At 37.0% G+C, this 57,671-nt stretch carries 47 protein-coding genes, 2 pseudogenes and 1 riboswitch (2 of these 50 cut by a window edge); of the genes and pseudogenes, 39 read left to right on the forward strand and 10 right to left on the reverse strand.

Annotation, left to right across the window (positions count from 1 at the left end; genetic code table 11):
• The 22 genes and pseudogenes from ACW0TQ_RS08465 to ACW0TQ_RS08570 all read left to right on the forward strand — a co-directional run.
• Positions 1-267: the end of a GntR family transcriptional regulator gene (locus tag ACW0TQ_RS08465; RefSeq protein WP_455725547.1), read on the forward strand. It extends 459 nt beyond the left edge of the window; 267 of the gene's 726 nt are visible here — the last part of the coding sequence; the start codon falls outside the window, past its left edge; its stop codon occupies positions 265-267.
• 58 nt (positions 268-325) lie between these two features.
• Complete coding sequence (locus ACW0TQ_RS08470) at positions 326-1,192, forward strand: fumarylacetoacetate hydrolase family protein (protein WP_455725548.1); 867 nt, start codon at positions 326-328, stop codon at positions 1,190-1,192.
• 38 nt (positions 1,193-1,230) lie between these two features.
• Positions 1,231-2,013, forward strand: a complete 783-nt coding sequence (locus tag ACW0TQ_RS08475; protein ID WP_455725549.1) for a cupin domain-containing protein — start codon at positions 1,231-1,233, stop codon at positions 2,011-2,013.
• A 126-nt stretch (positions 2,014-2,139) separates the two neighbouring features.
• On the forward strand, positions 2,140-3,096 hold the full coding sequence (locus ACW0TQ_RS08480) for a hydroxymethylglutaryl-CoA lyase (protein WP_455725550.1): 957 nt from the start codon (positions 2,140-2,142) through the stop codon (positions 3,094-3,096).
• Between the two features lie 67 nt (positions 3,097-3,163).
• Positions 3,164-4,735: an acyl-CoA carboxylase subunit beta gene (locus ACW0TQ_RS08485; protein WP_455725551.1), complete on the forward strand. Its 1,572-nt coding sequence runs from the start codon at positions 3,164-3,166 to the stop codon at positions 4,733-4,735.
• A gap of 39 nt (positions 4,736-4,774) precedes the next feature.
• Positions 4,775-6,499, forward strand: coding sequence for a class I adenylate-forming enzyme family protein (locus ACW0TQ_RS08490; protein WP_455725552.1), 1,725 nt, complete (start codon positions 4,775-4,777; stop codon positions 6,497-6,499).
• A 129-nt stretch (positions 6,500-6,628) separates the two neighbouring features.
• On the forward strand, positions 6,629-6,841 hold the full coding sequence (locus tag ACW0TQ_RS08495) for an acetyl-CoA carboxylase biotin carboxyl carrier protein subunit (RefSeq protein ID WP_042532608.1): 213 nt from the start codon (positions 6,629-6,631) through the stop codon (positions 6,839-6,841).
• A 35-nt stretch (positions 6,842-6,876) separates the two neighbouring features.
• On the forward strand, positions 6,877-8,226 hold the full coding sequence (locus ACW0TQ_RS08500) for an acetyl-CoA carboxylase biotin carboxylase subunit (RefSeq protein ID WP_455725553.1): 1,350 nt from the start codon (positions 6,877-6,879) through the stop codon (positions 8,224-8,226).
• Positions 8,227-8,303: 77 nt separating this feature from the next.
• Positions 8,304-9,086, forward strand: coding sequence for an enoyl-CoA hydratase/isomerase family protein (locus tag ACW0TQ_RS08505; RefSeq protein WP_455725554.1), 783 nt, complete (start codon positions 8,304-8,306; stop codon positions 9,084-9,086).
• Positions 9,087-9,110: 24 nt separating this feature from the next.
• Positions 9,111-9,560 (forward strand): MaoC/PaaZ C-terminal domain-containing protein, encoded by a 450-nt coding sequence (locus ACW0TQ_RS08510; protein ID WP_042532614.1) that lies wholly within the window; start codon positions 9,111-9,113, stop codon positions 9,558-9,560.
• A gap of 23 nt (positions 9,561-9,583) precedes the next feature.
• On the forward strand, positions 9,584-10,696 hold the full coding sequence (locus tag ACW0TQ_RS08515; RefSeq protein WP_455725555.1) for a TRAP transporter substrate-binding protein: 1,113 nt from the start codon (positions 9,584-9,586) through the stop codon (positions 10,694-10,696).
• A 120-nt stretch (positions 10,697-10,816) separates the two neighbouring features.
• Entirely contained in the window at positions 10,817-11,329 is a 513-nt protein-coding gene (locus ACW0TQ_RS08520; RefSeq protein ID WP_042532616.1) for a TRAP transporter small permease subunit, read from the forward strand.
• Entirely contained in the window at positions 11,329-12,648 is a 1,320-nt protein-coding gene (locus tag ACW0TQ_RS08525; RefSeq protein ID WP_455725556.1) for a TRAP transporter large permease, read from the forward strand. The genes ACW0TQ_RS08520 and ACW0TQ_RS08525 overlap by 1 nt, the downstream gene beginning before the upstream one ends.
• A gap of 13 nt (positions 12,649-12,661) precedes the next feature.
• Positions 12,662-13,678: pseudogene (namA, locus tag ACW0TQ_RS08530) on the forward strand (NADPH dehydrogenase NamA); the annotation flags it as partial.
• Positions 13,679-13,790: 112 nt separating this feature from the next.
• The gene (locus ACW0TQ_RS08535; RefSeq protein WP_042532619.1) at positions 13,791-14,537 is read left to right on the forward strand and encodes an SDR family NAD(P)-dependent oxidoreductase; all 747 of its coding nucleotides are present in this window, start codon (positions 13,791-13,793) and stop codon (positions 14,535-14,537) included.
• Positions 14,538-14,584: 47 nt separating this feature from the next.
• Positions 14,585-15,268, forward strand: coding sequence for an EthD family reductase (locus ACW0TQ_RS08540; protein ID WP_042532621.1), 684 nt, complete (start codon positions 14,585-14,587; stop codon positions 15,266-15,268).
• Between the two features lie 163 nt (positions 15,269-15,431).
• Positions 15,432-16,202, forward strand: a complete 771-nt coding sequence (locus tag ACW0TQ_RS08545; protein WP_455725557.1) for an SDR family NAD(P)-dependent oxidoreductase — start codon at positions 15,432-15,434, stop codon at positions 16,200-16,202.
• A 631-nt stretch (positions 16,203-16,833) separates the two neighbouring features.
• Positions 16,834-18,285, forward strand: a complete 1,452-nt coding sequence (abc-f, locus tag ACW0TQ_RS08550) for a ribosomal protection-like ABC-F family protein (protein WP_455725558.1) — start codon at positions 16,834-16,836, stop codon at positions 18,283-18,285.
• A 144-nt stretch (positions 18,286-18,429) separates the two neighbouring features.
• Positions 18,430-18,879 carry a hypothetical protein gene (locus tag ACW0TQ_RS08555; protein WP_042532624.1) on the forward strand — a complete coding sequence of 150 codons (450 nt, stop codon included), beginning with the start codon at positions 18,430-18,432 and terminating at the stop codon, positions 18,877-18,879.
• Positions 18,880-18,913: 34 nt separating this feature from the next.
• Positions 18,914-19,501 carry an anthranilate synthase component II gene (locus ACW0TQ_RS08560; protein WP_212928813.1) on the forward strand — a complete coding sequence of 196 codons (588 nt, stop codon included), beginning with the start codon at positions 18,914-18,916 and terminating at the stop codon, positions 19,499-19,501.
• Entirely contained in the window at positions 19,498-21,234 is a 1,737-nt protein-coding gene (pabB, locus tag ACW0TQ_RS08565; protein WP_212928814.1) for an aminodeoxychorismate synthase component I, read from the forward strand. Before ACW0TQ_RS08560 ends, pabB begins: the two co-directional genes overlap by 4 nt.
• A gap of 266 nt (positions 21,235-21,500) precedes the next feature.
• The gene (locus ACW0TQ_RS08570; protein ID WP_042532630.1) at positions 21,501-22,691 is read left to right on the forward strand and encodes an MFS transporter; all 1,191 of its coding nucleotides are present in this window, start codon (positions 21,501-21,503) and stop codon (positions 22,689-22,691) included.
• A 125-nt stretch (positions 22,692-22,816) separates the two neighbouring features.
• On the opposite strand, the gene ACW0TQ_RS08575 is transcribed toward ACW0TQ_RS08570, so the two are convergent.
• Entirely contained in the window at positions 22,817-24,394 is a 1,578-nt protein-coding gene (locus ACW0TQ_RS08575) for a BCCT family transporter (protein ID WP_042532632.1), read from the reverse strand.
• A gap of 591 nt (positions 24,395-24,985) precedes the next feature.
• On the opposite strand from ACW0TQ_RS08575, the gene ACW0TQ_RS08580 reads away from it, so the two are divergent.
• From ACW0TQ_RS08580 to guaA, 12 genes are all read left to right on the forward strand, one after another.
• Entirely contained in the window at positions 24,986-26,473 is a 1,488-nt protein-coding gene (locus tag ACW0TQ_RS08580) for an amidase family protein (RefSeq protein ID WP_368901682.1), read from the forward strand.
• A gap of 82 nt (positions 26,474-26,555) precedes the next feature.
• Positions 26,556-28,235 (forward strand): PucR family transcriptional regulator, encoded by a 1,680-nt coding sequence (locus tag ACW0TQ_RS08585; RefSeq protein ID WP_042532636.1) that lies wholly within the window; start codon positions 26,556-26,558, stop codon positions 28,233-28,235.
• Positions 28,236-28,480: 245 nt separating this feature from the next.
• Positions 28,481-29,701: a M24 family metallopeptidase gene (locus ACW0TQ_RS08590; protein WP_276325302.1), complete on the forward strand. Its 1,221-nt coding sequence runs from the start codon at positions 28,481-28,483 to the stop codon at positions 29,699-29,701.
• 30 nt (positions 29,702-29,731) lie between these two features.
• Positions 29,732-30,937 (forward strand): cystathionine gamma-synthase family protein, encoded by a 1,206-nt coding sequence (locus ACW0TQ_RS08595; protein WP_042532638.1) that lies wholly within the window; start codon positions 29,732-29,734, stop codon positions 30,935-30,937.
• Between the two features lie 275 nt (positions 30,938-31,212).
• Positions 31,213-32,745, forward strand: coding sequence for an AbgT family transporter (locus ACW0TQ_RS08600; protein WP_042532639.1), 1,533 nt, complete (start codon positions 31,213-31,215; stop codon positions 32,743-32,745).
• Positions 32,746-32,986: 241 nt separating this feature from the next.
• A complete protein-coding gene (locus ACW0TQ_RS08605) occupies positions 32,987-33,565 on the forward strand; it encodes a DapH/DapD/GlmU-related protein (protein WP_193063096.1) in 579 nt (192 codons plus the stop codon).
• A 342-nt stretch (positions 33,566-33,907) separates the two neighbouring features.
• Positions 33,908-34,891, forward strand: coding sequence for an aldo/keto reductase (locus tag ACW0TQ_RS08610; RefSeq protein ID WP_455725559.1), 984 nt, complete (start codon positions 33,908-33,910; stop codon positions 34,889-34,891).
• 120 nt (positions 34,892-35,011) lie between these two features.
• Positions 35,012-35,860 carry an aldo/keto reductase gene (locus tag ACW0TQ_RS08615; protein ID WP_455725560.1) on the forward strand — a complete coding sequence of 283 codons (849 nt, stop codon included), beginning with the start codon at positions 35,012-35,014 and terminating at the stop codon, positions 35,858-35,860.
• A 482-nt stretch (positions 35,861-36,342) separates the two neighbouring features.
• Complete coding sequence (locus ACW0TQ_RS08620; protein ID WP_379542301.1) at positions 36,343-37,308, forward strand: AAA family ATPase; 966 nt, start codon at positions 36,343-36,345, stop codon at positions 37,306-37,308.
• Positions 37,305-38,573 carry a DUF58 domain-containing protein gene (locus ACW0TQ_RS08625; protein ID WP_368901676.1) on the forward strand — a complete coding sequence of 423 codons (1,269 nt, stop codon included), beginning with the start codon at positions 37,305-37,307 and terminating at the stop codon, positions 38,571-38,573. The genes ACW0TQ_RS08620 and ACW0TQ_RS08625 overlap by 4 nt, the downstream gene beginning before the upstream one ends.
• On the forward strand, positions 38,570-40,771 hold the full coding sequence (locus tag ACW0TQ_RS08630; protein ID WP_455725561.1) for a transglutaminase TgpA family protein: 2,202 nt from the start codon (positions 38,570-38,572) through the stop codon (positions 40,769-40,771). The genes ACW0TQ_RS08625 and ACW0TQ_RS08630 overlap by 4 nt, the downstream gene beginning before the upstream one ends.
• An 82-nt stretch (positions 40,772-40,853) precedes the next feature.
• A riboswitch (purine riboswitch) is annotated at positions 40,854-40,955 on the forward strand.
• Positions 40,956-41,129: 174 nt separating this feature from the next.
• Positions 41,130-42,665 carry a glutamine-hydrolyzing GMP synthase gene (gene guaA / locus ACW0TQ_RS08635; RefSeq protein ID WP_042536056.1) on the forward strand — a complete coding sequence of 512 codons (1,536 nt, stop codon included), beginning with the start codon at positions 41,130-41,132 and terminating at the stop codon, positions 42,663-42,665.
• A gap of 218 nt (positions 42,666-42,883) precedes the next feature.
• Here the strand turns inward: guaA and ACW0TQ_RS08640 are convergent, their stop codons facing one another.
• The 6 genes from ACW0TQ_RS08640 to ACW0TQ_RS08665 all read right to left on the reverse strand — a co-directional run bounded on the left by ACW0TQ_RS08640 (position 42,884) and on the right by ACW0TQ_RS08665 (position 50,172).
• Positions 42,884-43,516, reverse strand: coding sequence for an AbiV family abortive infection protein (locus ACW0TQ_RS08640; RefSeq protein WP_455725562.1), 633 nt, complete (start codon positions 43,514-43,516; stop codon positions 42,884-42,886).
• A gap of 49 nt (positions 43,517-43,565) precedes the next feature.
• Complete coding sequence (locus tag ACW0TQ_RS08645; RefSeq protein ID WP_455725563.1) at positions 43,566-44,153, reverse strand: AbiV family abortive infection protein; 588 nt, start codon at positions 44,151-44,153, stop codon at positions 43,566-43,568.
• A 132-nt stretch (positions 44,154-44,285) separates the two neighbouring features.
• On the reverse strand, positions 44,286-45,290 hold the full coding sequence (locus ACW0TQ_RS08650; RefSeq protein ID WP_455725564.1) for a hypothetical protein: 1,005 nt from the start codon (positions 45,288-45,290) through the stop codon (positions 44,286-44,288).
• A 379-nt stretch (positions 45,291-45,669) separates the two neighbouring features.
• Positions 45,670-46,182: a hypothetical protein gene (locus ACW0TQ_RS08655; RefSeq protein ID WP_455725565.1), complete on the reverse strand. Its 513-nt coding sequence runs from the start codon at positions 46,180-46,182 to the stop codon at positions 45,670-45,672.
• A gap of 149 nt (positions 46,183-46,331) precedes the next feature.
• Complete coding sequence (locus ACW0TQ_RS08660; protein WP_455725566.1) at positions 46,332-48,107, reverse strand: UvrD-helicase domain-containing protein; 1,776 nt, start codon at positions 48,105-48,107, stop codon at positions 46,332-46,334.
• Position 48,108: 1 nt separating this feature from the next.
• The gene (locus ACW0TQ_RS08665; protein ID WP_455725567.1) at positions 48,109-50,172 is read right to left on the reverse strand and encodes an ATP-dependent nuclease; all 2,064 of its coding nucleotides are present in this window, start codon (positions 50,170-50,172) and stop codon (positions 48,109-48,111) included.
• Positions 50,173-50,372: 200 nt separating this feature from the next.
• Between ACW0TQ_RS08665 and ACW0TQ_RS08670 the strand changes: the two genes are divergently transcribed.
• A complete protein-coding gene (locus tag ACW0TQ_RS08670) occupies positions 50,373-51,719 on the forward strand; it encodes a hypothetical protein (protein WP_455725568.1) in 1,347 nt (448 codons plus the stop codon).
• Between the two features lie 683 nt (positions 51,720-52,402).
• Entirely contained in the window at positions 52,403-52,954 is a 552-nt protein-coding gene (locus ACW0TQ_RS08675) for a dihydrofolate reductase family protein (RefSeq protein WP_332094238.1), read from the forward strand.
• 935 nt (positions 52,955-53,889) lie between these two features.
• On the opposite strand, the gene ACW0TQ_RS08680 is transcribed toward ACW0TQ_RS08675, so the two are convergent.
• Positions 53,890-54,174, reverse strand: coding sequence for a transposase (locus tag ACW0TQ_RS08680; RefSeq protein WP_193063141.1), 285 nt, complete (start codon positions 54,172-54,174; stop codon positions 53,890-53,892).
• Positions 54,175-54,537: 363 nt separating this feature from the next.
• On the opposite strand from ACW0TQ_RS08680, the gene ACW0TQ_RS08685 reads away from it, so the two are divergent.
• From ACW0TQ_RS08685 to ACW0TQ_RS08695, 3 genes and pseudogenes are all read left to right on the forward strand, one after another.
• Positions 54,538-54,705 carry a hypothetical protein gene (locus ACW0TQ_RS08685; RefSeq protein WP_193063143.1) on the forward strand — a complete coding sequence of 56 codons (168 nt, stop codon included), beginning with the start codon at positions 54,538-54,540 and terminating at the stop codon, positions 54,703-54,705.
• Positions 54,698-55,359: pseudogene (locus ACW0TQ_RS08690) on the forward strand (spore photoproduct lyase family protein); the annotation flags it as partial. The gene ACW0TQ_RS08685 and the pseudogene ACW0TQ_RS08690, both read left to right, overlap by 8 nt.
• 183 nt (positions 55,360-55,542) lie before the next feature.
• Entirely contained in the window at positions 55,543-55,968 is a 426-nt protein-coding gene (locus ACW0TQ_RS08695; protein WP_193063145.1) for a YugN family protein, read from the forward strand.
• Between the two features lie 956 nt (positions 55,969-56,924).
• Here ACW0TQ_RS08695 and ACW0TQ_RS08700 read toward each other — a convergent pair.
• Complete coding sequence (locus ACW0TQ_RS08700; RefSeq protein WP_256705934.1) at positions 56,925-57,323, reverse strand: hypothetical protein; 399 nt, start codon at positions 57,321-57,323, stop codon at positions 56,925-56,927.
• 182 nt (positions 57,324-57,505) lie between these two features.
• On the reverse strand, positions 57,506-57,671 hold the 3' portion of the coding sequence (locus tag ACW0TQ_RS08705; protein ID WP_042536064.1) for a DUF4183 domain-containing protein. Its footprint extends 218 nt past the window's final position; only the last 166 of its 384 coding nucleotides appear in the window; the start codon falls outside the window, past its right edge; its stop codon occupies positions 57,506-57,508.

Raw genomic sequence — 57,671 nt, forward strand, 5'->3', positions numbered from 1 at the left:
GTTAAAACAATACAGGATTTGTGGAAAAACACCAATCGCTACCCTTCGCTATTTAAAAAAAATGATGAACATAATAAACTTTCCGTTAAAGAACATGAGGAAATTTATTTAGCTTTACTAGAAGGCGACAGTGTATCTGCTGAAAGAAATATGTTGAAACATAAAGCACGGGCAGGAAAAGAAATTTTAAGACTTACAGAACAAGAATTTTATAAAGATTTAGATTCAGTTAGTTTATCAGAAACACAAAAAATTACAAATATGTAAAATTTTAGTAAAATAAATAAATTTAAGCAGTATATACTGGGAGGGTAGTTAAAATTCAATGAAAATTATTTCTTATAGTAATGAGAATCAAATAAGTGTAGGGGTAATTAAAGATAATGCAATAATTGATATTAGTAATGAGTTTCAAGACGTTTTATCAATTATCAAAGCAGGAAGTGAAGGACTTAATAGAATTAACCAAATTATTCATTCTAATGTTGAAAGTAGAGAAATTCAAAGCGAGCATCTATTGTCTCCAATACCTAAATTGAAGCGAAATATTATGTGCGTTGGATGGAACTACTTTGAACATTTTAACGAAAGAGCACTACAGGATATCGATTTGCCATCGAAGCCGACAATATTTACAAAAGCAACCGGAACTATTGCTGGTCCTTATGAAGGGATCCCTATTCCAGAACATTTTACAAATAAATTTGATTATGAAGCAGAGCTGGCAGTTGTTATTGGACGTGAAGGGAAATTAATTTCTGAAGAAGAAGCGGAAGATTATGTTTTTGGGTATATGTGCGCCAATGATTTATCTGCAAGAGATGTACAACAAGCTCATGGAGGCCAATGGTTTATGGGGAAAAGCATGGACAAGTCCTGCCCGACAGGCCCTTGGATTGTCACAAAAGATGAGATATCAAATGTTCAAAATTTAGATATAACTTGTAAAGTTAACGGAGAAACTGTCCAATCTAGTAATACAAGTTTAATGATGTTTTCAGTGAATAAGATTATCTCTGAAATTTCAAAAGCGATGACTCTTATTCCTGGAGATATTATTTTGACAGGAACACCCCCTGGAATTGGGGCTAAACGTAATCCACCGATTTTATTAAAACAAGGAGACGTAGTTGAAATTGAAATAGCTGAAATTGGCAAAATAAAAAATAAGGTTGTTGCTGATTATGTCTAGATTATAATACAAAATATAGACTTTAATGAGGTGAAAATATGTTAGAGAATAAGATAGATAATAGTAAACTTGGTATCACCAAAAAGGATGAATTGCAAGTTTTGGATACTAGCCAAGAGAATATTACTTGGAGATCTGGAGCAGTTGGAGAGAAAATTTGGATGGGAAGTTTGACAGTTGCTCCCAGTGCTGAATCAAATGTACAACATCATGCACAATCAAATACAGTCCATTATGTATTAAATGGACAAGCATCGTTTTTCTACGGAAAAGGATATAAAAAAGTTATAGAACTAAATGAAGGCGATTTCATTTATATACCATCTTATCAACCATATATGTATCAAAATAATAAAGATGCAACCCCGCTTCAAATTATTACCACTATGGCTCCGTCTTATCAGTTAGAATATCTGAATAAAGATGAAAGTGTTATAAATTCAGGAAATGACAATAGTCAAGAAGAAATTTCAATTGTGAAGTCTTCTGATTTAATGGATTCAACAAGTCAAACGAAAAATATGCCAAGAAAAACAGCAGTTCAAGCTCCTAACCTTTGGATTGGTCGCGTTACTGGTGAAACTGCGATGGATTCAGGAACACATCATCATGGAGAAGCAGAAACAGCTGGCTTTATTATTAGTGGTACCACTGAACTTCTATACGGTGAAGAGTATGAAGATTATGAAAAATATAACCAAGGAGATTTCCTTAGAGTTCCAGCTTATTTACCGCATATTGAACGTAATCCAAGTAAAACAGAGCCAATTGAATTTTTAACTGCCCGTAATCCTAAGAATGTTGTGGTAAACATAGATTAAAAATTAAATAATAAGTGAAAGAAACTAAAGAAACAATCAGCAGTATTTTATTTACATTATTAGTATACTGAATGTTTCGTTGAATAATTCAGAAGCAAAGAACAAGGTTTTATAGGAGGGACTAAGTTGGCATTTCCTAAAAAGGTAATAATACGTGAAGTTGGACCAAGGGAAGGAATGCAGATAGAAGAAGCACCTGTATCAACGGAAGATAAAATTCGAATAGTGGATATGATTTCAGAGTGTAATTTTCCAGTTATTGAAGTCACCTCTTTTGTAAGTCCGAAATGGGTCCCTAAAATGGCAGATGCGGAAAAGGTCGCTGCGGGTTTTAAACGATATCCTGAAACAGAATATCAATGTGTCTATCTTAACGCAAAAGGAATTGAGAGAGCTCAAGCCACTGGGAAATTTGATTTAGAAGGCGTACTTCAGATTACAGCGAGTGAAACTTTTTCTGTAAAGAATACAAATTTAACAATCAATGAGACATTTACAAAAATGGACGAACGAATTTGTACACTGAACGAATTTAATATACCAGTTCACACTATCGCAGTTATGACTGCTTTTGGATGTACGTATGAGGGGGACACCAATCCGGAACTTGTGATCCAATTGATTGAACGTTCGATAGCAAAAGCAAACTCGTTTGGTGAAAATCCTAAACATATTCTGTTGGGAGATACAGTTGGCTGGGCAAACCCAATTTCCACAGAGATGCTTGTTGGGAAAGTACAGGATAGATGGCCTGAAAAAGACATCATCTTGCATTTGCATGATACTCGTGGAATGGGCATGGCGAACGCTTATGTTGGATTGAAGATGGGGGTTACTCACTATGATTCCTCTGTGGGAGGACTTGGAGGATGTCCGTTTAGTGGGGCTAAAGGAGCTGCTGGAAATATTGCAACAGAAGATTTAGTTCACATGTGTCACGAACTTGGCATTTCAACTGGAATTGATCTTGAAAAGCTATTAAAAGTAACTGAGAAAATTGAAGGAATACTTGGAAGAGAGCTTCCGAGTAAAGTATCTAAAGGAAGAAGTTTAAATTCTTATCGACGAATTGCTTCAAATTAATTGTAAAAGCATTTCATAACAGCAGTTATGTAAGCGGTTTAATTATAAATGAAGGAAGTGATAGGTTATGCAACAGGATATATTAAATAAAAAGAGCGGCCATGATCAAAAAGTATATGAAAAATTGGATGAGATAAAGACAAAATCGAATCGGCCCTACTATCAAAAGTTGAAAGATCAAGGAAAGCTATTTGTTAGAGATAAAATTAAATACTTGGTTGATGAAGATAGTATTGAAATTGAAGATGGCGTTTTTGCACGTGAAAACGATGAACAGTTTTTACCTGGAGATGCTGTTGTTACTCTTATTGCTAAAATTAATGGGCGAAAAGTTGCGATTATCGCTAACGATTTGACTGTAAAAGCTGGGACTTGGGGAGTTAAAACGATTGAAAAAATAATGCGAATGCAAGAATTAGCTGAAAAACGAATGATTCCATTAATTTACATGATTGATTCTGCTGGAGCACGTTTAAATGAACAATTTGATACCTTTATAGATCGCCGTCATGCGGGAAAAATTTTTTATAATACAGCTCGTATATCAGGAAATGTTCCACAAATCTCACTCGTCTTTGGAGCTTCTCCAGCAGGAAGTGCTTATCTTCCAGCTCTATGCGACTTTGTTGTCATGGTAGATAAAAACGCTAGTGTTTATCTTGGTTCGCCTCGAATGGCAGAAATGGCAACTGGAGAAAAAGTATCCATGGAAGAAATGGGTGGAGCACGAATGCATAGTCAAATTAGTGGCCTTGGAGATATGTTAGTAAAAACTGAACAGGAAGCATTAGATGCCACTAAACGTTATTTGGAATTTATGCCACAAAATTGGAAAGAGACTGTTCCGCTTTCAGAGTCTATAGATCCATTACCTGGAAAAAACATTGAAGAGATTGTACCAGCTAACCAACGTGTTCCAATGGATATGTATGCTGTAATTGATCGAATTGTGGATGCTGATTCTTTCTTCGAATTTAAACAACTATATGCGAAAGAGTTGATTACAGGATTTTGTAGAATCGGTGGAAGAGCAGTTGGAATTGTGGCAAACCAATCCAAAGTAAAAGGAGGAGTACTATTTCCTGAATCTGCTGAAAAAGCTGCGCATTTCGTATCTTTATGTGATGCATATAATGTCCCTTTACTATTTTTAGTAGATTTACCAGGCTTTATGGTTGGAAGTAAAGTTGAAAAAGAAGCGATTATCCGCAGGGGAGCAAGAATGTTATCTACAGTAGCAAATGCTACGGTGCCTAGGATTTCAGTTATTGTGAGAAAAGCCTATGGCGCTGGATATGTGGTAATGTCAGGCGCCTCCATGCAACCCGATGCGTGTATTGCGCTTCCACAGGCACAACCTGCTGTTATGGGTCCTGAGGCAGCAGTTAACGCAATGTATTTTAATAAAATTCAATCTATAGAAGACCCGGAAGAGCGACAAAAATATATTATTGAGCAAAGAGAAAAATATAACAAAGATATAAATGTATGGAGCCCAGCATCACAATTGTTTATAGACGATGTGGTACCTGGGGATAGGCTCCGAAATGATTTGATAAATCGCTTCGAATTATATTCAGAAAACAGGGATACTCTGGAGGGAATTGCTGATAAGAAAACAGTAGTCAGAAGAGGTTAAGTATTATTTTTAATAGCTCAAAGGAGGTTTAGGCTAAAAGTGGTCTCTCTTAAAAGTCGAAGAAAAACATTTGAAATAAAAAGTAAAGAATGGAGTCCTGAACCTGTTCATGAACTTTTCTTTCAAATGGTCAACCAATATAAAAATAGTGAATTCATCATTTGTGAAGAAAAATCTTGGTCTTATTCAGATGTGGAAGATTTCAGCAAGCGATTTGGTGCTGGGTTAATCGATTTAGGATTGAAAAAATATGATCATGTAGCTTTAATTTTTCCAAACTATGCAGAATTTATCTTTACAAAATTTGGAGCATCCGCAGCTGGAGGAATTACGGTACCTATAAATTATAGATTAAAAAAAGAAGAATTCGCATATTTAATCAATCAATCTGATTCTTCATTTATCGTTACCGTAGATGAATGGAATGAGATCAATTATGTTTCAATTTTAAAACAATTATGTCCAGAAGTCTTTAAAGAAGAGCAATCAGAACGATTTCCAAAGTTGAAAGAAATTATTGTTTTCTCTCCAAAAGGAAAAAAATATTCAGGTACAACCGATTTTTATGAACTGATTTTTTCTTCGGAAAGAGATCGGGCGGGAAGGGTAATTAGCAATATACCAAAGTCACAGGTAACAGAGGTAACAGATATTATGTATACGTCTGGAACCACTTCCATGCCAAAAGGCGTGTTAGTTACACATGATATGATTTGGCGCAGTGCATTAGGCAGCTGCTTAAACCGTGGTTATCAAGAAGGAAGAAGAATTTTCATTCCAATTCCGTTTTATCATTGTTTTGGTTTTATTGAAGGAATTATTGCAGGAAGTATGGTAGGGGGAAGTTTAATACTTCAAATCAATTTCAATGGATCGAAAGCACTGGATTTAATGGAGCAGCACGAAGCGACAGACATCTTATGTGTGCCGACGATTGGTTTAAAACTAGTGGAAGCTCAGCAACAGCTGCCTCGTGATTTATCAAAATTACAATCCATGTACTGTGCAGGTGCTGAAGTGTCTCAACAAATGTGGAAGGATATTAAGAATCAATTGAAAATTAAAGAATTAAACACAGGTTATGGCATGACCGAGTGCGCAGCGGGAGTGTTACAAACCGATCCGAATGATGATATCACCTATCTTTCTAAATATGTTGGGCGCATCATCCCCGGCGGACATGTGGGGCTTGATGAATTAGAAGGAAAAAATATCTCATTCAAAGTCAGGGATTTAGAAACTGGAGATATCCTCTCTCATGGACAATCTGGGGAGTTGATTTGCAAAGGACCTTTAGTTACAAATGGGTATTACAACAAAGAAAAAGAAACTGCTGAAGCTATTGACCGGGAAGGCTGGTTAAAAACAGGTGATTTAGCGGTGATAGATGAAAATGGTTATATTTCTTTAACGGGAAGACTTAAAGAAATATATCGAATGGGTGCAGAAAATGTGTCACCTAAGGAGATCGAAGATGTATTAACTGGCCATGAATTAATTAACCAGGCATATGTAGTCGGTGTTCCTGATCCAGTGATGGGTGAAGTAGGATTGGCTTGGGTTGTGCTTGAACAAAATGCGTCTTTAAGTGAAAATGAAATATTTATATATGCCTCTGAATCTCTAGCTAAATATAAAATTCCGAAATATATAAAAATTGTTGAAAAAAATGAGCTTCCAATGACACCAGTAGGAAAAGTGTTAAAACGAGAGTTAAAAGAATGGTTTATTGGTGAACAACAAAAAGTAGAATCCCGTTTCTAATATTTTTAAAATATGATTCCGATGCAGTACAAATTTCTAGTGTTCCAAGTATAAGAAAATATCATATTTATAAGTGTTGAAAGAAGAGTTCGTTTACTATAAATTAAAATATCTGACGAGGTGAAAGTGATGAATATAACTTCTAACATGGCAGGAAATGTATGGAAAATAACAGTGGCAGAAGGAGATAAAGTTAGTGCTGGACAAGATGTTGTTATTTTGGAATCGATGAAAATGGAAATCCCTATTTCAGCAGATTCAGAAGGGGAAGTAGAAGAAATTATTGTTAGTGAAGGTGACTTTGTAAGTGATGGAGATGTGATTTTAAAGTTAAAACAATAGGTTACCATAATCTTTAATATAGAAAGGTGATTATTTTGTTCAAGAAAATTTTAATTGCTAATCGAGGAGAGATTGCAGCACGAGTAATTCGTTCTTGTCACTCAATGGGAATCGAAGCAGTAGCAATTTACTCAGAAGCAGATGAAAATTCTCCGCATGTTAGAGTGGCGGACAATGCTTATTTAGTTGGTGGACCACGTGTGAATGAAAGCTACTTAAATGTAGATAAAATTATTGAAATAGCGCTAGAAGCAAATGTAGATGCAATTCATCCGGGCTATGGATTATTATCTGAAAATGCTGGATTTGCAAAAGCATGTCATAATAACGGGATTGTTTTTATAGGACCAACTCCTGAAGTAATTGAGAAAATGGGAAGTAAAATTGAGGCCAGAAAAGCGATGGAAGCAGCCGGTGTTCCAATTGTTCCGGGTGATAGTACACCTTTATTAAATGTAGAAGAAGCTGAAATTGCAGCAAAACAAATTGGATATCCAATTATGCTGAAAGCATCTGCCGGTGGTGGAGGAATTGGAATGCAAATGGTTCATAATCAGGATGAATTGAAAAAAGCATTTAGTGGAAATCAAAAACGAGCAACTGACTTTTTTAGCAATGGTGCTATGTTTTTAGAAAAACTGGTTGAAAAACCGAGACATATTGAGATTCAAATTCTAGCAGATAATGAGGGGAATACAATTTTCCTCGGAGAAAGAGAATGCTCTATCCAAAGGCGTCATCAAAAAGTAGTGGAAGAGGCACCTTCACCTTTTTTAGATGAAAAAACGAGAAGAAAAATGGGGGAAGACGCAGTTCAAGCTGCTAAAGCTATTGGATATAGAAATGCGGGAACCGTTGAGTTTATTATGGACGAAAATAAAAACTATTACTTTTTGGAAATGAATACAAGATTACAAGTGGAACATCCAATTACTGAAGAAATTACTGGGGTAGATTTAGTAGAGCAGCAAATCAAAATTGCTAATGGAAATTTACTTACTTTAGAGCAATCAGATATTCAATTAAATGGTCATGCAATTGAAGTTCGAATTTATGCAGAAGATCCTAAAACATTTTTCCCTTCTCCTGGAAAAATCACAAAATTTTATATTTTAACTGGAGAGAATATTCGTCATGAGTTAGCAATTGAAGAAGGAACAACTGTCACACCATTTTACGACCCAATGATTGGAAAATTGATTGTAAAAGGAAATAGTCGTGATGAAGCAATTAAGAACTTAGTAAACGTTCTAGAAAAGTATGAAATAGAAGGTATCAAATCAAATATTCCCGTATTATTAAAAATTGTTACTCACCCTGAATTTAAAAATGGAAATACGACCACCAATTTCATTAAAGAATATTTATTTCAAACGAAAGTTTAGGTGGCAACATTAAGTTCATTGTGGAAATAACTTTATTTTCACAATGAAAACAGTTCAGTGTAAAGGATGGTATTGAAATGAATAAACAAGAAATTGTGGTAGAAAAACATAAAGGAGTAGCTACTTTATTATTAAATCGTCCTAACGTTCATAATGCACTTTCAGGTGAAATGATGGAGAAGTTTAAACAAGCCTGTGAAGAGTTGTCAAACGATTCTGAAGTAAAAGTTGTCGTGTTGAAGGGAGCAGGTGAAAAGTCATTTTGTTCAGGAGCAGATCTTGGAGGAATGAGTGAAGATAACAATATAATCAATTTCAAAAAACATGTTACTAAATATAGAGATTGTTTATTAGCTTTACGCAAAATGAAAAAACCTATAATCGGTGCCATAAACGGGTATGCTTTAGCTGGTGGTTTGGGATTGGCGGTTTCTTGTGACCTAGTTTATGCAAAAGAGTCTGCTCAGTTTGGCGCTCCAGAAATTAACGTAGGTTTATGGGGGATGATGATTAGTTCTCCCTTAGTAAATAGTGTTGGACAGAAAAAGGCTTTTGAGCTGATGTACACCGGTGATTGTATAAATGCAGAAAAGGCCAAGGAAATAGGATTAATAAATGAGTTTTTTTTAGGGGAAGAATTTGAAGAAAAGGTATATGAGATGGCAGAGAAATTAAGTGCAAAAAATCCTGTAGCACTTTCTCTAGGCAGAGAAAGCATGTATATGATTCAAAATATGGATTATGAAAGCTCTTTAACATATTTAAGAGATCAGGTAGTTGTGTTGAGTAGAACAGAAGATTACAACGAAGGAATGTCAGCATTTAAAGAGAAGAGAGATCCGATTTGGACAGGGCGATAACGAATAATAAGAAGGGTGAGTTCAATGACAATGTACTTTGATGACTTTGCAATTGGAGATGAAATGATATCTCCTCGACGTACAATTACTGAGTCCGATGTTGTACAATTTACAGGCCTGTCAGGCGACTTTAATGCATTGCACATCGATGAAGAATTTGCTAAAACGACACCATATAAGACGAGAGTAGCGCATGGGCTATTATCTGTTTCCGTTGTTACTGGGTTACAAGCTATGATGGGACATGTGAATGATTCTACTCTTGGCTTGCTGGAAATTAATTGGCGATTTAAAAAAGGAGTTGTTCCAGGGGATACAATTCATGCAAAATTTGTTGTAAAAGAAATGAAGGAAACTTCAAAAAAAGACAGTGGTGTGCTAACTCGTAGTGTCTATGTTTACAACCAGCGAGGAGAACTTGTTTCAGAAGGAGTAATTATTTTACTGATGCAAAAAAAAGCTTCTTCTTTTTAATAAAACTAAGGGCGGGATAAAGAATGAGTAAAAGAATAGTGTCTCTATCTGTTGTATTAATGATGTTTAGCTTCATTTTGTCTGGTTGTTTAAATGAAGATTCTTCTGCTTCAACAGAAAATTCAAGCGGAGAAACATTTAGTTGGAGAATGTCAAGTACGTATCCTTCTGGCTCAATTCAATTTGAACGAGATAAAAGATTTGCAGAACTTGTGAATGAGCTTAGTAATGGACGGTTAGATATTACCTTACACCAAGAGGGCGAATTAACAGCCAGTGATCAGTTGTTAGATACGGTTAGCAACGGGACAATTGAAGCAGGGGGGGATTGGCCTGGTTCATGGTCTGGGCTTAATTCAGCATTTAGCTTGTTAGGCACAAGTGCAGCTGGAATGAGTGTTTTTGATTATGCTATGTGGATTCAATCAGATGAAGGAATGGAAATCTACAATGAAATTTATGGTCAGCAAAATCTTGTCTACTTTCCGTACAATATTCCAGCTACTGAATCAGGTATTCGATCAACTGAACCGATTGAAAGTCTCGAAGATTTAAATGGTTTGAATATTCGTTTTGTAGGAACTGTACAATCTAGGTTAATGCAAGAATTTGGAGGTAATCCTGTCAATTTGCCAGCTGGAGAATTATATGAATCGATACAAAGAGGAGTAATTGATGCAGTTGAATTTAGTGGACCATCGGGAGATAAAGCACTGAATCTTGATGAAGTTACAAACTATGTTGCAACACCTTCTTGGCATCAAACTGCTTCTGTAACAGGAGTAATGATTAATCAAGATGTTTGGGAGTCTTTACCTGAAGATTTACAACTTGTCGTTGATACGGCAGCAAAAACAACAATGTTGGAAACAACATTTGATGAGCTTTATCAAGATGCGCTCGTTACAGGTGAAATGATAGAATCAGGTTCTGTTACAGTTACTGAGTTTCCAGAAGAAGATGTGGAAACGATTATCGAAACAACAATTAAAATTCAAGATGAATTGGCAGAAGAAAACTCGGATTTTGCAATGGTCTTAGAAAGTCAAAAAGAATTTATGAAAACGTTTTCTGGGTATCGGGATATCATGGGACCTTGGGGATTTGGAACAAATGCAGAGACATTATTAGATTAAAATTTTCTGGTTATTTTAGAACAAATTCCTCTAATTTAGATAGTAGGGGGCTGATAAATCGGCCCTCTAAAACTCCAGTGAAGTTATTATATCCTGAGAAAATGGAAGGAGTAAGTTAATATGCGTGTTGTTCATAAAGTTATCAAAGGTATTGACACGATAAATTTATGGGTAGGAAGAATAGGATCCTGGTCTATTCTCGTGTTGACCTTGCTTATTGTATTTGAAGTAATCAGTCGAAGGGTCTTTAACTCTCCTACCATATGGACTTATGAAGTAATTACTATGGTATTTGGTTTTCATTTTATGATTGTCGCAGCCTTCGCTCTACTTTACAAAAGTTTAGTTTCCGTTGATTTGCTATATAGCCGTCTATCAGAAAAAAAGCAGGCAATCATGGATTTAATTACTTACTTTATTTTGTTTTTTCCATTTATTATCTTTGTTTTCTATATAAGTTTCGGAAATGCTGTTGATTCGTGGATTATAAAAGAGACCTCCTCATCCTTATTTGGAGCACCAGTGTACTTAACCTATACTATAGTCCCGGTTGCATTTGGGCTATTGATGCTGCAAGGTATATCTGAAGTATTAAAAAGAATCGTTATATTAGCGAAGGAGGGAAGTCACTAATGGCGGAAATCCTGGCTATATTACTGTTTGTAGGTTTAATTCTAGGGCTTATGACAGGACATCCCATCGCTTTTGTGTTGGGAGGGCTTGCTCTCATATTTGGTTTAATTGGATGGGGTCCGCAATCCGTAAGCATTTTTGTCAATGGTATCTATGACATAATGAATAACTATACTTTAGTTGCAATCCCTTTATTTACTTTTATGGCAAATTTGCTGGCTGGATCCAAAATCGCAGAAGGGTTATTTGAGTCGTTGCGGTACTTATTAGGCGGACTTCGTGGAGGAGTAGCATTAGCTATCGTTATTGTATCGACTGTATTTGCAGCAACAACAGGTGTTGTTGGTGCGTCCGTTCTAACAATGGGTGTTTTAGGTATCCCAGTTTTATTAAAGTATGGATACAACAAAAGCTTATCAGCAGGTGTTGTTGCTGCAGGTGGAACATTAGGTATACTAATACCTCCAAGCATCATGTTAATTGTAATGGGAGCTCAGGCTCAAGTATCTGTAGGGGACTTATTCAAATCAACCATTGTTCCTGGACTGCTTTTGGCGTTTTTCTATGCTGTATATGTTCTTTTTATATGTTGGAAAAACCCAGATTATGGACCAGCTTTAACAGAGGAAGAAGCAGCGGCTATGCCGATTAGAAAACGAATTACAGGAAGTTTAGTTAATTTGGTTCCTCCTTTAATTTTAATTTTGGCTGTGTTGGGTACGATATACACAGGAGTTGCCACACCAACAGAGGCTTCTGGTGTAGGTGCATTTGTGGCATTTTTAATGACAATATTTTACCGGAAGTTTAGTTTGAAGATGCTTACGGAAGCAATGTATGAAACAGCTAAGACAACGGCAATGGTTTTAATTATTATGATTGGTGCTACAGCTTTTGCATCCATGTTCTTAAGTTTGAATGGGGCGGGGGTAATACAAGGGTTTGTTGATACGTTAGGACTGAATCAATGGGGAATCTTTATATTTATGATGGTTCTTGTCTTTATTTTAGGTATGTTTCTTGATTGGGTTGGAATTATAATGATTATTTTTCCGATATTTATGCCTTTGATTCAAATGCATGATTTCAATATGATTTGGGTAGTCACCTGTATTGCAGTACTTTTACAAACTTCATTTCTTACACCTCCATTTGGGCATGCGCTTTTTTATACGCAAGGAGTTGTAAAAGGACAAATAACAACAGCAGAAATTTATCGAGGGGTTGTTCCATTTATTCTTATTATCATTTTTGTTCTTATTCTAACGTTAGTATTCCCGCAATTAGTTTTGTGGTTACCAAGTATTTTTAGTAATTAATGAAAGGTTGTGAATGAAAATGAGTAAATTATTTTCAACGTACAAGTTGAAAGGAATTACTTTAAAAAACAGAATTGTCATGTCTCCAATGTGTATGTATTCATCAAAAGAAAAAGACGGTAAAGTAAACGAATTTCATAGATTTCATTATATAAGCCGAGCTATGGGGCAGGCAGGATTGATTATTCTGGAATCAACAGCTATCAATCCACAAGGAAGAATTTCTGAATTAGATTTGGGAATCTGGAAGGATGATCATATAGCAGGTCTTACAACAATCGTGGATGCTGTTCACAAATTTAATTCTAAAATAGGAATTCAACTTGCACATGCTGGCAGAAAAGCCGACGTGGAAGGTCCTATATTTGCTCCTTCTTCGATTCCGTATAAAGATACAATGAAAACACCTAAAGAAATGAGTAATGCAGATATCAAGACTACTATAGAAGAATTTAAAGAAGGAGCAAAGAGGGCTAAAGAGGCAGGTTTCGATGTTATTGAACTCCATGGTGCACATGGGTATTTAATCAATGCGTTTTTATCACCGTTATCTAATAAAAGAACCGATGAATATGGAGGAACTAGAGAGAATCGTTATCGTTTTTTAAGAGAGATTTTAGATGAAATAATAACCGTATGGAGTGGCCCTTTATTTGTAAGAATATCTGCATCTGAATATCATCCGGAAGGAAACAAGATGGATGATTTCATTTATTTTGCCAAACAAATGAAGGAACAAGGTGTTGATTTAATAGATTGTAGTTCTGGAGCAGTGGTCCCAGCCAAAATCGAGGTGTTTCCAGGTTATCAAGTTCCTCTTGCAGAGAAAATTAAAGAACTAGCTAAAATAGACACTGGAGCTGTTGGGTTAATTACCTATGCCAGTCAAGCTGAAGAAATATTAAAAAACCAGAGAGCAGATTTAGTATTTCTGGCAAGAGAATTATTACGCGATCCTTATTGGCCGCTAAGAGCTGCAATCGAATTAGGAGAATCTATCGAAGGACCGAAAAGCTATGAAAAAGCGTGGAGTGAGGTATTGCCTAAAGGACTTAACAGAGTTTCTGAAAAATGGTACCCAGGAAAAGAATCATTAATTCAGCGTTAATTATAAAAGATTATAGATTAATGGAGGATTTAAAGTGAAGAGACTAGAAGACAAAACAGCTATTATTACAGGCGCCGCTAGCGGTCAAGGAAGAGCAGAAGCTTTATTATTTTCTAAACAAGGAGCGAAAGTTGTTATAACGGATATAAATGAAGAAGGTTTGTACGAAACAGAAAAAGCTATAATAAATCAAGGTGGAGAAGTAGTTTCTATCAAACATAATATTTCTTCAGAAGAAGAATGGGAGAATGTTGTATCTATTACAAAAGAAAGATTAGGAAAATTAAATGTGCTTATAAATAATGCTGGTATATTATCAAGAGAAGGGTTAGAGTCGACCTCACTTGAAGATTTTAATCATATTCAAAGTATAAACACGCAAGGGACCTTTCTAGGTATGAAGCATGCTGCACCCTTAATTAAAAAATCAGGCGGAGGGTCAATTATAAATATTTCTTCAATTTACGGTCTCGTAGGTAGTGGAGGATCTATTTCTTATCATGCTTCAAAAGGGGCAATAAGATTAATGAGTAAATCAGCTGCTGTACAATTGAGCAAAGACTACATTAGAGTTAATTCGATTCATCCAGGTGTTATAGAAACTCCAATGTCAAGTTCTATAGCAACAAACGAGGGGCATCCTCTTGAAAGTAAATTTCCTTGGCCAGAACTAGGCAAACCAGAAGATATTGCTTACGGTGCTCTTTATCTAGCGTCGGATGAATCTAAATTTGTGACAGGAAGTGAATTAGTAATTGACGGAGGCTATACTGCGCAATAGAGAAATAAGATGAATAATTTTAATGAAAACAGGAAGGTGAAAAGCTAATGGTTGTTAGAATGGGGATATTACAAAAAAAGAAAAATATAACGATTGAAGAATTTCACAATTATTGGGTAGAGAAACACGGTCCAATTGCTTCCCAAATTCCGAGGCTACGTAAATATCATCAAAATCATGTGACTAGTTCTGAACAATTAGGTATAGATTATACACGAGGATCGCAAGCGGTAGATGGTTTTTCTCAGCTCTGGTTTGATGACTTAGCTTCAATGAAACACAGTTTTAATTCAGATATTACTAAGGTGCTTTCAAAAGATGAAGAGCAATTTATTGGAAAAATGCAATTAATTATTGTAGAACAAAATGTAGTAATTCCAGTTTCTAATGATGAATCTCTTTTAAAACGGATGTCACTGCTTAAGCGCCGTCCAGATGTGGATATAGAGGTTTTTAAAAGTGAGTGGGCAGAAGTACATGCAGAACTTTTAAAAGCTATGCCTGATGTAAAAGGTTATACACAAAATTTAGTGATCGACCGTAACATTAACAGATCCCCAGCTGGATATGAAGATGTACCAATCGATGGTGTTGTTGAACTTTGGTTTGAGGATACAAACAGTTTGAAGGCTGCTTTTGCTTCAGAAGCAGGCAAGAAGGCAATGGAACATGCAAAAACATTTATTGAAGAAATTACTACCTTTATTGTAGACACACATGAGATTGTTTAACGTTATAAGGAATTCTCAAAATTTAAACCTTATGACTTAATCATTATACCAATTTATAGGTTTATTTTGGAAATTAATATTTTAATCATTTAGAAAAGCGTTTTCCTTTATGAGAGTTTATTTAAGATATTTGTTGAAACTTAGTATGCGAGGAGAAATTATAATGGGAAAGTTAAATGGTAAAGTTGCGTTGATTACTGGTGGTTCTGGCGGCATTGGTAAAGAAACAGCAACTACCTTTTTAAAAGAAGGAGCGAAAGTAGTTTTAGTTGATTTGTTTGAAGAATCGCTTAATAAAGTTAAGGAGGAACTTGAGTCTTTTGGCCAAGTAATTACAGTTGGGGCAGATGTGTCTAAAGAAGAAGACGTTAAAAATTATGTGCAAAAAACTGTTGAACAGTTTGGACAAATCGATATTTTCTTTAGCAATGCAGGTATAACAGGCAAAAAAACCTCCTTAATTGAACAAACAGCCGAAAACTTTGATAAAGTGCTTGCTGTAAATACTCGCGGTGTATTTTTAGGACTTAAATATGTACTGCCAATTATGATAAAACAAGAAAGTGGCAGTGTTATAAATACTTCCTCTGTTGACGGATTAAGAGGTTCTCCTGAGATGGCACCATATGCAGCTTCTAAACATGCTGTTGTGGGGTTAACGAAAACTGCCGCATTAGAAGTATCTGATAATAATATCCGAATAAATTCCATTCATCCATCACCAGTGAACACTGAAATGATGCGTTCACTTGAAGCAGATACGAATCCGGATGATCCGGAGTCTGTAAAAACAACTTATAGTCAAGCAATTCCATTAAAGCGTTATGCAGATTCAAATGATATTGTTTCCTTAGTATTGTTTCTAGCCTCTGATGAAAGTAAGTTTATAACCGGATCACAATATCGAGTTGACGGTGGGATGGGAGCTATTTAAAGTCAATTTGAGTATTAAATTTAATTTTATATATTATATAACCAATATTCAGTAGTGTTTAATTTAGTATCATGAAAAAAAAGTTTTTTTTACTTGCAATTGTGTTAGGTAATACATTCATTTGGCAGAATTTTAATTCAGCTCCAAATTTAAATGTGTGATTGACGTTACTTATCCAGCGATATATAATAAAATTAAATTCAGAACGGAAGGGAAAATGTGCTAAGATGAGATTTCGATTCCTAGACTTGAACAATTAATTTGATAACATGTTCAAGCTCTGCCTGTGCTTTGACGCTCGCAGAGAGATAGGAGTCGTCTGTCTTTTTTAGCTATTATAAGGAAGGTATACATGAGGTATATCTTTTTCCTGAAGGAAGTATGTAAAAAGGACAGCAGACGATTTGCTGTTCTTTTTTAATGATGAAATACAGGTACAACAAAAGGATTTCTATTTCTTTTTGCGCGGGGAAGCAGGGTGTTCGTTCTAATAAAAAATAGGGAGAGATGACGATGCAGATGCTATTGTTCTTTTAATGGATACGGGCTTGTTATCAGAAAATACAAGCTCGTATCGATCCAGTTACAGGCTATCGATACGAGAAATTAAAAAATCTCGGAGGTAGCAAATATGCAAAACATTCAATTTGAAATAAAAGACGTCGAATTAACGTATTTAGATAAAGATATTTTTTCCATCGAACGGTTAGCGGTTCATTTTATGGATCGGATTGGTATTGTCGGTCCGAATGGGGCGGGAAAAACAAGTCTGCTCCGTTTGCTGGCAGGAGAGATAGAGCCGACAAAAGGGAAAATTCACCGCCATGCAAGCTTTGCTTATTTAAAACAAATGGAATTCCCGGGTGAGGAACAAGCAGATCCAAAGGTATTAGGCAAGCTTCAGGTTCCCAATATAGAGGAAGGTATCAGCGGCGGTGAGCAGACGAAAATAAAAATAGCACAGCTTTTGGCAGCGTATAACGAAGCACTGTTGATTGATGAACCAACTACGCATCTTGATCAGCAGGGAATCCGTTATTTACGGAGAGAACTGGAGAATTATTATGGGACGCTAATGTTAATCAGCCACGACCGGAAGCTTTTAGACCAGCTCGTTACAACGATTTGGGAAATTCGTGACGGAGAAATCCATGTTTACTCCGGTAATTATACGGAGTATGAAGAACAGAAGGCTTTGGAGGAATATCTGCAGCAGGAAGCGCATGAGCAATATTTGAAGGAAAAAGCCCGTTTAGAAGCAGCAGCACAGGATAAAATGCAAAAGGCTGCGAAAATGACGAAGGGCGCAAAAGCAAATGCCCGAAAGAAAGAAGGAACGGACCGGCGGCTTGCGTCAAAACCTAAAGATGTTTCGCAAAAGGCGATGCAAAAAAGTGCCAAAGCCATGGAAAAACGGATGGACCAATTGGAAAAGGTCGATGCTATTCAGCATGAACGGCCCATTCAGTTTCATCGTTCCAAAGCGTTAGAACTGCATCATTCCTTTCCGGTAATGGGAAATCAGCTGACGCTAAAGGCTGGGGAAAAACTGCTTTTAGAAGAAGTCCGTTTTCAATTTCCTTTGGGTAAAAAAATTGCGATTACCGGAGCGAATGGTTCTGGAAAAAGTACGCTGCTGAAGGCGGTTTACGAGCGGCAGGAAGGACTGGAGATTTCACCGAAAGTAGCATTTGGTTTCTTTGACCAGCTTGCTTATCAGGAGAAGTCAGACGAAACGGTTTTAGACAGTTTAAAGAAAACAACCGATTATGAGGAAGGCTTTTTACGCAGCATTCTGCATGCTATGTATTTTAAAGGAAATTCGATTTATAAAAAACTGTGTCACTTAAGCGGCGGTGAAGCGATCCGGCTGCAGCTGTGCAGATTATTTCTTGGCTCTTACCATATTTTATTACTGGATGAGCCGACGAATTTTTTGGATATCCAGACAACGAAAGCTTTAGAAGCATTCTTTAAAGGCTATCCGGGCACCATTATTTTTGTTTCCCATGATGCAGCCTTTATCGAAAATACAGCAGATCATGTATATGAAATAAAAAATAAAAATATCACTGAAAAGTAAGGAGAGCAGGGGCAGCTATTTGCTCCTGCTTTTTTACCTTATATAATAAAAACAAAAAATCATACACTTTCCAGATGGACAAAACAGTTCACAATATCAATAATAAGAACAGACAATTCATTTAAAGCAAAAAAGGTGGACAGCATGATGAAAAAGATACTTATTATTACATGTGTCATTGTAGCAGGAGTATTTTTCCTCGTTGGAAAATGGGGAGGAGATAGTAAACTATTTGCACAAACATTACCCTCTAATATGAATGAAGCACATGAGATTAAAGAAATTACCATATACGAAGTGAAGCCGACAGGAAAGCCTAAAGCCATTTCGCTAACGGAAAAAGAAGATATTGCCAAGATTTTAAAAGCTGGTGAAGCAATGGAACTCAATGAAACAAATGACTTTGTAAGCTCTGGTTATCTGCTTCTGTTTCAAGGCTCTAAAGAAAATTATGCGTTGACCGTAAATGAAGAAGGAAACATAGATATGAACGGGCATGAAGAACATTATGATATTAAAGGAAAAAATGCATTATTCCAGGCTATTCAAGGAATGGATAATCAATGGGAGCTGTTAAAGGAAGGGGAGTTATAGAGATTTACTATTTTGACGATCTGGAGGTGAAGAAATGATTTTAATGATAGATAACTATGATTCATTTGCTTATAATATCGTCCACTATCTGGAGAATTTAGGTGAAAAGGTTGTCGTTAAATATAATGACCAGCTGACTATCGAAGCAATCGAGCAGCAGCAGCCGGAGTATATTGTCTTATCGCCAGGACCCCATACGCCTGAAGAAGCAGGAATGACATTAAAGGTCATTGAGCATTTTAAAGGAAGTATTCCTATTCTTGGTATTTGTCTCGGGCATCAGGCTATCGGCCAAGCCTTTGGAGCTGCCGTGATAAAAAATAATCCTGTTCATGGAAAGCAGTCGCTTATTTTTACTGACCAGCAGGGCGTTTTTTCACAGCTTCCTAAAAGCTTTACGGTGACAAGATACCATTCCTTAAGTATCGATTCGGACAGCATTCCGGAATGCCTTGAAGTCAGCGCGACTACAGAGGATGGAACAATCATGGGGATACGTCATAAAGCCTACCCCATCGAAGGGATGCAATTCCATCCGGAATCCATCAGCACGGAGCATGGCTATACATTGCTGAAGAATTTTCTAATGCAATATAAAAAGGCAGGTGAACTTCAAAAATGATAGAGAATACGAAAATGTTATTTGATTTTTCATTTGAAGAAGAAGCAGGTGTGCGCCGTATTTTTGACAAGCCGATGGACATTCTAATTGCTCATTCAGATGATGAAGTAGAAAATGTTTTTGCACAAATGGAAGGATACCAGCAGCAGGGCTATTATCTGGCTGGATATATTTCCTATGAAGCTGCCTCGGCATTTGATAAAAATCTGGTGACCCATAAAAAAAGCGACCTGCCGCTTATGGTGATGGGGGTTTTTAAAAGTGTACAGCTGGAGCACACAAGGCCGGCTGCTGACCGTGCCTATCCTCCGGTGAATTGGGAGATGACAACCCCCAAGCAGCAGTATCAGCAAAATATCGAATCGATAAAAGCTGCGATTGCGAGAGGAGATACATATCAAGTAAATTATACTGTTCGGATGGAAGCAGATAGATCAGTGGATGCAGATTTACTGTATGAACAATTATCTGGAGCGCAGCAGGCAAGGTATGGTGCCCATCTGCAAATAGGGGATTACCAAATTGTATCTGCCTCTCCGGAGCTGTTTTTTGAACGAAGGCAGCAGTTCATCCATACGAAACCAATGAAAGGAACCATCAAACGAGGGCGGACTCCAGAGGAAGATTCCTCTAATAAAAGGAAGCTCACTCATTCCGAAAAGGACCGGGCAGAAAATGTAATGATTGTGGATTTACTTCGAAATGATTTATCGAAAATTGCTGTGAGGGGCTCTGTTCATGTACCGAAGCTTTTTGAAATAGAAAAGTATCCTACAGTTTATCAAATGACCTCAACCATTAGGGCAGAATTAAAAAAAAACCTCAGCAATTTTGATCTATTTAAAGCGTTATTTCCTTGCGGTTCCATCACCGGTGCACCAAAGCAAAGTACAATGGAAATCATTCACGAGCTGGAGGATTCACCGAGAGATATTTATTGTGGAAGTATCGGTTTTATCACACCAAATCAAGATGCACTATTTAATGTTGCGATACGGACTGCTTGGATGAAGGATGGGAAACCGCCTGTTTATGGAGCAGGAGGAGGAATTACCTGGGAGTCGGATACGGAAGGGGAATATGAAGAAGCTTTAGCAAAAACAGCCATTTTAAAAGCGGCTTCTCCATCCTTTCAAATTGTAGAAACAATGAAATATGATGGGACACAGATACTTCGGCTGAACAGGCATCTCGCCCGGCTAAAACGAACGGCGCTTCAATTCCAGTATCCTTATTCCATGGATAATATCCGGCAACAGCTGAAGGAAAAGGTAAAGAATTATGATGGAGAACAAAGAGTACGCCTTTTATTGGGGCAGGATGGGGAAATAAACATAACCTGTACGCCGCTTATGAAAGAGTCGGAAGCAATAAAAAAAGCAGGGATAGCTTCCTCGCCAATCAATAAAAATGATATTTTTTACTATTATAAAACGACGAATCGGCAAATGTACACGTCTTTTCGAGAGCAAGCCCCTGCTTCCTTTGATGTCCTTCTATGGAATGAAGAAGAACAGCTGACGGAGTTTACGATTGGGAATCTGGTAATAAAACAACAGGGTGACTATTATACGCCGCCTGTTTCTTCGGGACTCCTTGCGGGTACTTACCGGGAAGAACTGCTGGAGCGGGGAGTAATAAAAGAAAAAATTCTATGGAAGAAAGACATCTCTTCTTTTGAAGAGGTCTGGCTGATTAATAGTGTACGAGGCTGGGTAAGGGTAACATTTTAAAAAATAATTTTGTAAAAAAGATTGCATGATTAACCGGTGCAATCTTTTTTTATGCATTATGAAATGACTGGAATATTGCTGCAGCAAAAAGGATTTATAGCTGTTCGATTATAAACATGCATGTTGTTAAAAGAAGTCGATGGCAGTCGAAAAAAAGGCAAAAAAATTTTGAGCAAAAGTATATCTGAAATAAAAAAGTTGTGATATGATGTATCAGATTCCTAAGGGAGGTTTTAAATGAAATTTTAGTTAAGGAGAAATGAAGTATGGAAAAACAAAATATGACACTGTCTATCTTGCTGATGAATTTGTTTATTGCATTTTTAGGTATTGGGTTAGTTATTCCAGTTTTACCTACTATTATGAATGAATTGAATTTGTCTGGATCTGTTGTAGGGTACTTGGTAGCAGCTTTTGCAGTTGCGCAGCTTATTGTTTCACCACTTTCTGGAAGATGGGTCGATGTGTTTGGACGTAAACGCATGATCGTTATCGGATTATTGATTTTTAGTTTTAGTGAGTTTTTATTCGGTATCGGGAAGACCGTAGAAATTTTATTTATCTCAAGAATTTTAGGTGGAGTGAGTGCTGCTTTTATAATGCCTGCAGTTACCGCATTTATTGCCGATATTACAACGCTTGAATCCAGACCGAAAGCGTTAGGCTATATGTCTGCAGCGATCAACACCGGATTTATTATTGGTCCTGGTGTCGGTGGATTGCTGGCGGAAGTAGGACCGAGAGTCCCGTTTTTCGCAGCGGCAGGTTTAGCCTTATTCACAGCGGTTTTATCCACAATAACATTACGTGAACCAGAAAGAAAACAAATGGAACAAGGAGAAACAGCAGCTCCAAAACCCGGCTTAGGAAGAATCTTTGTTCCAATGTACTTTATCGCGTTTATTATTATATTTATTACCGCATTTGGTTTATCTTCCTTTGAATCGCTATTTTCTCTATTCGTGGATCATAAATTTGCATTCACACCGAAGGATATTGCGATCATTATTACCGGAGGAGCGATTGTCGGCACGATTGCACAGGTTGCCTTGTTCGGTAAATTGGCAAATAAATGGGGAGAAATCCGTTTGATTCGTTATTGTCTCATTTTCTCTGCCATTCTTGTTACGGCAATGACCGTTGTGGAAAGCTATGCGATGATTTTATTCGTAACGATTGTTATCTTTATAGGCTTTGATTTACTAAGACCGGCTGTGACCTCTTATCTGTCAAAAGCGGCTGGAAATAATGAACAAGGCTTTGTTGGTGGAATGAACTCGATGTTTACAAGTATTGGAAATGTATTTGGACCAATTATTGGCGGGATATTATTTGATATAAATTTAAATTATCCTTATTATTTTGCAGCAATGGTATTGTTAGCAGGTATTGCTGTGGCAATGGTTTGGAAAGAACCAAAAACGCAGGCAGAACACGCATTAGAAAAAATAAAATAATTGCTGAAGAATAACTGGATAGAAGAAACGCACTTGTGCGAGCGGAAGGCTCTGAAGCACAAGTGCGTTTTGTGTATTAGCAATCATTTTTTTACAGAAAGGGAGCAACCTTCAGGAAACAAAAGCTAATCCTTTCTGCTTATATTTTCAATCGTAATCGATTTTGGCTTTCTAGCATCTCTCTGCAGTTTTAAATCGTCTGTAGAAGCCCGCATAAACGACCATGCCAGCAGAATCATGATGAAAATAACCGGGAATCCGGCAACAATACTGGCTGTTTGCAAGGTCTCCAACCCGCCGATAAACATTAACGCCATCGGCAAAATCATTAGCATAAATGCCCAGAAAATCCGGTGCCAGCGCATTGGCTCGCCGCCGATTAGTTTTCTTTGGGCTACAGCTGCCAAAATATAGGAGGCTGAATCAAAGGTGGTCGCTAAGAAAATAATAGCGAGTATCGTGAAGACAGGAATAATAAACCAGGAAATCGGCAGCTGATCCAAAATAGCAATAATGGCAGCCGGGGCTCCATATTCATTCATAAATCCAATCACATCGAAAGATTGGGACAGCTGCAGATAAAGGCCATAATTTCCTAAAATCCCAAAGAACAGGACACAGCCCAGTGTTCCGTAAATTAATGTTCCAAGAACCATCTCTTTGATTGTTCTTCCTCGTGAAATTCTAGCTACAAAGAGCCCGACAAACGGTGCATAAACCACCCACCATGCCCAGTAGAAAACGGTCCAGGTTTCCGGGAAATTCGTTGCTTCATATCCTGGAACAGAAGCTAATGGCTCAAGCCAGGTTGCCATGGAAAAGATATTATTGACAATCCGTCCGATACTTGTAAACGTCATTTCGCTGATAAATAAGGTTGGACCGAAAATAAAGACGAAGGCTAGAATAAATAACACGAGCCAGATATTTAAGTCACTCAGCAATTTAATCCCTTTATTAATACCGGAATACGAGCTGAATGCAAATATAGCAGTACATATGAGCATAATGACTGCCTGCATTCCCAGCGATACAGGAATACCAGTAACGTGATTCACGCCTTCTGCAATCATTGGCGTTCCAAGTGCCAGCGTTGTTCCGGCTCCACCAAGCAGACCGAAAATAAACAAGACATCAATTATTGTCCCCAGCGGTCCATCTGCGTGTTTGCCAATAACCGGTCGGGAAGCTTCGCTGATTTTAAGTACAGGTTTTTTGCGGACATAGTAAAAGTAAGCGATTGGCAGGGCGGGCAATGTATATAGTGCCCATGCAACAGGTCCCCAGTGGAACATGCCGTAGCTTGCTGCCCAGTTGATAGCCTCCTCCGATTCCGGTGTAATACCGAACGGCGGCCCTTCATAATAGTAAGCCCATTCAATCATTCCCCAATATAATATACTGGAGCCGATACCTGCGGAAAAGAGCATGGCAGCCCATGAAAATGTTCCAAATTCTTTTTTTGTATTTCTGTCGCCGAGTTTTATGTTACCGTTTCTGCTGAATGACACATAAAGCAGAAAGATTAGGACGCCGAGTCCCAATAATAAGTATAGAATACCAAAATTTCCTGTGACAAATTCATTTGCCTGATTAATCACGGATGCGCCGGCTTCCGGGAATAAAATCAATGGAATAACGACACTAAACAAAATAACAAGCGCTAATATGAAAGTAGGCCAGTCTATTAAACGTTTATTCATTTATTCATCTCCTCATCTGTGTTGAATGTTTTTAGGATGTCATGGATAACTGTCTGAATCAATGGTTTAAAAAGGGCCTGCCTTGTTTTGTATGCTTCCCTATATATCCGTTTACAAACAAAAGTACAAGGGACGCATGTTTCCTGGCTGAAACGCTCTTGCAAACGGTATAGTAAAAAGCAGAAATTATTTAACATTCGGAACGGAAAAGGACGGTATTATTTTTTTCGTTAGCTATTAGGAAGCGGAATTATTCCTGATAGCGGACGATGCGAATGCTGGGGCAGAATATTGTAGAGAAAAGTCGCCATTTGTAAAACGATATCATTATAATATTCTCTGCAGATTTTATCAAGGGCATTTAGATGGAGGAGGCTTTGTTCCGGGCAGTTTGAAACCGTATCGTTTATGGTAAAAATAAGGTAGAATAAAAGGAAATTGGGAAGGAGATACAACAATTTGAAGAAAACGCGATGACATTCCCGCTAAAGCAGATTCAGGCAGGCGCTGTACCAAATATATTGCAGCAATCCGAATCAGAGATGGACCTGCTGTTTCCCTATTAAAAAAGAAATATAAGGAAGTGATTCGATGACGTTTCATGAATATAAAAACTATGATGCAACGGGTCTGGCAGAGCTTATCCGGCGAAAAGAAGTACAGCCCTCTGAATTAGTAGAAACCGCCTTTAGTCAGCTGCATCAAGTGAATCCCGAGTTAAATATCACTACCCATCAACGGGAGGAAGCAGTGAAAAAAGAAGCAAATCAATTTCTTGTTCAAGAAGCTGCTTTTTCAGGTGTTCCCATATTGATGAAAAATATCTCACAAGCCATTGAAGGAGAAAAATTAACCTCAGGCTCGCGGCTGCTTCAGAATCATGTAGAGAAGCATGATAATTATTTTGTTAAAAAATTTCGGGAAGCGGGCTTTTTATTTATGGGGCATACCAACAGCCCTGAATTTGGCTTGAAAAACATAACCGAGCCAACGCTGTATGGGCCGACAAGAAATCCTTGGAACCCGGCTTACTCTCCTGGCGGGTCAAGCGGAGGGGCTGCAGCAGCTATTGCCTCTGGTGTTGTCCCAATGGCAGGAGCAAGCGACGGCGGCGGTTCAATCCGCATACCTGCATCCTTTAGCGGGCTGGTCGGATTAAAACCGACACGCGGACGAACTCCTGTAGGACCGGGAGTCGGCAGGCAGTGGCAGGGAGCATCGATTAATTTTGTATTAACCAAAACTGTACGGGACGCTGCTGCCATGCTGGACCAATTACAGGTGGTAGAGCCTCATGCTGCCTTTCAGACGCCGTTATATGAAGCGGGATATCAGCATACGCTGTCTGCCAAGCTTCCCCAACTGCGGATTGCTTTCACTACAGACTCACCGGCAAATACCCCTGTATCCGATGATGCGAAAAAAGCAGTGCTGCAGTTTGTCCGCCATTTGGAACAGAATGGACATATTGTGGAAGAAAAAACTTCTCCCGTTGACGGGGTTCAGCTGATGCGGGATTACTATGTGATGAACAGCGGGGAAATGAATAGCGTTATCCGCGGACTTGAAAAGACAATGGGAACGTCATTGACAGCAGAGGATATGGAAATCGAGTCATGGCTGCTTCATCAAGCTGGAAAATCTGTATCAGCTGCAGATTATTCGGACAGTCTGGCGTCCTGGGACCGTGCAGCAGAAATTATGTCTATTTTCCACCAGTCCTATGATTTCTATATTTCTCCGGCTGCCGCTTTTCATGCTCCAAAGGTCGGGGAGCTGACGATGACAGCGCAAAAGGAACAGGAATTTAAGGAAAGAATGGCTGTTGAAAAGGAAAAGCAGAGCATCATTTACGATATGTTTTTGCCCAGTTTAACGTACACCCCATTTACGCAGCTTGCGAACTTAACAGGGCAGCCGGCTATTTCTTTGCCGCTTTATGTCACAGATAATGGATTGCCAATTGGTGTGCAGGTTATGGCAGGAAAAGGCGGAGAGCATCGTCTTTTGCAGCTTGCCTATGAAACAGAGAACAGTGATTTATGGAAGGGCATGCAGGGCAACCCTTATTTTTCATAATAAACCTTACTCCTTTTAATATCTGTTAGAATAATGAAAAAGTAGTTTAAATAGAATAAAAGAAGTGTCGAGGAGGGACCAAATGGAAATTACAGTTCAAGATATGTTGCAGGAAGAGTTATTTGCACAGGCTGTTGTCGAGACAGGGAAATCGAACTTTTCTGAGAAGAAAATCCAATGGGTATCTGTCATTGAAATGCCTGTGGAGAATTTTGTCCGGAAAAATGAGCTTGTTTTAACTACAGCGCTTGGCTGTAAAGATGATTTGGATGCTTTCATGCAATTTGTAGAAGATATTATCCGTGCAGAAGCGAGTGCATTAGTCATTGCAACAGGGAGACATATTAATGAGATACCGTCTGAAATCAAAGCGTTGGCAGAATCGCATTGTTTAACAATGATTCGCATTCCCTGGGAAATCCGTTTTGCAACGATTGTGGAATTCGTCATGGAGGAGCTGGCACAGAGGAAAAGTTCGGAAATCCTTCAGAATGTGAAGGTACAGCAGGAGCTGCTGCAATTTCTTCTGGAAGAAAAACGTCTGCACGAGCTGCTGGAATTTATCCAAATGCAGGTCGCTGCAAATGTATACCTGACGGATCATCACTTTCGTTTGTATGATTTGGAGGAGTATTCCAAAGGAGCACAGGAAAAATGGCAGCTTGTTTTTCAAATGGAAGAGAAAATCATTCTTCGACAAGATAGATTCATGCGTGACCCATATAGGCAAAAATTTGATTTAGTTGCTTTTCTGGATAAAGAGCTGATTCAAATTCCTATTTTGCAAGTAACCGGCGAAGCGAAAGGCTATTTATTTGTAGAACTTCCCAATCAGGCAGCTTACGAGCCTTTTTTAAATAAATACGGTCAAATACTGGAGCATGCGGCTACAACGATTGCCTTATGGCTCTCTAAAAGAAATGCCGTGGAAGCAACAGAGAATAAACTGCGCAGTGATTTTGTCGAAGAACTGGCAAAAGGAAAATTTCGTAATGTGGAAGAGGCGGCTTTACGTGCAAATCCGTTAGGGTACTCTGTTTATCATACGTATGTATGCATTCTTGCTCAGCCGGAAAAACTGCGTGAGATTTATAAACAGAGGAAAAATGCATCAGGCACTTATACTTTATGGGAGAAAACGATGCTTGGCTACTTAGAGGAAGAACTGGTATATGCTGCGCAGACGTTAAAACAAGAAGTGATGATGACGCAAACAGAGGAAGCATTTTTGGTATATTTGCATATCAAGCATCAGACGGATTATCAGCTTGCGACGGATTTTTTGGATTTGGTTGACAGACGGCTGAAACTTTTTTTTCCTGAGGTAACTTTACGTTGGGGAGTTAGTGGAAAAGTAGAATCATTTACCGATTTTCAAAGATCATTTATCGAAGCAAAACAGGCAATGCAAATTGGAGAAAAGAAAGGAAATCCGCGTACATGGTATGAAGATACAGTGCTTGAGCGGATTTTGTTGCAGCTCCATCCTATTTCAGAAATGGATACCATCAGGGAGAACGTATTAGAGCCGCTGTTAATGTATCAAGAAGAAAGGAAGATTAATCTGATAGAAACATTTCTCACTTTCCAGCAGCATCGGGGAAATGTCAGTAAAACAGCTCAATCACTCCATCTTCACCGACAGTCATTGTTATACCGCTTGCGAAAAATAGAAGCGTTGACGGGACTGTCGCTCCATGATTCTCATCATTTATTCCTGTTGGAGTTGAGTATGAGAGCATGGGAAATAAACAAAGCATGAGCGGAGTAACGAGTGGAAGTACAAAAGAATCAAACGAAGAGAAAGTATGGTCCGTATGATCATGCTTTTTTTATTTAGGACGACACCCCCTAACTGTATAATAAAATAATTTTCTTTTCATACAAAATGTCGGATGATTTAAAGAATAGTTTAAATATATAATAAATTCAAACAGAAATAAATATCTTTTCATCGCAGAAGAGCATTTTTGGAAAATAGGAAGATAGGGAGGGGGCTTGTTTGCTGTGAAAGTGGCTCGAGAGGAGTACCGGGAACGTTTAGCGAAGACAAAGGAGAGTATGGCAAAGCAGAAAATAGAAGTATTGCTTATCACCAACCCGGCAAATATGTATTATTTAACCGGTTTTGACGGCTGGTCCTTTTATGTCCATCAGATGCTGGTTGTAATTGATGAGGAGGAGCAGCCAATCTGGATAGGGAGAACAGCAGATGCCAATGCTGCAAAAGTGACCACATGGCTTCGGGAAGAAAATATAATTGCTTATCCAGACACGTATGTACATTCGCAGATAACCCATCCTATGGATTTCATCGCAGCAATTTTAACAGAAATCGGTTTAAGCAGCCGCCATATTGGTGTGGAAATGGATAGTTATTATTTTACGGCAAAATGTTACGCTGCGTTAACTCAAGGGCTTCCGGATGCAATATTTAAAGATGCGACGTTACTTGTGAACTGGCTGCGTATCGAAAAGTCTCCAGCGGAACTAGCTATGATGGAGCGTGCTGCAGTGATTTCTGAACAGGCGATGCAGGCAGGAATCGAATTGGTGAATGAAGGGGTTAGAGGATGTGATGTCGCTGCCCAAATCAGCTATGCACAATTCCGTGGAACGCCGCAATTTGGCGGCGATTATCCAGCGATTATACCATTGCTACCAGCCGGCGAACGGACTTCCACGCCTCATTTAACATGGACGGATCAGCCCTATCAGATGAATGAGACCGTTATTTTAGAGCTGTCAGGCTGCTATCAGCGCTATCATGCCCCGATTGCGCGGACCGTTCAAATTGGGAAGCCGTCTGTATCGATGAAAAAACTATCATCTATTGTTTTAGAAGGCTTGCATGTATGTCTTGATTTTATTAAGCCGGGAGTCACCTGTGAGGAAATAGAAGCAGTTTGGCGGAAAACGGTAGAGAGACATGGCGTCTTCAAAGAGTCACGTCTCGGCTATTCGATGGGATTAAATTATCCTCCAGACTGGGGGGAGCATACAGCAAGTATTCGAAAAGGGGATAAAACAATCATCCGTCCTAATATGACATTCCATCTCATTCCTGCCATCTGGTCGGAGGGGGAAAGCTTTGAAGTCAGCGAGTCTTTCTATGTGACAGAAACAGGCTGCAGAACATTTGGAAACGTACCAAGAAATCTTTATGTCAAGGAATCCATGCCAATGAAAGAGATAGAGGAAGACAAAAATGAAAATTCTGCCGGGTAAGGGAAGGCGGCAAAATAGGAGGCTGAGAAAATGACACACAAGAAAGAAATTGACTTGGCGACCAAAACGGTCTGGGCGGGAGAAGCGGATTATTTGGTTCATGGGGCGACGCAGGTGCCTGTTGTGTTGAGCGTAGCCTATAATTATGATGATATAGATGAATGGTTTGACGTAGCTACAGGAAAAAAAGCAGGGCATATTTATGGCCGGAATACGAATCCAACCGTCCAATCCTTTGAAGATAAAATCAAAGAAATGGAGGGGGCAGAAGCGGTAACCAGTTTTTCAACGGGAATGGCAGCAATCAGCAACACATTAGCTACGTTTTTAGTTCCGGGAGATCGAATTGTTTCTATTAAAGACACTTATGGCGGAACGAATAAAATATTTTCCGAATTTCTTCCGCGTCAGCAAATTGAAGTTCATTTATGCGATACAGGAAATATGGCAGAAATGGAGAAAGAGATAAACAAAGGCTGTGAAATTTTATATTTAGAAACGCCTACGAATCCAACTGTAAAAATAACCGATATTGAACGGATGGCTAAGGCAGGGAAGGAAGCGGGCGCATTAGTGATTGTGGATAATACGTTTGCAACACCGATGAATCAACGTCCGCTGGCTCTTGGAGCAGATCTTGTTATCCACAGTGCGACCAAGTTTCTGGGAGGGCATGCCGATGCTTTAGGGGGTGTCGTCTGTGGCAGGAAAGCGCTGATTGAGCCTATTTTCCATTATCGGGAAATCAATGGTGCTACAATGGACCCCATGGCTGCTTATTTAGTCCTCCGTGGTATGAAAACATTACATCTTCGTGTTCGTGAGCAATGTAAAAATGCGATGGCGCTGGCATTATACCTTCAAAAACAGGATATCGTAGAGGATGTATTTTATCCCGGCTTGCCAGACCATCCCAATCATGATATTGCTAAAAAGCAGATGGATGATTTTGGCGGCATGCTGAGCTTTTCTGTAAAGGGAGGCATCGATACAGTTCGAAAAGTACTTCCAAAGCTGCAGTTTGCCCATCGTGCTGCGAACTTAGGGGCAGTGGAAACAACAGTAGGACCGGCAAGAACAACCAGCCATGTGGAATGCACACCAGAGGAGCGTGCAGCCCTTGGTATACCGGAAGGGCTTATCCGTGTTTCCTGCGGTATTGAAGCTACCGATGATATAATCCATGATTTTGAGCAGGCGCTGCAAGCAGCGAAATCAGATAAGCTGCTTTCTTAATCATAACAATAAGAGTAAATATGAAAACCGAATGGGTACCTTACATTCGGTTTTTCATGCTGCAGGATAGCATATTAAACGAAATGTTAAGACCGTTCTACAGAAGGCCTCCTTGATAATAAATACAGTATTCATAAAATTATACCTAATGTTACTTTTATTACTTTTGCGGAAAGGGTTTTCATTATCGATTAATCTATGTATAATGAGAACCGTTCTCTAGGCCTTTTATTAGTCAGAATATTATCGATTTACAAAAAGAGAGGAGCGACAATATGTCTAAAGAGAAAAAGAATCCATTTCAACGATTTTTAGATTTTGTGGAAGTGGTCGGAAATAAATTGCCGCACCCGGCTACATTATTTGCCATTTTGGCCTTACTGGTTTTAGTACTTTCTGCGGCATTACAGCCATTTAATATAAGTGTTGAAAACCCTGGCGATCCAGGAGAAGCGGTGGAAATTAAGAATCTTCTGAATGCAGAGGGGATTGAATATATTTTTGGCAGTATGACCGATAACTTTATCGGATTTGCGCCGCTTGGTGTAGTACTTGTTACGATGCTTGGAATCGGGGTAGCAGAGCGGACAGGCCTTATCAGTGCGTTGCTGCGCGGGTTTGTATTGGCAATCCCGAACCGCTTTATTACATTAGGTATCGTTTTTGCGGGGGTAATGTCCAGTGTGGCTTCTGATGCAGGCTATGTTGTTTTACCTCCATTGGGTGCATTAATTTTTGCGGCGCTTGGACGCCATCCATTAGCAGGTCTTGCGGCAGCATTTGCCGGCGTATCTGGCGGTTTCAGTGCGAACTTATTCTTATCCGGAACAGATGTGATGCTTGGAGAAATGACCATTGCCGGAGCTGCTATTATTGACCCTGCCTATGCAGAGCAAATGAATATTGCCATGAACTACGGTTTTATTGCCGCATCAGTGGTAATACTCACCCTTATCGGCAGCTGGGTAACAGAAAAAATTGTGGAGCCTCGGCTGGGTACGTATAAAGGAGAAGCAACGGAAGACATAAAAGGAATTACAGCAATAGAGAAAAAAGGACTTATTTGGACAGCAGTTTCGTTTGTTGTTTCTTTTGTACTCGCGGCATTGCTGGTTATCCCTTCTAATGCGCCGCTGCGTGGAGAAGACCCTGGATTAGACGGGATTATCATGTCACCATTTATGGATTCCCTTGTACCGATTATCGCTATTTTATTCTTAATCCCAGGACTTGTTTACGGTTTGATAACCAAAGAAATTAAAAGTGATAAAGATGTTGCAGCACAAATGAGCGATACGATGGCATCAATGGGGATGTTTATCGTCCTTGCCTTTACAGCAGGTCAATTTGTCGCTTACTTTAATGAAACCAATATGGGACTGGTAATTGGTGTTTATGGAGCAGAATTCTTAGACAGTGTAAACTTCAGCGGAATTGGCTTAATTCTGTTGTTTATTCTGATTGCTGCATTTATCAATATCTTTATTGGAAGTGCATCTGCAAAATGGGCCATGATGGCTCCCGTATTTGTTCCGATTATGATGCAGCTTGGCTATGCACCGGAATTTACACAGATGGCATACCGTATTGCTGATTCAGCAACAAATATTATCTCGCCATTGATGACATACTTTGCAGTAATTATTGCCTTTGCCCAGAAATATGATAAGAAAATGGGAATTGGAACCCTCGTATCAACCATGCTTCCATACTCTATCTTCTTCTTGATAGGCTGGACAATCATGCTGGTTGTTTGGATGTGGCTTGGTATTCCGCTTGGACCAAACGGACCGATTCATTACGGATAAATTGAAAACCATGAAGAGTGTGACAGCTTTTCATGGTTTTTTAATTTGTTTATTATTTTAATAACTGTTCCATTTTACTTATCCACCCTGGAAATGGTAGAACGAAGTCACTATAAAATCATGGAAAAGCATTAGCCGCTATGTTTAAATGGAAGTAAGATTGGATGAGCATGAAGGTTATGACAGTGCCTTCTTAAAATAGTGAATGAAATAGAAATACAGCTGGAAGGGAACGATCCACATGGAATTAGAGGAATTGTTATCACAAATGGCAGAAGAAGGTGTGATTCATGGCGGTTCAGAAGTCAATAAGGCAATGGTGGCCGTATCAGATGAAACGAGGCGATTATGTGCCATATTAAATAATGGCGTGTATACCAATGAAGAAATCAGACAGCAGATGTCCCAGATTACCGGCCAAGAATTAGATGAAAGTTTTTCCTTGTTTCTACCGTTTACCTCCGATTTTGGAAAGAACATAAGCATCGGGAAAAATGTATTCATAAATTCGGGATGCCGTTTTCAAGATCAGGGACAAATCATTATCGGTGATGGAAGCTTAATCGGGCATAATGTTGTGTTCGCAACTATCAATCATGACTATGATCCGTTAAACCGGGGAACGATGTACCTTAAACCCATTGAATTGAAGGAGAAAACCTGGATTGGTTCGAATGCAACCATTCTGCCTGGGGTAACAATTGGTGAAAATTCGGTTGTAGCAGCTGGATCCGTCGTTACGAAAGATGTTCCGCCGAACACCATCGTTGGCGGGAATCCTGCTAAATTTATCTCGAATTTAGAGGATAAAATAAAGTAATCCACGTTATTTTTAACTGGCAGAAGAATGGATAGTAATAAGTATGCCACAGGCAGGTCAGAGTGATTTGCATGCAGTAAAAGAACATGGTTTAAACCATACCGATTTACGGGAAAATACGTTTCGATAATAAACAAATAGGATTTATCACATTTGCGATAAATCCTATTTGTCGTAAGTAATATTAGGTATGCTTTTGGAGTATGAATTGCATGCAATCTAGGCATTTGTTGTCAAAGATACCGCGTTTTATAATGATAGATAATGAGGGGAATATAAAGTAGATTTGTTGGCAACCGTTAGAAAAAAGCGAATATTCGTAATCAAAGAAGGGTGTTTTAGATGGAATATGTAAAGTTTGGCAATACTGGTCTGGATGTTTCTCGTATCTGCTTGGGAGCGATGGGATTTGGAGATCCCGAAAAATGGATTCATAAATGGGTTTTAAATGAAGAAAAAAGCCGGCCTGTGATAAAAAAAGCGATCGATGCAGGAATTAATTTCTTTGATACGGCGAATGTTTATTCCATGGGAGAAAGTGAACGGATTCTTGGGAAAGCGTTAAACGATTATGCCAATCGTGACGATATCGTTCTGGCTACTAAAGTGCACCAGACGATGCGCCCAAATCGTCCAAATGGAGGCGGTTTATCCCGTAAATCCATTTTGAGTGAAATAGATCATAGTTTAGAACGTCTTGGTACAGATTATGTTGATTTATATATTATTCATCGCTGGGATTACGATACGCCGATTGAAGAAACGATGGAGGCACTGCACGATGTAGTGAAGTCTGGAAAAGCACGTTATATCGGAGCCAGCGCCATGTATGCGTGGCAGTTCCAAAAAGCTCAACGGGTAGCGGAACGCAACGGCTGGACGAAATTCGTCTCTATGCAAAATCACTATAATTTAATCTATCGGGAAGAAGAGCGTGAAATGGTACCTTTCTGCGAGGATGAAAAAATAGCACTCACACCATATAGTCCGCTTGCTTCAGGAAGATTGACACGTGACTTGTCTAAAACGACGTATCGCTCGGAAACAGATACCGTTCAACAGTCCAAATATGATGCTATGATGGAATCGGATAATGGTATCGTAGAACGTGTGGGTGAAATAGCAAACAACCATCAGACAACAAGAGATAAAGTTGCCCTGGCTTGGCTTCTTCACCAGAATCAGGTTGCAGCTCCAATCATCGGTGCCCAAAAAGAAAGTCATATTGAAAGCGCAGTAGCTGCATTAGATATTCAGTTGACGTCTGAGGAGATAGATTATCTGGAAGAATTATATATTCCTCATCCAGTCGTTGGGGCGCTTTAATGTTTTAAAAGAAAGGTGTAAAACTCGTTATTTTCTCGATACCGCCTCTTTTGCGTTTCATTTTGCTCTAAGAGTGGAACAGACATAGAAAGCAGTTCCTAAAAAGAGGAGTGAAGCGCAATGAAAAAGGTGGAAATTGCCGGCAGAGAAGTGTTGCCGATTGGCTTAGGCACCATGAACATGGGAGACAAGGCGAATACATTTGATCGAGAGGTACAAGCCATCCGTACCGGGATTGATCAGGGTGTACAATTGATTGATACGGCTGAAATGTACGGCAGCGGGAATGCGGAGAAATTAGTTGGAAGCGCTATAAAACCTTATGCCCGGGAAGATTTATTTCTTATTTCAAAAGTTCTTCCGTCGAATGCATCAAAAAAAGATTTGCCAGTCAGCTTGGATAATAGTTTAAAAAGGTTAGAAACCGACTATATCGACTTATATTTACTGCATTGGAAAGAAGAGGTGTCTCTTAAAGAAACGGTAGAAGCTTTAGAGGAGGCAAAAAACCAAGGCAAAATTAAAGCATGGGGCGTTTCTAATTTAGACGTGGACGATTTGGAGCATGTAATTCATTTACCGGGCGGGAATAACTGCAAAGCGAATCAAGTACGTTATAATGTTGCAAATAGAGGCATCGAATTTGATTTAGTGCCAATGATGGGGCAGCATAACATGCCCGTGGTAGCTTATTCTCCAATTGACCGCGGCGACAGCTTCGGAGCGAATTTAACGAAGCAGCAGGTGTTAAAGGATATAGCAGAAAAGCACGACGCAGATGTGTTTCAAATTTTATTAGCCTGGTCGATACGGAATGGAAGAACGATTGCTATCCCGCAATCCAGTAATCCGGATCATGTTGTGAATAACATAAAAGCAGCGGAAATGGAACTAACAGAGCAGGATTTGAAGCAAATCGATACAGTGTATCCTGAACCAGCCTCGAAGCAGCGCCTTGCTTTATGGTAGGAAGGTTTCGGGAAATCTGATTTTATTAAAAGGAAGGGCAGCTAAGGAAGAAACCCCGGCTGCTCTTTTTGCATGTTGAAAATAACAGTGTAATTCGTCGACATAAAGTTCACTTTATAATGTAAGGTGAACTTATTAAGTGAAATTACATTTAGTGGTCTTTTCCTCCTCAACTGAAAGATTCTTATAAAAATGAGTTTAAACTATCTAAGTTGAAATAGTTAATCTATCTTTTTTGAGGAGGCTGAGGACAAGCCCGTGGAAAGCGTAGTGTATTTCCGGAGCGACTGCTAGAAAGTAAAATCTTTGTTCCAACTAATATATATCAGAAAAATGCATTAACAACCAACCAATGAATATTCATTCTATCATTTGTCCACAATAAGAGATAACTAAAACTTTGGAATGCATTTCGTTTCAATATGCTTCCTAATATAGTAACATGAAAGGCAGAAAGGTTCAGGAAGATAAGGAGGGTGATGATGGAACAGGAAAAGTTAGCAGAAAATATACAGATTCAAGATGTATTAAATAATATTAATGACGTTATTTTTGGTAAAGAAGAAATTGTAAAATTGAGTTTAGTAGCCTTATTAACAGAAGGTCATGTCTTACTGGAGGATGTGCCCGGAGTAGGGAAAACAATGCTCGTCCGCACATTAGCAAAATCAGTAAATTGTAATTTTAGCCGGATTCAATTCACACCAGACCTGCTGCCGTCGGATGTGACAGGGGTGTCTATTTACAATCCCAAAGAACTAGAATTTGAGTTTCGGGAAGGACCGATTTTTGGAAATATTCTTCTAGCAGATGAAATTAACCGGACGTCTCCCAAGACACAATCCGCCTTGCTGGAAGCGATGGAAGAAAAGAGCGTCACTGTAGACGGAGAGACACGACGGTTGAATAGTCCTTTCTTTGTGATGGCGACTCAAAACCCGATTGAATATGAAGGAACCTATCCGTTGCCAGAAGCGCAGCTCGATCGCTTTCTATTAAAATTGCGCATGGGCTATCCAACCTATGAGGACGAGTTAGAAATGCTTGCGAGAAATAAAAGCCATCATCCGATTGAAGAAATCCAGGCAGTGATGTCGCAGGAGGAATTATTGCTGGCGCAGGAAGAAGCCAAAAGTGTCTATATAGACGAAACGATCCAGCAATATATCTTAAATATCGTTACGCGCACGAGATCACACCCTTCGATTTATTTAGGCGTGAGTCCGAGAGGGTCACTTGCTTTAATGGAAGCCTCCAAAGCGTATGCGTATATCGAAGGAAGAGATTATGTTATCCCGGATGATGTGAAGTATCTGGCAGGATTTGTGTTAGCTCATCGGGTGATGCTGAAAGCAGAAGCGCGATATCAAGGCAAATCAAGTGAGGAAATTCTTGATTCTATTATACAGTCTGCTCATATCCCGATTAAGAAAGGCTTTGGAGAATGAAGGAGAATCTCCGGATTATCCTTCGCAGTCTTGGCGTTTTGACACTCATTGTTATTCTCTTCTGCTATGCCATGTTCCAGGGAGGATTTGTCAGCTGGTTTTTATTTTATGGCTACTTGCCAATCGGCATCTACCAGCTCCTCTTTGCCAGCTATCCACTGCGTGCGTGGCAGATTTACCGGGAAATCGAGAATCCGGTATGTCAGGCGGGAGATGAAATCGTTGTGAAGGTGCATTTAAAACGGAAGCTGCCTTTTCCTTTATTATATTGTACGTTTGAAGAAAAATTTCCCCAGTCTTTAATGAAGGAAGATACAAAGAAGGCGAAATACCTTTCTTCTCAGGCTTCAGGACAAATGACAGTTTCTCGCAGACTGATACGTATGTTATTTCCTCTATTCCGCAGAAATTTTACATTCAGTTATTCGATACAATCCCTGCCGCGCGGAGAGCATGTACTGGATAAAGTAACGATCCAAACAGGTGATATATTTGGTTTTATTAAGAAAAGCCGCGATTTTCAGGTGGAAAATACATTCGCTGTCTATCCTTATGAGCATGAGCTTCGTTTAGTGAGTGATATGGCAAGCTACGAGCAGGGCGGAGTGCTATCCAACCAATTACAGCATATGAATACGACCGTTGCTTCCGGAGCCAGGGAATATGCTCCAGGGGACCGATTTGCATGGATTGACTGGAAACAGACAGCAAGAAAACAAACGATGATGACCAAGGAATTTGACCGGGAGAAAAGCATGGATATCTTGCTGGTTCATGATAATTTTATGAACGGGAATAAAAATGAACTTATCTATGAAGCATCAATTGAAATGAGCTTATCTTTTATAGAAAAAATAGCAAAGAAAGATTATCAGACAAGCTTTCTTTCTATTGGCGAGAGGCCGCATGTATTTGAGCTGGGACAAAGTGAGCAACAAATGGAGCGGATGAAGCATTATCTTCTGACAGCGAGAGGGGAACAGGAAGGTTCTTTTTCCATCCGTTTTCGTGAAGAAATGGCTCATTTCCATCAAGCGGATATTATCTTTTTGATTGTAACATCCATAGATCCCCAATTTGTGCAGGCTATCCAGGAAGCCAGACAGCGTATGAAGCATTTATCGATTATTTATATCCATCCAGAGAAAGTCCTGCCGGACACGGAGAAGCATCTGCTTGAGCCTTTGCGATTTTCCGGGATAGCGGTACAGCAATTAAGTATGGAACAGCTTGCAGCGGATCCGGTTGAGGTGATTTTTAAATGATAAAGACCCAAAAACAAGTAAAAACGCTGCATACACTACTATTATATATTGCAGGATTTTGCCTTTTCTTAGAATGGCTCTATCCGCTTGGGGATATTTCGGAAACCAATATTGGTGTTTTTGTATTATTCGCGCTGTGCTGCTTTTTTATTTCTTATTTTCAGCTGCATTGGCTGATTAGTATCCCTGTAAAAGGACTGGGATTGCTTTTTATCGTCCATATGCTTTACTTTGAGACAAGCTTTTTAGACCTGAACTGGGCAGGAGAAGTCCTCCAGGAAGTCATGTATAATATGGAGTTGATGTTTTCAGGCGACTGGTATATGCTTACCAACTTTTTCAGAAGTCTATTATTCCTGGTGCTCATTTGGCTGATGAGCTATCTGCTTTATTACTGGTTTGTCAGAATGAAAAATATTATCTTATTTATTCTGTTGACCTTTGTCTATATCGGCATTTTGGATACATTTACGGTATATGAAGGCGCTGCGGCAATCGTCCGTATTTTCATTATTTCCTTTATTGCACTCGGAATGTCCAGCTTGAGTAAGGAGATTGAAAATAAACGAATTCCTATTTCTGTCGGCGAACGATTAAAATATTGGCTGCTGCCGCTTGTGTTTGTCGTAGTAATCGTAAGTATTATTGGATATCAAGCACCGAAAGCAGAACCGCAATGGCCGGACCCGCTGCCATTTTTGCAGGGGGCAGCCGATAACATAGGAGATAGCGGCGTCGGAACTGGACGGGTTGGATATGGAGAAGATGATTCCCAGCTTGGCGGCTCCTTTGTCCAGGATGATACAGTTCTTTTTGAAGCGACCGTAGAAGAGGATCATTATTGGCGGATTGAAACAAAGGATGTCTATACAGGCAAGGGATGGGAGACTTCGCAAGATCGAAACCTTCTGCATCAGACAGGCGGGCAGATTACCCTATCTACCTTCGAGGACAGTGTCGAGACAGAAACGTTAGAGACACAGATTGCTTTTACGGGAAGTAACCGGCTGCCAAAGGTCGTCTATCCTTATGGTGTCTCCTCTATTAGAACAGAGGAACCGGTTGATTTTCACCTCGATGAAAGTATGGAGGGGATCGAAACGACACGGGATGGAGAGGACAGTACGCTGGAAGCTTATGAAATAAACTATGAGAGTCCATCCTTTGATATCGAAGCACTGCAGAATAACTCTGAACAGGATCCTGAAGAAGTCCGGGACCGTTACACACAGCTGCCGGATGATCTTCCGGAAAGAGTGGGAGATTTAGCCGCAGAAATAACAGAAAATCATGAAACAAGATACGATAAAGCACGCGCAATCGAGCGTTATTTCAGTGCAAATGGCTTTGAATACCAGACAACAGATATTCCAAGGCCAAGAGAAGAAGAGGACTATGTCGACCAATTTTTATTTGAGACGCAGATTGGCTATTGTGATAACTTCTCTACCGCCATGGTTGTGATGCTCCGGTCAGAAGGGATTCCTGCTAGATGGGCGAAAGGGTTCACTAGTGGAGAACGAATCGATTCCAATGCAGAAGAACAAACGCATGTGAATGAAGTTGCCAACAGCAATGCTCACTCCTGGGTAGAGGTCTATTTTCCAGAGGTAGGCTGGGTGCCATTTGAACCGACACAAGGCTTCACCAATATGGCTGACTTCGAAGCGGATGTCGATGAAAATGACTATCCTTTGCCAGAGGAAGAAGAACCGCTCGAAGCACCAGAATTAGACCAGGAAGAAGGCGCAGAAGACGAAGAAGAGACAGATGAAGCGGAAGATCAGGAAGAAGATACAGCTGCTTCCGATGAAGAGACAGGGATTTCTGCATTAACAGGTTATATCCTTATTGGAATAGGGATTGTTCTGTTGCTGATTCTACTTGCCCTTTATATAAAGCGAAGAGAGATACGGATTTATTTCCTGCAAAGAAAGCTGGAAAACCATTTTGACGAGACGGCATTCCAGGAAGCCTATCTCTACCTGTTAAAGCTTACAGGTAAAAAAGGCTTCAAACGAGGAAGTGACGAAACCTTAAGGGAGTTTGCCCGAAGAGTGGATGAACATCTTTTTGCCGTGGAAATGAGCAAGCTGACAAGAATCTACGAGCGGATGATTTACAGTAAACGGCTCACAGGTGAAAAAGAGGAAATAATTCAATTATGGAAAAATTTAATCAATCAAATAATGGCTTGACCCGGGTCGTATCAATTAGTAGAATGAAAAAGGAAATACTGTGGGAGACGTTGTAAGAATATTTCTTCCCATAATGAAAAATTATCGTTTGACATATGCCTTTCGTATATCCTCGAAAATAAGGTTCGAAAGTTTCTACCGGGTCACCGTAAATGACTCGACTATGAAGGCAGAAGAAGGTTTGCTTATGCTGCCCGGATTCTGCCTTTCTATGATTTTTTGTGTGCGTGAGCTGCAGGAAGTAGAAAGGTGGAAGCCGGGCTTTTTAATAGGTGAGACAAAGGATTTCGAATACAGGGTAAAGGAACGTATAGTTTACAAGCTATTTTCTATAAAAGATACAGATTGGAGTCTAGTTATGGAGAACAATGAATTAGTACTGGTTTTAGATTTTGGCAGTCAATATAACCAATTAATCACACGCCGTATTCGTGAATTTGGCGTATATAGTGAGCTTCATTCACATAAACTGACCGCTGCAGAAATCAAAGAAATGAATCCAAAAGGAATCATTCTTTCCGGCGGACCGCACAGTGTTTATGGCGAAGACAGCTTCCGTTGTGATGAGGAAATCTTTGAATTAGGAATTCCTGTCCTCGGTATTTGCTATGGCATGCAATTAATGTCCCTGCATTTTGGCGGAAAAGTAGAAGCATCCAAAAACCGCGAATACGGAAAAGCATTAATCGAATTAAATGAAAGCCCGGCTCTATTTAAAGATACACCGACAAAACAGACGGTATGGATGAGTCATGGTGATAAAGTTACAGCTGCACCACCTTCTTTCATCGTTGATGCAACAAGTCCATCTACACCAGTTGCTGCTATCAGCGATATTGATAAGCAAATGTATGGGGTGCAATTCCATCCGGAAGTACGTCATTCCGAGTATGGAAATGATTTATTAAACAGCTTTGTCTTCGATGTTTGTAAATGTACAGGAGACTGGACGATTGCAAACTTTATCGAAATGGAAACAGAAAAGATCAAAGAAACTGTCGGCGACCGCAACGTACTTTGCGCATTAAGCGGCGGCGTAGACTCCTCTGTTGTTGCTGCTTTAATTCATAAAGCTATCGGCGACCAGCTGACTTGTATCTTTGTTGATCACGGTCTCCTTCGTAAAAATGAAGCAGACGACGTGATGGAAGTATTTGCAGAAGACTTCCAGATGAATATTATCAAAGTAGATGCAAAGGACCGCTTCTTATCTAAATTAGCAGGCGTTTCCGATCCAGAGCAAAAACGTAAAATCATCGGAAATGAATTCATCTATGTATTTGACGATGAAGCAGCAAAATTAAAGGATATTGATTTCTTAGCGCAAGGAACGCTCTACACTGACGTGATTGAAAGTGGAACAGAAACAGCTCAAACCATCAAATCACATCATAACGTAGGCGGTCTGCCGGAAGATATGCAATTTGAATTAATTGAGCCATTAAATACATTATTCAAGGATGAAGTGCGTGAATTAGGTTCGCAATTAGGAATTCCTGACCGTATCGTTTGGCGTCAGCCATTCCCAGGGCCGGGACTTGCTATCCGTATCCTGGGTGAAGTAACGGAAGAACACTTAGAAATCGTTCGTGAATCCGATGCAATCCTTCGTGAAGAAATTGCAAAAGCAGGCCTTGACCGCGATATCTGGCAATACTTCACTGTCCTGCCAAACATCAAGAGTGTTGGTGTCATGGGAGATGCTCGTACGTATGCACATACAATTGGGATTCGTGCGGTAACTTCTATTGATGGTATGACTTCGGATTGGGCAAGAATTCCTTGGGATGTGCTTGAGAAGATTTCGACGCGTTTGGTGAATGATGTGGATAATATTAATCGAGTGGTGTATGATGTTACTTCTAAGCCGCCGGCTACGATTGAGTGGGAGTAATTGGTATAAATTACCAATTTTAATTTGTGTTGATTTGACAGCATTTGTCCTATTCAAAAATTAAAAATAACATAGTTCTATACCAAAGTCCCTACCAATTTATTTTTGGTAGGGACTACTTTTTTTAACTGCATCTGATTATTGAAAAGTATCATTGATTAATTAAGTATATTAAGGCTTTAAAATAACCTGTTCATTTAATTTATTCGTAAATATAATTATATCTTTTCCTTGTCCCCGTATAAACCACTAAAAAAGCTTTTTATAAATAACAAGTTTTCATTATCTAACCCTTTTATTAATGCAATTAAATTTTCTTCTTCATGCCACTTACTGTATTCAAAAAACTCTTTCAATAGCAATGCAGAACTTAGAAGGTCACTGGCAGCTTTGTCGGAAATAACCTCTTTCGGTGTTTTAATTACATTTTGATATTGGTCGACATAAAAGGAAGCATTCTTTAGATTATCTAACTTTTGAATTGTTTCATCAAAAATAATATTGGTAGAATTGACAGAGAAAAAACTAGTTATTATTTCGATTCGGTCTAATTTACTTAAGGGCCTGGTATAGCCTTTTAATTTCTCTATAAATGAGTATGCAAGCTGTATTTTTTGTTTTGGCCTTCTGTTTAGTTTTTTAGCGTCTAAGGCTTTGATTCTGAACTTCGTAACTGCAGATGCAAGCATTATACAGCGTGCTAGTTCTTCTATACCAATATGAGAAAGCAGATATGCTTTTGCATATCTATCCTGCTTTAATAAAATGCTAGACTCCTCTAGCAAATCACTAGCATTATTGAACGTCTTAGTGTATGCAATCTGTAGTTCACTAAAATTATTTATGCTCATTATTCTTCCTCCATTATTAACACCTAATGATTTTTATACTTATTGAATATTATTTGATTAACCCAACTTGTCTTAAAAGTTCCCTGTTTTTCTGAGCACCTTCATTATCTAGAGACTTTTTAATCCCGCCTTTAATATGAAACTTGGCAAGAGAGCAAGTTTTGAACATTTCTTCCACTAATTCCAAGTGAACTAAAGCCAATCTTTCATTGATCTCTTTTGATGGTTTAGTAAATCTGTTGTTTTTTAAATCTGCATATAGACTCACATTTTTCAAATGGTTAACAAATGCAAGGTTGTCTTTTATTTTGTTATAATCAAGATTCATGCTATTATTTCCCAAAGCATTGAGCATGGTCTGATAGAAAACATAATTTTGCTTGTTTTTAGAAGTGTGGTCTTTTAAACGCTTATAAAAATTCTTCCAATCGTGGGTTTCCTTATAAAATGATCTAGTCGTTTCTTGATAAATAATTGGTAATTTTGCTAGTTCCTCATGTGCTATTTGTGCCAAAGTGTATGACCTAGCATATCTTTTATTTTCAAACAATAGCCGAGAATCTTCCAATAATTCCTTGGAATTCTCGTAAACCATAGTATATGCTTCTTCAAGTTTTTGAAAAGACAATGTCGTCATAATATCCCACTTATATTTTTATTGAACCTATCTAACATAAATCGAATGGTTAAACTCTGTAGGGTAGTCATAACAATTTTTTTGTAAATCAGTTACTAAATATCTACAGTCAGTATACTTTAATATCTTGTTTTACTTTTCTTTCATATCTATTTCCTGTAATAGCTCATTATTTTCTTCTGCTTTTTCATTTTTCTCTGTTTGTTCCTGCTGAAAGAATGATGAAAAGTAAGAAACAAAAATACCAATAATAACTACGTTTATTATAAAACCTAAAGAACTTTCAACTAAAAGTATAAATGTTTCAGGATGTTCCAATGTTACTTGTCCGTTTTCAAGAGGTAAGTAAAAAGGGAGCAATCCCTTATATACAAGAAATAGAAGAGCAATATACATATTTCCGTTTGAAATAAAATCAACCTCATTAGAATTAAAAAAACCAAAAATTTCATTGTGTGAAAAATAGTAGGCGCCAAAAGCCATACCTAGCGTACTAATAATAATTATGATACTGCCAATCATATTAAATAATTGGAACCATTTTCTTTTCTTAAAATCTTTCAACACACTGATTACCAATACAAGAGAATAAATAACTGTAAAAGTAACAGTGAATAATAAAACTTTATAATTTTCAGGATTAGAATACAACGCACTCAAAAATAGTAACAGGAATTGAAATAAAATCATTAATTTAATAAAATATAAACTCAACTTATCCAATTGGTCTAGTTTAGAGAATTTACCAGAATTTAAAAAAAAGGAAAATAAGCCGATTAAAAATACTATTAGAATAAAGTAGTTTATCAAATATGGCATATAAACATCTAATTTGAATTGAACCAAAAAAATTATTGAACAAGGGGGGCCAACCAGAATAATTATATGAAATTTTTCTTTGTTATAGCTTCTCATAAATTTAAAGAACATATTTTTTAGTTTAATAAGATCCGTTTTAAAATCCTTTTTAAGATCTCGATTTCTTTTCGTAACTCCCTTATTTAAATTGTCTTTTAATTTCTTAATGTGGAATTTCCTTAATCTTTTTCTGAAGTTACGTAAATAAATACCGATTGGCCATAGAAGAGAAATAGCTATAATAACAATTATAATACCAGCAATTATCCCTGCAAACATAAACAACACCCTTCTAACTTAGTAATTAAATGTACTACGGTCTTAATTTTTGAAAAGTTTCAAAAATTACAGTATAAAAATTATTATCTTTCTTCAATAACTTCTGTCTATATAATTAATTTGTGCCTTTATGGTAGTTAAAACTTTGGAAAATTACGAAGAAAATCGAATATATACAAGAGTCAAATGTTTCATGGTTCAAATCCACTAAACATTTGAAATAAAATTAACTCAATTTTTTACCGTGAAAAAAGACGCTTCATCAGAAACGTCTTTGATAGAGGAGCAATATTTTATAGTGATAACGTGAAATAGTGATCTGGATTTATTGAATTAAAATTGCATTTTAAATTTTTTTATTTTAAATAAAATGTGGATGTTAGTTAGGGAAATCTAGCAAATCAATAATGCTTATTTTATCGATATTGTTAATTGAGATATTCTTTTTATATTTACCCCGGCTAGTATAAATTTCTAAAAAGGAAGTTTCATTTATAAAAGCTTCTACGTTATAATCAATTAAATCAATAGTAATTAAACCATATACAGCACCATAAGATTCAATGCTAATAGGAATAGTATCATTAATGATTTCTTGGGTGATTTCTTTCCTGGTTGTGGTATGAGCTACTCTATGCCTTAAGAATCGTGCAAATCTAGTTTTATCTTCACCATTCACTATACTGTGTATTGATATACTGGAAATAGAAATAGGGTTTTTAGATTTATTAGTAAAAAACATATTCAAATGTACTCTTTTTATATGAGGTAAAGATGCTTGATTGAGGACTTCCACATTCAAGTTCATTCTTTCCATATATAGAGTTCTAACTGCCATAAATATAGTAATACTTATTGATATTATAGAAATTACTAATGCTGTTATAGCCATATTTAAAATGCTCTCTTTCTTGAATTTATTGGTTACATCTTTATTTAATTAGAGGATTCTCAATCTATAACAATAAATTGATTACAAGTGTTTATTATGTCAAATAAGTTTTATATAACTTGTAATGTTAATCAAGCCTCTTTAATGTATTAATTTTGAACAACAATTTCCTTATCCAGTCTAATAACATTTACATCGTGAAGCTTTTTAATAGATTTTTCATCTTTAGGACTTAAGTTATCGAACTGTATAAATAATCTTTTTTCTGCTCTACTCATGGCTACATAAAAGATTCTTTGTTCTTCATTGTTTTCTAAATTCGGTTGTTTAAGTAGATTTATAGTATCTTTGTTTCCTATTACAAAGACATTTTCAAATTCATCCCCTTTAGCTTTATGAACTGTAATATGATTACTTATATCGTCAATAATATTCACACATATAGCCAAATCATAATACATGGTATTTTCATAAAAATCTTTAATTTTCCCTTTTCTGAATCCAGGAATTTTTACATCTAAAAAGTCACTTAAAGCATTATAGAAATCCATTAATGTCCCTTGCTTAAATTGACTATAATTATTTATTATATTTGACAGAGTATAGAGTGCATTTTTTTTAGGATTTTCATTCTCTCTATAAAGCCATTCTATTTTCTTTAGTGCTTCTTTATATTTAGTGTTTACAGCTAACTCAACAGCTTGAATTAATGAGAATATAAAATTCTTTCTTTGCCTGCTACTGTCGGTTTCCCTAAATTTTTCTAGCAATTTTTTATCAAAATTATTTCCCTCTATATTATTTTTCATTGCATTGGAAATTATATTATCCCTGGAAAGAGAGGTTATTAGTTCATTATTGCAAATACTAGTTGCTTTCAGAAAAACTTTATTCCGCTCTCCAACCAAAATTGTAACAGGAATATTTTCTTCTTCATTACAGTGTTTTTGATTGATGTCCTTCCTTATATTATTTAAAAAAGTAACTATTTGGTACGTACTTCTATGGTTTTCAAGGATAGTATGGGAATTGAGTTGATCAACCTTAAAATTTTCAAATAGGGACACCTGTGCTCCTTGAAATCCATAGATTGATTGAGCTTTATCACCAATTACACCAACTATACATTTTTCCTTTTTAATTTCATCTATAATAAAAGCCTGTACTTGACTGGTGTCTTGAAACTCATCTATAAAAAAATAAGGATACTTAGCTCGCAAAATGGTAAGGATAAATGGATATTTCTTTATTAAAATATATGAAAAGAACAAAATATCTTCATGGTCAATATGTCCATTTTTCCAGTATATTTTTTTATAGCTTAATAATTCTTTTTGTAAAATATTTAGGTTTGAATTTCTAATTCTTGTTATATTTTCACTTTTAGTATCTTTTGTTTTAGCCTTATTATGATCACAGCGAAATTCAATATTATTATTTTCATAGAAGGTTTTCATGGATAATAGCCAATTTTGTAAAGCTTTACTTTGATCAGGCATTCCCAAAAGCTGTTTTTTAGTATTAGGGTTTTTAAGCCCGTTTAAATCAGTATTCTCTAACCATTCTCGCATATAAGCATTAATTACGATTGGATCATTATGTCCTTTGAATTTTTGAATATTAAATTCATATTCTTTTGGTAGAAAGTCACAATATGGTTTAACTACGTTCTTATATAAAAAACTGTGTATTGTAGATACATCTGCTCTATTTGACACACTCTTTCCAAGTCTTTTCAGAACCGTTTCAACAGCTGTATTAGTATAGGTGATGCAAGCAATTTTCCTCGTGCGATCCAGTTTTTCAGATAGCTGTATTACATTTTTTATATGATTTACTAAAAATTCGGTTTTTCCAGCACCAGGTCCGGCTTCTACTTTAAATCCTTGATTTATATCTAGTTTTGTTTGAGCATTGATAATCATATTATTCACACACCCATTGAATAGCTTTGGCTATATAATCTGGTACTACAAAATCTTTATATTCATCTTTTCCCTTTAGTTCTAAATTATCTTTTAATGTTGCAGCAAGCTCTAAAGCATTTTCCCCTTTACCAATAGAATTTAAATATCGAGAAGCAATCAATGCTTTCTTTTTATTATCTTCTGTCCATCTTTCGTTTGCATTTTGTAAAGAAGATTTTATTCGAATATTTTCTTTAGAATCAGATAAACGATTTAATAATTCAGTTAAAGGCTTATCATCTTTATATAATTCCATTAAATCACTTAATTCTTTTTTGTTGGAGATAGAGTCTGTAAGTAATATTTCTAATGATGGATTATCAAGCACAATTTGATACTCTAATGTTTTTCCATACTTTTCAGGTTGAATAAAGGTCTTTATATTACTGTGTTTATCATCTAAATATTGATCCATTGTAGTATTCCTCGAATAGTAAAATTCTTGTAAGTTAGCTTCATATTCAAAGGGGTAACAAGCATTAAAGCTATTTTGTTTGCCTTCATCACTTTGTTTCACTTTTCTCATTGGATCTAAATCAGTAATACAAGCTATTCTACGATTAATGGTACCATCCTTATTACTATCAAATAGATGTAAGAAATGTTCAAAATATTTTCCGCCAACACTGATTACTGCGACATGATTTTTTTCTAAAGAAATTCCTAAGTATTCTGCGAATACACGTAATAATAACTGTTCGGCTATGCCTTCAACAAATATGATTTTTTCAGCAAATAACATATTTGATTTAGTAGCATCTAAGAAACGCTGCACATATTTTTTGCTTTTAGCTTCCGTAAACACTTGCCCAGGATAACTCACATTTCTTTTTCCATTATTTGTGAATAAACAAATAATATCGTCCAGTTCTGTAGCAGATGAGATATGAGTTGAATGGGATGTTATAAATATTTGTTTTACTTTTTTATTATCTATATTGTTTTTTAAGAATTTAATGAATTCGTTCTGCATAGTAGGATGTAAATGAGCTTCCGGCTCTTCAATAGCCAGTATAGGGAAGACCTTCGCATTATTACCCAAATATTTTCCGTCAGAATCCACTTGCATTTTTGCCAACAATAAAGACATAAAAATTAAATTATTATATCCAAGCCCATTATGAGTTATAGGTATTGTCATTCCAGTTTCTTGTTTAACTATTAATTGTAATACAGTATAAATTTCACTTTCAGTAATATTGCCTTCAAAATCTGGTTCTGATTTATCGTAAGATGCTCCAATTCCATCTGTATAAGATAAAATTTCTTTATTTCCACTTTCTAATCTTTGTTGAATATTTTTGATTAGTTTATGGGAATCAATAGAAAAATCATCCTTTCTTTCTCGAAGTTTCTGTTTTTGTTCTTCTTCCGTAATACTTTTGTCAGATTTTATATCATAGTCTATAAAAAAATCTATTACATTTTTTAGTAATGTATTTTTTCCACTAAACATATCTCGTTCTACATCCCGTATTGCATCTAAAAATTGAAAATCAAATTTATTTAAACTATCATTATCTACACTTATTTGATTTTCTGGGTTACCGACCCAAGTTTTATTAATATATAATCTAATAAATTTACTTTTAATTATATCCCAAATTTCATTTCTAGAACTTGCATTTTTTACAGCGGCAATATATCTGTTCTCTTCACCAATAGGAAGAAAGAATTCATATTGTATTTTGGCTTCGTATGGTTCTTGAAGTCTTGTCAACCAATTACTTACAGTTACTAATTCATCTCCCATTAAGTCTTCATCATCTGACTGTGTAAGGCAAACCGAAATTACTATTTTGGGAGAAGACGCTTTTAATTCTTCTATTGTTAATGAGTTGTTAAAGTCATCTACTGAAAGTCGCTTCCTGACTGAGTTATCAAATATTATAGATAAAGCACGTAATAGGTTAGACTTACCAGAGTTATTGTGACCAATTAGTACATTAATACCTTCATGAAAGTCAATACTATTATCATAGAAATTTCTAAAATTTTTTATTGTAACATTAGAAATATACATTTAATACCTCCATTTTCTAAAATCTAATTACTAATTACTTCCTTCTTTTGTCCTATTATCGTATAATAATAAGTAATATTCAATTAAATAAAATTATCGAATTATTTACTTCATATTTAGTGTTTATAAATGTATTTAAATCTTAGATATGGATATTATTTTTATTTGATAATTTAGATTTAATAAACCGAGGTGAAATAATGAAGAATGAAATTACAACTACAACTAAAATTAACATTAACCCTTCAGAGGTTATAACTCCCAGTGAAGATATTGTTTCTACTATCACAAACAGTTTATCAATTCCAAGGGATATACTTCCAGCTTCAGAAGATATAAACTTATCATTATCTCTTCTGCCGAGAGAATTAAATCTTATTTCTCCGAGATTAAGAGACAAATTTATTGCAAAGACTTGTGTAGCAATATCTGTAGGTCTGTTTGATGGAGCCATAGTATATATATGGAATAGTGTTATCAAAGAATTAAGATTTAGGGTACAATCATTTGGCATGGAGATGATTAAAAATGTTCTAGGTGATAAAAAAGATGATAATTTTCTTGATAAAATCACAGACGCTGAACTATTAGAGCTCTCCTATCAATTAAATATTATTTCTGAACAAGGTTTCTTTTATTTAAGCCAATGTAGAGAAATGAGAAATAATGCTTCAATTGCTCATCCCACTGAAGTTGAAATTGACGATAGGGAATTAATTACTTTTATAAGCAGATGTTGTAAATATGGTTTATCAAATGATGAAGTGATAAAAGGTATAGATATGAAGGTATTCATACATGTATTAGAAAATGAATTAACAACAATTGATAACTTATCGACTATGTCAGACTCGATAATGAATACTTTTGATTTACAACAAGAATTAATTATGAAAATTTTACATTCTAATTATGTGGATGGATCTTCATCAACTATTAAAAGAAAGAATTCACTAGAACTAGCAAAACTTCTTAGACCGATACTTACTAATAAGATTGTGACTACTTTTATTGAAAAACATAATCATTTGAGAGTAGTGGAAGATACTCCTGCGTCATCAGCTTCCAGAACATTTTTTGAAAGTATGGGATTATTAAGCAGGTTACATGATGCTGAGAAAGTTGCTATTTTTAAAAAGGCAATAACACAATTAGTTAATGCTCATTTAGGTATGAATAATTTCTATAATGAGCCAGTGTTTGCAGAAAGGTTATTTGAAATTTCAAAACAAATAACACCAATTCCTGAAATCATTATCCCAGAGTATGTTAATGTTATATTTAACTGCTATTTAGGAAATGATTATGGAGTATCTAACAACGCAATGAGTTACTATTTAGATATGCTAAAAAACTTAACTCCTAAAGGTATTGAATTTATTCTTGAATGGATTGAACAGGATGATCAATTAATTTCAAAAGCCCTAAGTGTACCTTGGAAAAGAACAAATTTATCCTCTTTAATTGAATATTATGCCGCACCATCATTATTAACCGGAAGTCAAGGGAATAAATTACAAAGTATCAGGCATAAATATTCAATATAATTCATGTTTATTTTTAAAAACACTTTGGTCAATTTAATAAAAGATATTAGGGGTTAGGCAATACTAGCATTTGGATTGATAGTATAACTAAAAAAATTATCCTTTTTTAAATCGCAAAGCTGAAATGATTTCTCATTCCAGCTTTGCGATTTATTAAAACCAGTGGCACAGTCGTGGCACACTTTATATCAATTTTCATGTTTTTATAGTTTTTTATACTTCCCGAAAACCTATCATATCAACGATATTGCACCATATTGTATTGGCGAAGTACTGAGTGGGAATAAGAATACAAACTAATTTGAAAAGAGAACGCCTATTTATAAGGATTTTTCCTAATCTAATATGGATAAAATGATTTAAATAAAGATAGTTCCCTGTCAAAATCCCGCCAAAGGAATAGGCAGGGAAGTAGAGCTACTGTATGAAAGCAGTGGCTCTTTTTTTGTTGATAAAGTCAATGAAATGGACGAATAGAAAGCATTTTATGTTTTAGTACGTAAAAATTAGAGTTAACTTGTTCATCCACCTTTCTTTTAATGACTGGACTATAAAAGGTAGCAATTGAAAAGAAATCAAAGTGTTATTTATGCTTTAATATAGAAAGTAGGCATGGTCATAAGGTTATTGAATATCATGCATGTGAGATATTTTTAAAAATTTCTAGAGAAAGGTTGAGTAGGATGAGAAAGATTGTCTTATCAATGGTCATGTCATTAGATGGATTTGTTGCAGGTGAAGAAGGGGATAGCTCTTGGCATGTGATGGATGAGGAAATGCACGATTTTATGGATGACTTTTTGGATTCTGTAGATACACTACTTTATGGAAGAGTTGCCTATGAAATGATGCTCCAGCATTGGCCTTCTGCTGAAATTGATAAAAAAAGTACGGAAAAAAATCGTTCTTTTGCTAGAAAAATGAATAAGATGAAAAAAGTTGTTTTCTCTCGAACGTTGGAAAAGGTGGAATGGAATGCAAGATTGGTTAAAGGAAATTTGGCTTTTGAAGTGGAAAAACTGAAGGACCAACCCGGCAAAAAAATAGCACTACTTGCAGGCGCAAGCATTGCACAAACCTTTATCCAACATGACTTAATTGATGAGTATCGACTTATACTGAATCCTGTTTTAATTGGAAAAGGACAACGGTTATTCAATGATGTTAATCAAAAACTTGAATTAATTGAATCACGAACGTTTCAGTGCGGGAATGTACTCTTAGTTTACAAATGAATACTCCCACCACTATCCCATTGGTCTTGCCTTTGGGACTACTTTTATTTTAGAATGATTCTGTCGGTCGAAGCAACATCTAAGCACAAGCAAACGGTTCTTTGAATGCTTTTCGAATCATTTTCATCATAATATTCCCGGCTCTATTGACATCGGCGTTCGCGATGACTCCATTCTTTGATTGATAAAGCCCACGTTTCATTCTCTTAACTGAAAATGATGGGTTCGAACCCTTTTTACCATATAAGGGCATTTCGTCCTGATCAAGGAAACCGTCAATTCACCTCCCACCTACAATTCCACTGAATGTTTGAGGATGGAGTCATCTTGGCTGAAATGATAGAAAATTACTTTTTGTGAGAACTTTTTCTTTGCCAAGGATTGCTTTTAGCATCATTCGTACTTTTTTCCTGATATTCGGGGTCAATTTGAAGCATATTTTTGAACACTAAAATAGACACCTCATTTTGAAATGCCTATCTATTCCATATTCAATTTTCACAATGGAAGTATCTATTATTGTTCTTCACTTTTCTAGGATATTTCATCGTATCAAGACTCATCCAAAAGTAGTAAATTAGTGGTAAAATGGAGTGTTTCATCCTTGAATAGCTTTTGTAAATCCAGTGTTTATACCAATAATCTGGTTTTTACACTTTATTATATAAAAAAAGGAGTAGGAGGGGAACGGCTAGGAAATTCACTCATAAGATTGTTCCCTATAATTTATGCCGTTAAATGTTCCTTTTCTCGCGCAACGTTATACGCTTAAAGCGCCAGTTTGTCGGCTATAACCATATTATTTGCCTTCATATTCGAAATTGACAATAACCAATGAATTTTAATGCTATACGTTTTAAGGTACTATTTCACCTCGTAGTACAGCTTGTATTCAATGTTATCATCTGTCCTAAACGCCATTTCAATAGAATCAATTAACTTTTCAAGGTTACATTCAACAACTGATAAATAATATATATACCTAAATAAGCACCGGCAATTAAGAAAAAGGGATTGAGGAAAATGGCATGGATATTTGTCATAAATACGGTTTTATCTTTAATAATTTGATAAATGGAGACAGAAACAATATTTCCAAAGACAAGCGTTGATACAAGGGTAATAAGATTAAAAATGAAATGCAATTTATCCCATTTTTTTCGCAGGAAGTACATTGCAAGTGGAATCAATATACTTATTAATACAAGGAAAACGTTCATAAAAACACCCCTATTTTTCCATGGTATTGTCAAAAGTTTTTAATAAAAATTAGTCAAAGCATTGATATGAAAGGGACTGTTAACAAAAAAATATCCCCCTCCTTAAATATAGGAAGTCATACAAGTTTTTTCAGTGAGACTTTACTTGGAGCCACAAGCATGATAAACTGTAAAGCCTTACGCAACAAGGATTAGCTACGTTCTTGCGTAGTAATTCATGCTTGTAGAGACTTCATGTCAAGCCTTCACATTTCTTTTAACACTACCTTCCCCAGTTTATTAGTATTACCATTTTGTTTCATATCATTCTAAATGAAATCCTTTCGTCATAAAATATACGCCTTGAGGGATGATTAATATTAAATGAAGAAAGATAGTGAGAAAATGGACATCAATCAAACATATAGGCCAGGCGAAGTTATGTATATCCTCAAGCTTAGAATGTTGCCCAAGCCCAACAAGCAGCAGTTTTTGGAAATCCAGATAACCCCAATGAATTGGCTGTTTTTTTCCGGGGAGTTCTATGGTTAAACTTTTTATTTCTCAACTTGTTTATGTGGAACCTAAAGCACTAGAATACCCACTTGGGAAAGAATTTGTATCTAAATTTGAAAAGATAGGGATTAACCAGAAAAATAACATCACATAATCAAATCCGTAATTTACCTGGTGAAAACCATTCCCAAAAATATTGTACGGCTAAATCAACTCTTGTTATCAGAATTCGAAAAACCTTAAAATTCGGTACATCTAAGCCATCAGCAGAATATACTATTCCCTTTGCAACAGGTTGTATTGGTCATTGTCATTTTGGTTATATACAAACAATGATGAGCAGCAAGCCATGTGACATATGTTAACGAGATTTTTGAGGCAGCAGAATTTTATATGGAGGAGAGGGCTCTTGAATTTACAAAATTTGAAGTCTTCTGTACATCATATATTGTTGGTATAGATCATTTAACTCTTACGCTTAAACGAGCAATTTAATATTTTGGTAATTCGAAGTATGGCAAGCATCGTTTTGTAACCAAGTTTGCGTATGTGTACCATCTTCTCGATGCCAAACATAATGGCAGGACATATTTTCGATTCAGTATCAATAATAATTTCATTATTAAGTTTATTGATCCTGGTAAATCTAGACTGAACGAGCGCGTTGAAGCAGGAGTGAAAGTCGCAGAACAGGAAGATATCAAAGATACAATTGGGGGCTATATTCATCATTATTTTCTTGAATCAAGAATTGAATATTTTACATGAACATCAATAAAAGATAGTTAATATATAACTAAGTGTTTAGCATAACTCATGGGTATCTTTTATTTAAATATGTTAATACTAGTTATCAAAAAAGGGAGTGAAAATATGCTGAAATTACAGACTGATATTGAAGGCAAAAAGGTATATTTTGGTGAAGTGCGTAATGTATTTGATGCTAATGGATTTACCTTCTGCAGTAATTTTGAATACACCCACGGAAAGTTTGATATGAATTTATGCCGAGAAGGTGGAGAAACAATTTACATAAGAGTCCCCTTTAACGTTTTGCATGGAGAACTGGATCGCCCAAATGCATATATTCAATTTGGACAACCATATGTCATCAAACATGTTGTGAATATAGGACTGGATTGGGATGAAAATTCTTTATTAACGGCAACAGGATTTAATCAATTCCAGAATCCTGTAGATAAAGATGGTAACATATTGGATAAAAGCAGATGGGAAGAAGCTGGTGAGCAAATGGTTCATCGTGTTGTTAGTTCATTGAATGACATGCAAGTTTCCTGATGTTGCTTTTACACAGTGTTATCATCATTAAATAAGGAGCGATTAAATGTGAGTCAATATAAAAAAGTATTGAGAAAATACTTAATGACAGTCATACCGGTACAATGGCAACAGTAAAAAATAACAAAACTCATTCTAGATATATGATCTTTTTGACCCGCATGCGACAAAAAATTGATCCATCCAACTAAAGGATTAGAACCTATTAACCGCAGTGTCATTTACTTGCTCTTTACCGCCGTGCCAATTCTTAGTGAATGCTGGAAGGGAACCGACCCCGCCAGCAGAGCATAGAATTGATTGTCCAGGGTACGCTATTGATGCGGATAGAGCCATAAAAGGTTTGTTTTTTGCTATCCGCTATAAATTTCACTACCAGGGACACAAACAAGTTCAAGGGGGGTGGAGTTAAGACTACACTGGGTGCACTTATGGCAGAAGCGGGTCAAAAAGATGGCACACCTGGGTCTCCTTCATGGCAATACTCAATCTAGCTAAAACCAAGTATCAATATACATTAAATGATATTCTGATATGACCCAAAAGCTTCTTGAAATTGATAATTAATACGCTCCAAATCACACATTAAAACACAACCATTGTTTTTCTTTGTTTAACACACCCCAGTTTTCCATGAGGAAAAAGCACATAATACTCAATCTTAACCTCTTATAGACTTTGATAGCATTTAATATTTTTTTATATGTTAAATATTATAGTTTGAACAATCATTATTATGCTCTTTATTACTCGTTTTTGCCGGCATTATATTTCCAATAATCTCATCACCATTCGTATTATAGGTAGAATCATTGCTGTATTACTTCATGATTTCAATTTATTCACTATCTGTTGTTTATACTATCCAAAATTAATGGAACAAAATAAAACACCCCATGATATGATACTCGAACAAGTACATTTACTGATACTTTTCTATTCAGAGAAGGTCTATCTTAGTTATGAAAACTACCCAAAATCATAAAATCCACAACAATCCCGCTCACTGGATTTTCCGAACCCAATACACTTATGCCTAGAACGGTTACACCACTAATATTTGTAACATTGGCCGAAACATATTTTCCCGTAATGTTCTTCTCACGCATTTGCACTCTTGGTCTTGCATTTATCGTAGCATTTGTTGAATATACGCTCGATACCGCATAATCAATCGTATCTAATAATGGATTTCCATCTGCTAATCCATTGTCTGTGAAATAAAGTGTAGCTATCCCATTTGCATTTGACGTAGCCTGTCCATAAACCATTCGTTTTGCTTTTTGCGGGTTTTGCTCTCCTGCCTCATATATTTGAATAGCTGTCGGACCCAATGTAAAGAATTCAATACTCATAACTAATCCCCCTCGTATTCTTTAATGGAAATTAAAAAGCATGACAGTATAATGTATTCAAACTTCCAAAAAAGTGCGGTAATCTAAACAGACCTTTTCTTATATGAGGTATTTATGATGAAAATAGATAAATTTCTTTGTGCCCTGCCAGTATCTGGCGGGCACAAAGGAGTACTTATATTCTAGGTGTCAAATGTCCCTGAGGATGTTGCTGCGAAATTAACAACTTGCAGGATAACAGTTTGGTTTGCTGGAATGGACCCTCCGCCAGCAGGAACAGCAATGTCTAATGAGCCAGTCCCTGTAGCACCTGGTGTATATGTTGATATGCCTTGCATTTGCTCAACA

The sequence above is a fragment of the Oceanobacillus sp. M60 genome, from assembly GCF_053839645.1.

Coding starts and splice junctions, on each gene's coding strand:
- ACW0TQ_RS08470 (WP_455725548.1), top strand. CDS start 326: ATGAAAATTATTTCTTATAGTAATGAGAATCAAATAAGTGTAGGGGTA.
- ACW0TQ_RS08475 (WP_455725549.1), top strand. CDS start 1,231: ATGTTAGAGAATAAGATAGATAATAGTAAACTTGGTATCACCAAAAAG.
- ACW0TQ_RS08485 (WP_455725551.1), top strand. CDS start 3,164: ATGCAACAGGATATATTAAATAAAAAGAGCGGCCATGATCAAAAAGTA.
- ACW0TQ_RS08495 (WP_042532608.1), top strand. CDS start 6,629: ATGAATATAACTTCTAACATGGCAGGAAATGTATGGAAAATAACAGTG.
- ACW0TQ_RS08505 (WP_455725554.1), top strand. CDS start 8,304: ATGAATAAACAAGAAATTGTGGTAGAAAAACATAAAGGAGTAGCTACT.
- ACW0TQ_RS08510 (WP_042532614.1), top strand. CDS start 9,111: ATGACAATGTACTTTGATGACTTTGCAATTGGAGATGAAATGATATCT.
- ACW0TQ_RS08515 (WP_455725555.1), top strand. CDS start 9,584: ATGAGTAAAAGAATAGTGTCTCTATCTGTTGTATTAATGATGTTTAGC.
- ACW0TQ_RS08520 (WP_042532616.1), top strand. CDS start 10,817: ATGCGTGTTGTTCATAAAGTTATCAAAGGTATTGACACGATAAATTTA.
- ACW0TQ_RS08525 (WP_455725556.1), top strand. CDS start 11,329: ATGGCGGAAATCCTGGCTATATTACTGTTTGTAGGTTTAATTCTAGGG.
- ACW0TQ_RS08540 (WP_042532621.1), top strand. CDS start 14,585: ATGGTTGTTAGAATGGGGATATTACAAAAAAAGAAAAATATAACGATT.
- ACW0TQ_RS08545 (WP_455725557.1), top strand. CDS start 15,432: ATGGGAAAGTTAAATGGTAAAGTTGCGTTGATTACTGGTGGTTCTGGC.
- abc-f (WP_455725558.1), top strand. CDS start 16,834: ATGCAAAACATTCAATTTGAAATAAAAGACGTCGAATTAACGTATTTA.
- ACW0TQ_RS08555 (WP_042532624.1), top strand. CDS start 18,430: ATGATGAAAAAGATACTTATTATTACATGTGTCATTGTAGCAGGAGTA.
- ACW0TQ_RS08560 (WP_212928813.1), top strand. CDS start 18,914: ATGATTTTAATGATAGATAACTATGATTCATTTGCTTATAATATCGTC.
- pabB (WP_212928814.1), top strand. CDS start 19,498: ATGATAGAGAATACGAAAATGTTATTTGATTTTTCATTTGAAGAAGAA.
- ACW0TQ_RS08570 (WP_042532630.1), top strand. CDS start 21,501: ATGGAAAAACAAAATATGACACTGTCTATCTTGCTGATGAATTTGTTT.
- ACW0TQ_RS08575 (WP_042532632.1), bottom strand. CDS start 24,394: ATGAATAAACGTTTAATAGACTGGCCTACTTTCATATTAGCGCTTGTT.
- ACW0TQ_RS08580 (WP_368901682.1), top strand. CDS start 24,986: ATGACGTTTCATGAATATAAAAACTATGATGCAACGGGTCTGGCAGAG.
- ACW0TQ_RS08585 (WP_042532636.1), top strand. CDS start 26,556: ATGGAAATTACAGTTCAAGATATGTTGCAGGAAGAGTTATTTGCACAG.
- ACW0TQ_RS08595 (WP_042532638.1), top strand. CDS start 29,732: ATGACACACAAGAAAGAAATTGACTTGGCGACCAAAACGGTCTGGGCG.
- ACW0TQ_RS08600 (WP_042532639.1), top strand. CDS start 31,213: ATGTCTAAAGAGAAAAAGAATCCATTTCAACGATTTTTAGATTTTGTG.
- ACW0TQ_RS08605 (WP_193063096.1), top strand. CDS start 32,987: ATGGAATTAGAGGAATTGTTATCACAAATGGCAGAAGAAGGTGTGATT.
- ACW0TQ_RS08610 (WP_455725559.1), top strand. CDS start 33,908: ATGGAATATGTAAAGTTTGGCAATACTGGTCTGGATGTTTCTCGTATC.
- ACW0TQ_RS08615 (WP_455725560.1), top strand. CDS start 35,012: ATGAAAAAGGTGGAAATTGCCGGCAGAGAAGTGTTGCCGATTGGCTTA.
- ACW0TQ_RS08620 (WP_379542301.1), top strand. CDS start 36,343: ATGGAACAGGAAAAGTTAGCAGAAAATATACAGATTCAAGATGTATTA.
- ACW0TQ_RS08625 (WP_368901676.1), top strand. CDS start 37,305: ATGAAGGAGAATCTCCGGATTATCCTTCGCAGTCTTGGCGTTTTGACA.
- ACW0TQ_RS08630 (WP_455725561.1), top strand. CDS start 38,570: ATGATAAAGACCCAAAAACAAGTAAAAACGCTGCATACACTACTATTA.
- guaA (WP_042536056.1), top strand. CDS start 41,130: ATGGAGAACAATGAATTAGTACTGGTTTTAGATTTTGGCAGTCAATAT.
- ACW0TQ_RS08640 (WP_455725562.1), bottom strand. CDS start 43,516: ATGAGCATAAATAATTTTAGTGAACTACAGATTGCATACACTAAGACG.
- ACW0TQ_RS08645 (WP_455725563.1), bottom strand. CDS start 44,153: ATGACGACATTGTCTTTTCAAAAACTTGAAGAAGCATATACTATGGTT.
- ACW0TQ_RS08650 (WP_455725564.1), bottom strand. CDS start 45,290: ATGTTTGCAGGGATAATTGCTGGTATTATAATTGTTATTATAGCTATT.
- ACW0TQ_RS08655 (WP_455725565.1), bottom strand. CDS start 46,182: ATGGCTATAACAGCATTAGTAATTTCTATAATATCAATAAGTATTACT.
- ACW0TQ_RS08660 (WP_455725566.1), bottom strand. CDS start 48,107: ATGATTATCAATGCTCAAACAAAACTAGATATAAATCAAGGATTTAAA.
- ACW0TQ_RS08665 (WP_455725567.1), bottom strand. CDS start 50,172: ATGTATATTTCTAATGTTACAATAAAAAATTTTAGAAATTTCTATGAT.
- ACW0TQ_RS08670 (WP_455725568.1), top strand. CDS start 50,373: ATGAAGAATGAAATTACAACTACAACTAAAATTAACATTAACCCTTCA.
- ACW0TQ_RS08675 (WP_332094238.1), top strand. CDS start 52,403: ATGAGAAAGATTGTCTTATCAATGGTCATGTCATTAGATGGATTTGTT.
- ACW0TQ_RS08680 (WP_193063141.1), bottom strand. CDS start 54,174: ATGAACGTTTTCCTTGTATTAATAAGTATATTGATTCCACTTGCAATG.
- ACW0TQ_RS08685 (WP_193063143.1), top strand. CDS start 54,538: ATGAAGAAAGATAGTGAGAAAATGGACATCAATCAAACATATAGGCCA.
- ACW0TQ_RS08695 (WP_193063145.1), top strand. CDS start 55,543: ATGCTGAAATTACAGACTGATATTGAAGGCAAAAAGGTATATTTTGGT.
- ACW0TQ_RS08700 (WP_256705934.1), bottom strand. CDS start 57,323: ATGAGTATTGAATTCTTTACATTGGGTCCGACAGCTATTCAAATATAT.